At 65.6% G+C, this 44,634-nt stretch carries 41 protein-coding genes, 1 other RNA gene and 2 pseudogenes (1 of these 44 running past the window's edge); 15 read left to right on the forward strand and 29 right to left on the reverse strand.

Features of this window, described 5'->3' with window-relative positions:
• From carA to A7D16_RS19965, 9 genes are all read right to left on the reverse strand, one after another.
• Positions 1-1,095: the 5' portion of a glutamine-hydrolyzing carbamoyl-phosphate synthase small subunit gene (carA, locus tag A7D16_RS19925; RefSeq protein WP_064634952.1), read on the reverse strand. 60 nt of this gene lie to the left of the window's left edge; 1,095 of the gene's 1,155 nt are visible here — the first part of the coding sequence; the start codon lies at positions 1,093-1,095; its stop codon lies beyond the left edge, outside the window.
• 239 nt (positions 1,096-1,334) lie between these two features.
• Positions 1,335-2,051, reverse strand: coding sequence for a 4-hydroxy-tetrahydrodipicolinate reductase (dapB, locus tag A7D16_RS19930; protein WP_064634953.1), 717 nt, complete (start codon positions 2,049-2,051; stop codon positions 1,335-1,337).
• 345 nt (positions 2,052-2,396) lie between these two features.
• Positions 2,397-3,116 carry an MOSC domain-containing protein gene (locus A7D16_RS19935; RefSeq protein WP_064634954.1) on the reverse strand — a complete coding sequence of 240 codons (720 nt, stop codon included), beginning with the start codon at positions 3,114-3,116 and terminating at the stop codon, positions 2,397-2,399.
• Positions 3,113-4,315 (reverse strand): aminotransferase-like domain-containing protein, encoded by a 1,203-nt coding sequence (locus A7D16_RS19940; protein ID WP_064634955.1) that lies wholly within the window; start codon positions 4,313-4,315, stop codon positions 3,113-3,115. The genes A7D16_RS19935 and A7D16_RS19940 overlap by 4 nt, the downstream gene beginning before the upstream one ends.
• Before the next feature lie 76 nt (positions 4,316-4,391).
• A non-coding RNA gene (locus A7D16_RS19945) (sX9 sRNA) lies at positions 4,392-4,468 on the reverse strand.
• A 76-nt stretch (positions 4,469-4,544) separates the two neighbouring features.
• On the reverse strand, positions 4,545-5,045 hold the full coding sequence (locus A7D16_RS19950) for a hypothetical protein (RefSeq protein WP_064634956.1): 501 nt from the start codon (positions 5,043-5,045) through the stop codon (positions 4,545-4,547).
• Between the two features lie 59 nt (positions 5,046-5,104).
• Entirely contained in the window at positions 5,105-5,359 is a 255-nt protein-coding gene (locus A7D16_RS19955) for a DUF6587 family protein (RefSeq protein WP_064634957.1), read from the reverse strand.
• Between the two features lies 1 nt (position 5,360).
• On the reverse strand, positions 5,361-7,220 hold the full coding sequence (gene feoB, locus A7D16_RS19960) for a ferrous iron transporter B (RefSeq protein WP_064634958.1): 1,860 nt from the start codon (positions 7,218-7,220) through the stop codon (positions 5,361-5,363).
• Positions 7,217-7,465 carry a FeoA family protein gene (locus tag A7D16_RS19965; RefSeq protein ID WP_064634959.1) on the reverse strand — a complete coding sequence of 83 codons (249 nt, stop codon included), beginning with the start codon at positions 7,463-7,465 and terminating at the stop codon, positions 7,217-7,219. Before A7D16_RS19965 ends, feoB begins: the two co-directional genes overlap by 4 nt.
• A 116-nt stretch (positions 7,466-7,581) precedes the next feature.
• Here A7D16_RS19965 and A7D16_RS19970 point away from each other — a divergent pair, with 116 nt between their 5' ends.
• The 5 genes from A7D16_RS19970 to A7D16_RS19990 all read left to right on the forward strand — a co-directional run bounded on the left by A7D16_RS19970 (position 7,582) and on the right by A7D16_RS19990 (position 11,283).
• Positions 7,582-8,379 (forward strand): enoyl-CoA hydratase-related protein, encoded by a 798-nt coding sequence (locus tag A7D16_RS19970; protein ID WP_064634960.1) that lies wholly within the window; start codon positions 7,582-7,584, stop codon positions 8,377-8,379.
• 46 nt (positions 8,380-8,425) lie between these two features.
• On the forward strand, positions 8,426-9,322 hold the full coding sequence (locus tag A7D16_RS19975) for a hydroxymethylglutaryl-CoA lyase (RefSeq protein ID WP_064634961.1): 897 nt from the start codon (positions 8,426-8,428) through the stop codon (positions 9,320-9,322).
• A 137-nt stretch (positions 9,323-9,459) separates the two neighbouring features.
• Positions 9,460-10,230 (forward strand): SDR family NAD(P)-dependent oxidoreductase, encoded by a 771-nt coding sequence (locus tag A7D16_RS19980; RefSeq protein WP_064634962.1) that lies wholly within the window; start codon positions 9,460-9,462, stop codon positions 10,228-10,230.
• A 100-nt stretch (positions 10,231-10,330) separates the two neighbouring features.
• The gene (gene yeiP, locus A7D16_RS19985; RefSeq protein WP_064634963.1) at positions 10,331-10,897 is read left to right on the forward strand and encodes an elongation factor P-like protein YeiP; all 567 of its coding nucleotides are present in this window, start codon (positions 10,331-10,333) and stop codon (positions 10,895-10,897) included.
• A complete protein-coding gene (locus tag A7D16_RS19990; RefSeq protein WP_064634964.1) occupies positions 10,897-11,283 on the forward strand; it encodes a hypothetical protein in 387 nt (128 codons plus the stop codon). Before yeiP ends, A7D16_RS19990 begins: the two co-directional genes overlap by 1 nt.
• Before the next feature lie 399 nt (positions 11,284-11,682).
• Here the strand turns inward: A7D16_RS19990 and A7D16_RS19995 are convergent, their stop codons facing one another.
• From A7D16_RS19995 to A7D16_RS20005, 3 genes are read right to left on the reverse strand one after another with little or no spacing between them, the layout of a single operon-like run.
• Complete coding sequence (locus tag A7D16_RS19995; protein ID WP_064634965.1) at positions 11,683-13,542, reverse strand: DUF7844 domain-containing protein; 1,860 nt, start codon at positions 13,540-13,542, stop codon at positions 11,683-11,685.
• Complete coding sequence (locus A7D16_RS20000; protein WP_064634966.1) at positions 13,539-13,838, reverse strand: DUF2388 domain-containing protein; 300 nt, start codon at positions 13,836-13,838, stop codon at positions 13,539-13,541. Before A7D16_RS20000 ends, A7D16_RS19995 begins: the two co-directional genes overlap by 4 nt.
• Before the next feature lie 34 nt (positions 13,839-13,872).
• The gene (locus tag A7D16_RS20005; protein ID WP_064634967.1) at positions 13,873-15,291 is read right to left on the reverse strand and encodes an FAD-binding oxidoreductase; all 1,419 of its coding nucleotides are present in this window, start codon (positions 15,289-15,291) and stop codon (positions 13,873-13,875) included.
• 207 nt (positions 15,292-15,498) lie between these two features.
• Here A7D16_RS20005 and serA point away from each other — a divergent pair, with 207 nt between their 5' ends.
• On the forward strand, positions 15,499-16,740 hold the full coding sequence (serA, locus tag A7D16_RS20010) for a phosphoglycerate dehydrogenase (protein WP_064634968.1): 1,242 nt from the start codon (positions 15,499-15,501) through the stop codon (positions 16,738-16,740).
• Between the two features lie 205 nt (positions 16,741-16,945).
• On the opposite strand, the gene A7D16_RS20015 is transcribed toward serA, so the two are convergent.
• A complete protein-coding gene (locus A7D16_RS20015; protein WP_064634969.1) occupies positions 16,946-17,530 on the reverse strand; it encodes an NUDIX hydrolase in 585 nt (194 codons plus the stop codon).
• Positions 17,531-17,672: 142 nt separating this feature from the next.
• Between A7D16_RS20015 and A7D16_RS20020 the strand changes: the two genes are divergently transcribed.
• The 6 genes and pseudogenes from A7D16_RS20020 to A7D16_RS20045 all read left to right on the forward strand — a co-directional run bounded on the left by A7D16_RS20020 (position 17,673) and on the right by A7D16_RS20045 (position 24,404).
• A complete protein-coding gene (locus A7D16_RS20020) occupies positions 17,673-19,145 on the forward strand; it encodes an amino acid permease (RefSeq protein WP_064634970.1) in 1,473 nt (490 codons plus the stop codon).
• A 74-nt stretch (positions 19,146-19,219) separates the two neighbouring features.
• Complete coding sequence (locus A7D16_RS20025; protein WP_064634971.1) at positions 19,220-20,650, forward strand: amino acid permease; 1,431 nt, start codon at positions 19,220-19,222, stop codon at positions 20,648-20,650.
• A 631-nt stretch (positions 20,651-21,281) separates the two neighbouring features.
• The gene (locus A7D16_RS20030) at positions 21,282-21,935 is read left to right on the forward strand and encodes a methylthioribulose 1-phosphate dehydratase (RefSeq protein WP_064634972.1); all 654 of its coding nucleotides are present in this window, start codon (positions 21,282-21,284) and stop codon (positions 21,933-21,935) included.
• Positions 21,936-21,970: 35 nt separating this feature from the next.
• Positions 21,971-22,537 carry a 1,2-dihydroxy-3-keto-5-methylthiopentene dioxygenase gene (locus A7D16_RS20035; protein WP_064634973.1) on the forward strand — a complete coding sequence of 189 codons (567 nt, stop codon included), beginning with the start codon at positions 21,971-21,973 and terminating at the stop codon, positions 22,535-22,537.
• A gap of 2 nt (positions 22,538-22,539) precedes the next feature.
• A complete protein-coding gene (gene mtnC / locus A7D16_RS20040) occupies positions 22,540-23,238 on the forward strand; it encodes an acireductone synthase (protein ID WP_064634974.1) in 699 nt (232 codons plus the stop codon).
• 184 nt (positions 23,239-23,422) lie between these two features.
• Positions 23,423-24,404 (forward strand): annotated as a pseudogene (locus tag A7D16_RS20045) (C13 family peptidase).
• 271 nt (positions 24,405-24,675) lie between these two features.
• Here the strand turns inward: A7D16_RS20045 and A7D16_RS20050 are convergent.
• The 11 genes from A7D16_RS20050 to hisS all read right to left on the reverse strand — a co-directional run bounded on the left by A7D16_RS20050 (position 24,676) and on the right by hisS (position 35,548).
• Entirely contained in the window at positions 24,676-26,262 is a 1,587-nt protein-coding gene (locus A7D16_RS20050) for a calcineurin-like phosphoesterase C-terminal domain-containing protein (protein ID WP_064634975.1), read from the reverse strand.
• 172 nt (positions 26,263-26,434) lie between these two features.
• Positions 26,435-27,055, reverse strand: a complete 621-nt coding sequence (hisIE, locus tag A7D16_RS20055) for a bifunctional phosphoribosyl-AMP cyclohydrolase/phosphoribosyl-ATP diphosphatase HisIE (protein ID WP_064634976.1) — start codon at positions 27,053-27,055, stop codon at positions 26,435-26,437.
• Positions 27,045-27,821, reverse strand: a complete 777-nt coding sequence (gene hisF, locus A7D16_RS20060) for an imidazole glycerol phosphate synthase subunit HisF (RefSeq protein ID WP_064634977.1) — start codon at positions 27,819-27,821, stop codon at positions 27,045-27,047. The genes hisIE and hisF overlap by 11 nt, the downstream gene beginning before the upstream one ends.
• Positions 27,815-28,549: a 1-(5-phosphoribosyl)-5-[(5-phosphoribosylamino)methylideneamino]imidazole-4-carboxamide isomerase gene (gene hisA / locus A7D16_RS20065; RefSeq protein ID WP_064634978.1), complete on the reverse strand. Its 735-nt coding sequence runs from the start codon at positions 28,547-28,549 to the stop codon at positions 27,815-27,817. The genes hisF and hisA overlap by 7 nt, the downstream gene beginning before the upstream one ends.
• Positions 28,546-29,148, reverse strand: coding sequence for an imidazole glycerol phosphate synthase subunit HisH (gene hisH / locus A7D16_RS20070; RefSeq protein WP_064634979.1), 603 nt, complete (start codon positions 29,146-29,148; stop codon positions 28,546-28,548). Before hisH ends, hisA begins: the two co-directional genes overlap by 4 nt.
• Positions 29,145-30,272 (reverse strand): bifunctional histidinol-phosphatase/imidazoleglycerol-phosphate dehydratase HisB, encoded by a 1,128-nt coding sequence (gene hisB / locus A7D16_RS20075; RefSeq protein WP_064634980.1) that lies wholly within the window; start codon positions 30,270-30,272, stop codon positions 29,145-29,147. Before hisB ends, hisH begins: the two co-directional genes overlap by 4 nt.
• Positions 30,269-31,360: a histidinol-phosphate transaminase gene (gene hisC, locus A7D16_RS20080; RefSeq protein ID WP_064634981.1), complete on the reverse strand. Its 1,092-nt coding sequence runs from the start codon at positions 31,358-31,360 to the stop codon at positions 30,269-30,271. The genes hisB and hisC overlap by 4 nt, the downstream gene beginning before the upstream one ends.
• On the reverse strand, positions 31,357-32,652 hold the full coding sequence (gene hisD / locus A7D16_RS20085) for a histidinol dehydrogenase (protein ID WP_064634982.1): 1,296 nt from the start codon (positions 32,650-32,652) through the stop codon (positions 31,357-31,359). Before hisD ends, hisC begins: the two co-directional genes overlap by 4 nt.
• A complete protein-coding gene (gene hisG / locus A7D16_RS20090; RefSeq protein WP_064634983.1) occupies positions 32,649-33,563 on the reverse strand; it encodes an ATP phosphoribosyltransferase in 915 nt (304 codons plus the stop codon). Before hisG ends, hisD begins: the two co-directional genes overlap by 4 nt.
• A gap of 9 nt (positions 33,564-33,572) precedes the next feature.
• Positions 33,573-33,899 (reverse strand): YerC/YecD family TrpR-related protein, encoded by a 327-nt coding sequence (locus tag A7D16_RS20095; RefSeq protein WP_064634984.1) that lies wholly within the window; start codon positions 33,897-33,899, stop codon positions 33,573-33,575.
• Positions 33,900-34,111: 212 nt separating this feature from the next.
• Positions 34,112-35,548, reverse strand: coding sequence for a histidine--tRNA ligase (gene hisS / locus A7D16_RS20100; protein ID WP_064634985.1), 1,437 nt, complete (start codon positions 35,546-35,548; stop codon positions 34,112-34,114).
• 108 nt (positions 35,549-35,656) lie between these two features.
• On the opposite strand from hisS, the gene A7D16_RS20105 reads away from it, so the two are divergent.
• Positions 35,657-36,418, forward strand: a complete 762-nt coding sequence (locus A7D16_RS20105; protein ID WP_064634986.1) for a Crp/Fnr family transcriptional regulator — start codon at positions 35,657-35,659, stop codon at positions 36,416-36,418.
• 85 nt (positions 36,419-36,503) lie between these two features.
• Here A7D16_RS20105 and A7D16_RS20110 read toward each other — a convergent pair whose 3' ends face one another.
• On the reverse strand, positions 36,504-37,247 hold the full coding sequence (locus A7D16_RS20110; protein ID WP_064634987.1) for a murein L,D-transpeptidase catalytic domain family protein: 744 nt from the start codon (positions 37,245-37,247) through the stop codon (positions 36,504-36,506).
• Between the two features lie 101 nt (positions 37,248-37,348).
• Entirely contained in the window at positions 37,349-38,656 is a 1,308-nt protein-coding gene (gene thrC / locus A7D16_RS20115; protein ID WP_064634988.1) for a threonine synthase, read from the reverse strand.
• Between the two features lie 173 nt (positions 38,657-38,829).
• Between thrC and A7D16_RS20120 the strand changes: the two genes are divergently transcribed.
• Positions 38,830-39,144, forward strand: a complete 315-nt coding sequence (locus tag A7D16_RS20120; RefSeq protein WP_064634989.1) for an EthD family reductase — start codon at positions 38,830-38,832, stop codon at positions 39,142-39,144.
• Positions 39,145-39,218: 74 nt separating this feature from the next.
• Here A7D16_RS20120 and A7D16_RS20125 read toward each other — a convergent pair whose 3' ends face one another.
• The 3 genes from A7D16_RS20125 to A7D16_RS20135 form a co-directional block, all read right to left on the reverse strand.
• Positions 39,219-40,187 carry a homoserine kinase gene (locus A7D16_RS20125; RefSeq protein WP_064635002.1) on the reverse strand — a complete coding sequence of 323 codons (969 nt, stop codon included), beginning with the start codon at positions 40,185-40,187 and terminating at the stop codon, positions 39,219-39,221.
• Positions 40,188-40,228: 41 nt separating this feature from the next.
• On the reverse strand, positions 40,229-42,736 hold the full coding sequence (gene thrA, locus A7D16_RS20130) for a bifunctional aspartate kinase/homoserine dehydrogenase I (protein WP_064634990.1): 2,508 nt from the start codon (positions 42,734-42,736) through the stop codon (positions 40,229-40,231).
• A gap of 589 nt (positions 42,737-43,325) precedes the next feature.
• On the reverse strand, positions 43,326-43,784 hold the full coding sequence (locus A7D16_RS20135; protein ID WP_064634991.1) for a TspO/MBR family protein: 459 nt from the start codon (positions 43,782-43,784) through the stop codon (positions 43,326-43,328).
• A 690-nt stretch (positions 43,785-44,474) separates the two neighbouring features.
• On the opposite strand from A7D16_RS20135, the pseudogene A7D16_RS22195 reads away from it, so the two are divergent.
• Positions 44,475-44,634: pseudogene (locus tag A7D16_RS22195) on the forward strand (IS5/IS1182 family transposase); the annotation flags it as partial.

Consider the following 44,634-nt stretch of genomic DNA (forward strand, 5'->3'; position numbering starts at 1 on the left):
CCGATCAAACAACGGCCCCACGTCGCGCGGGCCCGGCGAGGCTTCCGGGTGGCCCTGGAACGAGAACGCCGGTGCGTCGGTCAGTGCGATGCCCTGGTTGGTGCCATCGAACAGCGAACGATGGGTCACCCGCACATTGGCCGGCAGCGTGGTCTCGTCCACCGCAAAGCCGTGATTTTGCGAAGTAATCATCACCCGCCCGCCGTCCAGATCCTGCACGGGATGGTTGGCACCATGGTGACCGGTGGCCATCTTCACCGTCTTCGCGCCAGCGGCCAGCGCCAGCAACTGATGGCCCAGACAGATGCCGAAGGTCGGCACCTGCTTGGCGATCAATTCCTTGATCGCGTCAATGGCGTAATCGCAGGGTTCCGGATCGCCCGGGCCGTTGGACAGGAACACGCCGTCGGGCTGCATCGCCAGCACTTCGGCCACCGGCGTGCGGGCCGGCACCACGGTGACGTCGCAACCACGATCGGCCAGCATGCGCAGGATGTTGAGTTTCACGCCATAGTCATACGCCACGACTTTGTGCTTCAACTCGGCGCGTACGAAGGTGTCGGAATTGAGATCCAGCGAGCCTTCCTGCCAGCTGTAGTTGCTCTCGGTCGAGACCACCTTGGCCAGATCCATGCCCTTCAGGCCGGGGAAGTTGCGCGCGGCTTCCAGCGCCTTGTCGACATCGATCTCGCCGGCCATCAGCGCACCGTTCTGAGCGCCCTTCTGGCGCAGCAGGCGGGTCAGCTTGCGGGTGTCGATGCCGGAAATGGCGACGACACCGCGGGCCTGCAGCCATTCCGGCAAGGCCACCTGGCTGCGCCAGTTGCTGGGACGACGCGGCACATCGCGCACGATCAGGCCGGCGGCCCAGATCTTGCGGGCTTCGTCGTCCTGGTCGGTAAAGCCGGTGTTGCCGATATGCGGATAGGTCAGCGTGACCATCTGGCGGGCGTAGGAGGGATCGGTCAGGACTTCCTGATAGCCGGTCATGGCGGTGTTGAACACCACTTCACCGACGGAAAGCCCGTTGGCGCCTACGGATTCGCCCTCGAACACGGTGCCGTCTTCGAGGACAAGGATTGCGGGTTGGGTCACGTGGGGTCTCGCTCTGGCTGCCTGGGACTCCGATGCGCTTCCGGCCAAATTCCGGTTGCAGCAAAGCGCGGACGCGGTGCTGGGGACCGGTCCGACGCTGGTTCGGGCAAGCGAGAATTGTAAAGGCAAGTGCCCCGGCATGCCAGCCTGAAGAGCATGCGAAGCAGCACGGGTGTCGGCGCCGCGGCATGAATAGGCAGGCCACTGCGGCTGCCGTTCATGCGCGGTTGCGCGCCGGCTTACAACACCAGATCGCGCACGCGGTAGCTGCCGGCCGGCTTGCCGATCAGTCGTTTGGCCGCATGCAATGCGCCGCGCGCGAAGATGTCGCGATTGGTGGCGCGATGCACCAGCTCGACCCGCTCGCCCAGCCCGGTGAATTGCACGGTGTGTTCGCCGACGATGTCGCCGGCGCGCAGGCTGGCATAGCGCGGCTGCGCGCCACTGCCGGTGGCCGCCTCGCCTAGCGTCAACGCGGTGCCGGAAGGCGCGTCCTGCTTGTGCACGTGATGCGCTTCGATGATGTCGCAATCCCAACCCGGCAACGTGCCGGCGGCACGCTCCACCAGCTCGGTCAACACCGCAACACCGAGACTGAAGTTGGACGCCCACACCAATGGAATCTGCTGCGCGGCATCGCGCAGTGCTACGCGCTGCGCCTCGTCCAGCCCGGTGGTGCCGGACACCAGCGGCTTGCCGCGCTGCGCGCACAACGCCAGGATCGGTGCAAAGCCCTGCGGCAGGCTGAAGTCGATGGCCACATCGAACGCGGGCGCACCGCCGAGTTCGCTGGCGGCAAAGAACGGCACACCGTCGACCACCCGCTGCGAGGGCGAGCGGCCCACCACGGCGCCGACCACCTGCACGGCCTCGTCTTCGGCAGCCAATCGCAGCAACGCCTTGCCCATCCGCCCGGAGGCGCCGTGGATCAGAACTTTCACAGCAGAGGTTGTCATGGCGGCAGGCTGGCTTGGCGATGTGGGTGGTACACGATAGCCGGGATTGGGATTTGGGATTGGCGATTCGTCACTGCGGTGCCGCACTGCGCGCGTTGCACGGCAATGCGACTGCTCGCTTTCGAGGCTGGCGACGGGGCGTAGCGAACGGTTCTTGAAGAGGTAGCGACGAGCGGAGAGCAGCAGAAGCGATCGGCCGCTCTACGCGTGGCGATCGCAATGCAGCGTGCAGTCTTCACGCCAGCGTGAGCTGCGCCCGGCGCAAGCGCAGACACGTGCCGTACCAACCGACGTACGCAGCGAACACATCCGCCTGGCATTGCGCAGTAATTTTGTCAGCCGCGCTTAATCGCCGATACCGTCCAGGCGCTTGCTCCAGCTTTCCACTTCGCTGCGCTGCAGGCGGCGTTCGAACAGCGTGCGCCACGACGGCACCAGCGGCAGCTGCAAAACCGCAGTGACTGCTGCAACATCGACCTTGCGCGCGTACAACAGCTGTTGCAGGCGCGACAGCGTCCATTGCGGATGCGGTCGCGCCTGCAGGGTCAGCAGATCGCCGGCCGCAACGCTGCCCGGCTGCAGCACCCGGTAGTACCAGCCGGTGCGGCCGGTTTCCTGCACGCGCCGCGCCAGCTCACGCACACCGAACCTGTCCGACAGTTTCCAGCACGGTTGGCGCACCTGCGACACCTCCACCACTGCCGTGCCCAGGGCGAAGCGATCGCCCAGACAGACCTCGGCTTCGGTCAGGCCGACACTGCTGAGGTTTTCGCCAAAGGCGCCGGCAGCATCCAGCAACCCATGCGCGCCAAGTTCATCGCGCCAGGCTGCATAGTGATCGCGCGGGTAATGATGGATGGCCTTGTCCGGCCCGCCGTGCACGCGTCGGTCGCCCTGCGCGTCGCCTTGCAGGCCTTCCATGCCCACCTGCACCGCACCTTGCACTGCACGTTTGTCGATCGCGCTATGGCTACCTGGGCGGGTGAAACCGCGCACGCTGCCGATCGCCACGCTGTCGATCCTTACCGCAATCGGTGCGCCCTGTCCCGCCGTTGCCACTGTCACGCGCCCTGCCCCGGCAGCTCGGCCAGCGCCTCACGCAGCAGCTCGCCCAGGACCTGGATGCCTGCATCAATCTTCTCTGCGGGCACGGTGACGAACGACAGGCGTAGCGTATTGGTCTGCGGCAAGGTGGCAAAGAACGGCGCACCCGGCACGAACGCGACATTGCGTGCAATGGCCCGCGCCAGCAACGCGGTGCCGTCCAGCCCGGGCGGCAGGCTCACCCACAGGAACATCCCGCCTTCAGGACGGTTCCATTGCACCTGTTCTGGGAAATGCAGGTCCAGTGCCTCCAGCATCAGGCTGCACTGGCGTGCGTACAGAGCGCGGATCTGCGGAATATGGGTGTCGAGAAAGTCGTCCTGCAGCGTCTGGTACACCACGCGCTGGGTGAACGATGGGGTGTGCAGATCGGCGGCCTGCTTGGCCTGGATCAGTTTGCCCAGCACCGCTTCGGGCGCCACCACATAGCCCAGCCGCAGGCCGGGTGCGAGCACCTTGGAAAACGAGCCCATGTAGATGACGCCTTCCGGGTTCATCGACAGCAGGCTCGGTAGCGGCTGGCCGCTGTAGTACAGCTCGCCGTACGGGTCGTCTTCGACGATCGGCACACCCGCCTCGGCCGCGCGCGCCACCAACGCCTGGCGACGCGCCAGCGGCAGGCGCCGGCCGGTGGGGTTCTGGAAATTCGGCAGGCAGTACAGAAACCGCGCATCGGCCAGCAGTGACGGATCCAGCGCGTCCACCACCACGCCGTCCTCGTCCGACGGCATGCCGACGAATGCCGGCTGGAATAACGAAAACGCCTGGAGTGCACCCAGATAGCTCGGCGTTTCCACCAGCACCTTGCTGCCTTCGTCGATGAAGACCTTGCCGAGCAGGTCCAGGCCCTGTTGCGAGCCGGTGGTGATCAGCACCTGGCTGGGCCGGATGCTGGCGCCATCGCGGCTCAAGCGCGCGGCCACCCAGTCGCGCAGCGGCGCATAGCCTTCGGTGGGGCCGTATTGCAAGGCCGCCTGTGGCGCGTCGCGCAGCACCTGGTCGCTGGCCGCGCGCATGCGCTCCACCGGAAAGGTCGCTGGCGAGGGCAGACCGCCGGCGAAGGAAATGACCTCCGGCCGCTCGGTCACCTTGAGGATTTCGCGAATCGCCGAACTTGTCAGCGCCTGCGCACGTCGGGAGATCTGGAAGGAGGTCGTCATGCCGCAAGCATAGCGAACGCCAGTGGCGGTGGCGCTGTGCACTGCAACGACAGACCGCTCGCCACTTGCCGAGAGCGGCGAACAAAATGGAGCGAGCCGTCGCCAGGCGGGTGTGGACGGCGCGCTCAGAAGCGGCGTGTACGAGTGATACGTGCCACCTCAAGCATCGGCCGCGCCCGCCTGACGTGAGCGCAGTCGCTTTGTTCACCGCTCTTGGCGCGACGCCCGCCTACTGATACGCCGGGCCGACCCAGGCAGTGCCTTCGCTGCGTTCGATCAAGGTCTTCCAGCGTTTGCGGATCACCTTGTCGCGTGTGCGGAAGGTCATGCGCAGCCCGGGCAGACCGAGCGTGGCGCGTGTTTCGACCATCGCCGACTGCTCGTCTGCGGCAATGTCGATCTTGGTGATCGAATGCTTGTAGTCGATCAACTCTTCCGGATTGGCCACATGGCGCATCTGCCGCAGCACCTGCGCCCATTCGCCGTTGGACTTGCAATAGTTCTCGCGGGTGGTGGTCTGCCGCTGCTGATGCGAATCCATGCGGTACAGCACCACCATTTCGAAGTCGGGCGCGGTCATCGCGCAGAGCGCATCGCCATCCTGGCCCAGCATCGCCTTGTCGTGCGCGGCGTAGAAGTCGCGCACCTGCTTCTCGTCGAGCGCATTGCCACCGTAGTTATAGAAACCCGCAATGGCGGCCAACACCGCCAACAACACCAGCAAACGCATCACTGCCCCCTGTTTAGCCGCGTCCTGCGGCCGCGCAAGTGTAGCCGACGCTGCCGGGGTCAGTGGCGACGCGGCGGTGGCGGGCCGCAGCTGTCGCAACCGCCACACGCCGATGCGTTTTGTGTCGCCGGTGGTGCCACGCGACGCCCCAGCGCCTGCATCCATGCAGGCCGCCCGGTGCGCAGCAGCGCAAGCGCAAGCGCACCGCGTAAGTGGCGCAGGCTGCCGGGGAATTGTTTCTTCATCACCACCCACAGGCTGACCAGCACCGCGATGGCGATCACCAGGTATTGCAGCGTGAGCGAAAGCGTCACCTCAGCCGGCTCCCAGCAGCACGCCCACTTGGTAGGTCACCAGCGAGGCCAGGTAGGCCAGCGCGAACAGGTACACCGCGCTGATGGTCATCTGCTTCCACGAGTTGGTTTCGCGCTTGATCGTGGCCAGCGTGGAGATGCACATCGGTGCGTAGATGTACCAGACCAGCAGCGACAACGCGGTGGCCAGCGACCAGCCATCGCTGATCAGCGGCGACAACGCCTGCGCTGCCGCATCGTCGTCGGCAGCCGACAGCGCGTACACGGTTGCCAGCGAGGCCACCGCCACTTCGCGTGCGGCCAGGCCCGGAATCAGCGCGATGCAGATCTGCCAGTTGAAGCCCAGCGGCGCGAAGAATATCGCCAGCGCATGGCCGATGCGTCCGGCGAAGCTGTAGTCGATCGCCGGCAAGGTCGCATTGGCCGGCGCTTCGGGAAACGACAGCAGGAACCACAGCAGGATGGTCAGCGCCAGAATGATGCCGCCCACGCGCTTGAGGAAGATCACCGCACGCTCCCACAGGCCAAGCGCCAGGTCGCGCACCTGCGGCACGCGGTAGGACGGCAGCTCCAGCATCAGCGGATGCTCGCTCTTGTCGCGACGCCACTTCTTCATGGTCCACGACACCAGCAGCGCGCTGACGATGGCCGCGGCATACAGCGCGAACAGGATCAGCCCTTGCTGGTTGAAGATTCCCCACACGGTCTTCTGCGGAATGAAGGCACCGATCAGCAGCGCATACACCGGCAGCCGCGCCGAACACGTCATCAGCGGCGCCACCATGATGGTGGCGAGCCGGTCGCGCGGGTCCTGGATGCTGCGCGTGGACATGATGCCCGGCACCGCACACGCGAAGCTCGACAGCAACGGAATGAACGAACGCCCCGACAAGCCGGCCGCGGCCATCATGCGATCCAGCAAAAATGCCGCGCGCGGCAGATACCCGGATTCTTCCAGCGCCAGGATGAAGGCGAACAGGATCAGGATCTGCGGCAGGAAGATGATCACCCCGCCCAGGCCGGCAATGATGCCGTCCTTGAGCAAGCTGTTGAGCGGTCCTTCCGGCAGCGTGGCACCCACCCACTCGCCCAGCATCGCGGTGCCGGCATCGATCAGGTCCATCACCGGCGTGGCCCAGGCATACACCGCCTGGAAGATCAAAAACATCACCACCGCCAGCGTGACCAGACCCCAGACCGGATGCAGCAGCCAGCGGTCCAGCGCATCGTCCACGCGCGAGGTACGCGTGGGCATGGTCACTGCCGCACTCAGGATCTGCCGCACCTGCGCGTGGTAGTTGCCGTCGGCCGGCGGGCTGGTGGCCGGCGCGGCCAGGCTGGCCGCCTGCGCATCCAGGCGTTCGACCAGGACCTTTGCACCGCCGCGCCGCACTGCCACGGTTTCGACCACCGGCACGCCAAGCGCCTGCTCCAGCGCTGGCAGATCGATGACGATGCCGCGGCGTTGCGCGGCGTCCATCATGTTCAGTGCCACGATCATCGGCCGGCCGAGCTCGCGCAACTCCAGCGCAAAGCGCAGGTGCAGGCGCAGATTGGTTGCGTCCATCACGTAGACCAGCACGTCCGGTGCCGGCTCGCCCGGGTAGAAGCCACGGCACAGGTCGCGGGTGATTGCCTCGTCCAGGCTGGCCGGTTGCAGGCTGTAGGCGCCGGGAAGATCGAGCACCGCAAAGTCGCGCCCGGATGGCGCACGAAAATGCCCTTCCTTCCGCTCGACGGTAACGCCGGTGTAGTTGGCCACCTTCTGGCGGCTGCCGGTCAGCTGGTTGAACAACGCGGTCTTGCCGCTGTTGGGATTGCCCACCAATGCCAGACGCAACGGCACGGCCGCCGCATTCATGCCGATGCTCCGTCTTGCCGCACCTGCACGCGCGCGGCCTCGCTACGGCGCAACGCAAACCGCGTGTAACCGACCTGCACCAGCAATGGCTCGCGACCGACCGGCCCGGTGGCCAGCACGGTGACTTCTTCGCCTGCGACAAACCCCAACTCCCGCAGGCGCCGCGCGATCGTGTCGTTGGGGAGGCGATCCTCCACGGAGTCCACAATGGCGGCGCGATGCAAAGGCATGTCGGACAGCGTCACAAAGACGGCCTGAGTGTTAGGAATGGTTCTCAATTCTAGCATCGACGCACCGCATCATGGCTCCGGCGACCCGGCCCGCTATCATGGTTCGCATCCCATTCATGGACGTTGACGCAATGCAGGACACCGGCTTGATCGTGGAGGACCAGGGAGCGGTCCGCACCGTGCGACTGCACCGCCCGGCGGTACACAACGCGTTCGACGCGACCTTGATCGCCGCGCTTACCGACGCGTTGCGCCTGGCTGGGCAAGCGCCCCAGATCCGCGTGGTCGTGCTCACCGGTGCCGGCGCAGCCTTTTCTGCCGGCGCAGACCTGCACTGGATGCGCGGCATGGCAACCGCCAGCGAGGCCGAGAACGCTGCCGACGCACTGGCGCTGGCGCAGCTGATGCGCACCCTGGACGAACTGCCCAAACCGACCATTGCGCGCGTCAATGGCGCCGCGTTCGGTGGCGGGGTCGGTTTGGTGGCGTGTTGCGATATCGCCATCGGCTGCACCGAAGCGCGCTTCGGCCTGACCGAGAGCAAGCTGGGCCTGCTGCCGGCGGTCATTTCGCCGTATGTGGTTGCGGCGATCGGCGCGCGCCAGGCGCGGCGCTGGTTCGCCACCGCCGAAATCTTCGATGCCGGCACCGCGCAGTTGCTGGGGCTGCTGCATCAGTTGGTGGCCGCCGACCAGTTGGATACCGCCGTGGAGCGGCAGGTGCGTCTGCTGCTGGCTGCCGCCCCGCTGGCTGCCGCCAACGCCAAGTCGCTGGTGCGCTCGGTGCTGCCGGCAGCCGACCGCGATGCCATCGACGCCGCCAACGCCGCCTTGATCGCACGGTTGCGCGTGTCGCCCGAAGGCCAGGAAGGCCTGGGCGCGTTTCTCGACAAACGCAGCGCCGCCTGGGTGCCGGAGAGCATGGCATGAGCACCCTGGAGGTTGTCCGCACCGCTGCAGGCAGCGGGGCTCGGACATGAGCGACTTCGTGCGCATTGTCGAGGTCGGCCCGCGCGACGGGCTGCAGAACGAGGCGCAACCGATCGCCACCGCGGACAAGATCGCCTTGATCGATCAACTCTCGGCGACCGGCCTGCGCACCATCGAGGCGACCAGCTTCGTCAGCCCGCGCTGGGTGCCGCAGCTGGCCGACGCGTCCGAGGTCTTTGCCGGCATCGCGCAGGCGCCCGGCATCGCCTATCCGGTGCTGGTGCCGAATCTGCAGGGCTACGCGCGCGCGCGCGCCGCCGGCGCGCAGGAAGTGGCGGTGTTCACCGCGGCGTCGGAGGCGTTCAATCGCACCAACACCAACGCCGGCATCGACGAATCGATCGAGCGGTTTCGGCCGATCCTGCAGCAGGCCGCGCTGGATGGCGTGCGCGTGCGCGGCTACGTGTCCACCGTCCTCGGTTGCCCGTATCAGGGCGAGGTGCCAGTGGCCGATGTGGTGGATGTCGCACAGCGACTGTCTGCGCTGGGCTGCTATGAAATCTCGCTGGGCGACACCATTGGTGTTGGCACGCCGGTCAAGGCGCGCCAGATGCTGGCCGCGGTGGCGCAAGAAGTGCCGATGCACGCACTGGCCGTGCATTTCCACGACACCTACGGGCAGGCGCTGGCCAATATCGCGGCGTGCCTGGAGCAAGGCGTGCGCGTGGTGGATGCGGCCGTGTCCGGTGCGGGCGGCTGCCCGTACGCCAAGGGCGCCAGCGGCAACGTGGCCAGCGAAGACGTGGTGTATCTGCTGCACGGGCTGGGCATGTCCACCGGCATCGAGTTGCCCGCCCTCGCCCGCACCGGGCGCTGGCTGGCGCAGCTGCTCGGTCGCGACACCGGCAGCAAGGTCGGCAAGGCGCTGGCGGCCGCCGGCTGAAGCATCACTGCCGCAGCAATCCTGCATCACCCACCACCGCGATCACGCGGGGGCTTCGGCTAGAATTGCCGACCGCTTCGCCGATCGTTCGCTCGCCGGTCTGCACCGGCCTTCAGCGCTACTCAGGGAACCACCGTATGCAGCCATCTTCTGTCCTTGCCATCGTCACCGGCGGCGTGTCCGGCCTCGGCCTGGCAGTGGCGCAGCGTCTTGTTGCCGACGGCGGCAAGGTCGCGCTGTTCGACGTCAATGCCGACAAGGCCGAGGCGGCGCTGGCGCTGCTCGGCGCCGGCAACGCACATTATTTCGCCACCGATGTCACCGACGAAGCCCAGGTTGTCGCCAATGTGGCGCAGGCTGCGCAGGCGCTGGGCGGGCTCAACCTGGTGGTCAATTGCGCCGGCATCCTGGGTGCTGGCCGCGTGCTCGGCAAGGACGCGCCGATGCCGCTGGCAACCTTCCGCAACACCGTGCTGGTCAATCTGGTCGGCAGCTTCAATGTCGCCAAGGCCGCGGCCGATGTGATGCAACACAATGCCGCCGGCGACGACGGCGAGCGCGGCGTGATCGTCAACACCGCCTCGGTGGCCGCGTTCGAGGGCCAGATCGGCCAGGCAGCCTACGCGGCCAGCAAGGGCGGCGTGGTCGGCATGACCTTGCCAATGGCACGCGAGCTGGCGCGCTTCGGCATACGCGTGATGACGATCGCACCGGGCGTGTTCTGGACCCCGATGGTCGACGGCATGCCCGAGGCCGTGCAGCAATCGCTGTCCGCCTCGATTCCGTTCCCCTCGCGCCTGGGCCAACCCGACGAGTACGCCGACACCGTCGCCTTCATCCTGCGCAACCGCTACCTCAACGGCGAAACGATTCGCCTGGACGGTGGCGTGCGGTTGGCACCCAAGTAGCGGGGAATGGGGGATCGGGAATGGGGAATCGTAACGACGCCCTACTCTCAGTGCCCCGGCCCCGGCTTTTTCGATTCCCTATTCCCAACTCCCGATTCCCATGAAAGCTAACGACATCAAGAAAGGCAACGTCGTCGAATACAACGGCGGCATTTACCAGATCCGCGACATCGAACGCAGCTCGCCGCAGGGCCGCGGCGGCAACGTGCGCTTCCGCTTCATCATGTACAGCGTGCCGGGCGGAGTGAAAACCGACGCCAGCTTCGATGCCGACGACAACCTGCCGGAAGTGGAGCTGCTGCGTCGTCTGTCCACGTTTTCGTACAAGGACGGCGAGGCGTTCGTGTTCATGGACGACGAGGACTTCACCCCGTACACGCTGGACGCGGATGTGATCGGCACCGATGCCGGCTACATCACCGACGGGCTGACCGGCATCTACGTGCAGGTGATCGACGACCAGCCGGTGGCCGTGCAGCTGCCGCAGACGGTGACGCTGGAAGTGGTGGAAACTCCGCCGGAATTGAAGGGCGGTACCGCCACCAAGCGGCCCAAGCCAGCCAAGCTCGACACCGGCATGGAAATCATGGTGCCCGAGTACATCACCAACGGCGAACGCGTGCTGGTCAATACCACCACCGGCGAATTTGCCGGCCGCGCCGACTGATGCGTTGGTGTGCCGTTGCCATGACCTTGGGCGCTCTGGCTGCCTGCACCGCGCCACCGGCACCGACACCGGCCGCAACGGCCGCACCGGTGGCCTGCACCGATCCCAAGGTGGAAGACGAATGGCTGCAGCATCCGGCAGGCCTGTGCGGCATGCCGGAGGATGTGCGCAAACTGGTGGACGACTACGACACCTGCGAGCACTTCGCCGGCGAAGAACCGTACGACGCCGACCGCCACCATGAAATCGAAGTCGCCGTGGCGCAATTGTGCACACCGGCGCCGGCACGGCTTGCCAAGTTGATGCAGCAGTACCGCAACGACGCGCATATCAGCGAATGGCTGCGCCAGTATTCGGCACAAGCGGATCTGCAACCAGCCGGCTGAGGTATCTTTTCTCCCCTCGGGACATTGTCCTCCTCATGGGAGAGAAGCTGCTCTGCAGGGGCGGATGAGGGGCTCGGACTGCTTACTTAGGTGTGCCGGTGCATCCCTTCTCCCCCCCCCCCCCGGGACATTGTCCTCCTTTATGGGGGAGAAGGTGGCGCGCAGCGCCGGATGAGGGGCGCCGCAGGGAATTGGCAGTGGCCGCGATGATAAACGCGTCGCCACGCGTCGTCAGAGGTGAATCACCGACGGCTTCACGCACTATACGCACCTCCGCGCCCCGGCCCGCGCTTGCGACGCGGGCGCTCCACGGCACGCGCGCCACTGGCGCGCGTGCCGTGCCTTCCCGCCCCGGGGAGAGGGGCTCGTACTGCGCACCCCTTCACGTAGCCCACTTCGCTATTGCACTTGAAAAGGGGCATCCATCTCCGACTGCGCTTGGTCGACGGCCGCATCGCCGCGCGCAAGCACACGCAGGCGCGCACGCAAACGTGCCACGTTCGCTTCGCCCTGCTCCAATCCATCGCGCAGGTTAGCCGGCAATTGCCGGCGTCCAGCCAGCTGCAGCTGTTTCCAGCCACCGACCAGCACCTCGCTGTCCTGCGCCACGCGCGCGCTCAATTGCTGCTGCTCACCTGCCTGCGGCAAGCCGTATCCAGTGCTCCCCAACAGGATGGCCGGATGACTGAGTTGCGCTTCGCGCGCGAACAGCGACTGCAGCTGCCCCTGCACTGTTTCGCGCCCGGCCATGCCCGCCTGCAGCAGGCGTTTGAGTGCATCGCGCGCCAGTAACTCCTGACGGCGCAATGCCGCCTGTTCCAGCAACAAGGCTGCTGCGGTTTCGCGCAGACCACCACGTTCCAGCCACTGTGCGCGTGCGCCAGGCGCAGCATCCAGCCACTGCGCGAGACTTGTTTGCGGCACCGGGACGCCGCGCCGAAGCACATCGAACATCGCCTGGTAATGCGCAGCGGCCGATTCGAAGTAATAGCCCTGCCGGATCGCCTGTGCAGGATCGTCCAGCACCTGCGTGTTGGCGATGCCAGCGCGCTGCAGGCGCTGGCGCACGCCGCGCGGCGTGATCGAGGAGAGATTGGCCGCAGCCAGGCGTGGTACGCCGTCATGCAGCAGCTTGTAGGTTTCCACCGCGCAGTTGTTGCCGATGAAGTAATAGCGCCCGTCGTAACTCCAGTGCACTTGCGCGGCACGCGTCAGCAGCCCGGCGATCTCGTCAGGCGTCAGGGTCAGCGGCACCGACGACAAGGCGCGCAGTTCCACCTTGGTGTATTCGTCCACGACCTGATTCAACGGCAACACGAACAAGCGCGACGGGTACGAGCCGGTGAGCCCACGCCAGCTGGAAATCTGCACATCGCCGACGAAGGCACGAAACGAGAGCACGCGGTGGTACTGCAGATCCAGCCGGCATGCGGGCCCGGGCACGCGGCCGGGGGCGCAGATCACCAGCCGCAACATGCTGTGGCCCCAGCGGCTCATCGGCTGCTGATTGCCCTCGGCAAGCAGATAGTCCACCGCGTACACGCGCGCCGGGTCCAGACGCAACAACGACATCGCACCGGCATCGTTGTCGGCTTGCAGATACGGCAGCGTGTTTTCGCACGGCACAACACCGTGCGGCTTACCAATGCGCTGCGCAAACCAGGCCGCCAGCGCGGGGCGCCGGCAAGCGTAGTCGGCGTCCAGGACGTAATGCTCGAGATTGACCGCCACGAACTCGGCCGGGCTGCGGCGCTCGTAGTCGTCCGGGCTGCGGTCGCTGAACTGATTTGCGCCACGCCCCACCCGCCACGGCCGCACCTGCCAGCCGGCAAGATCGCGCAGGCGTGGATCGCGCGACAACGCGCTGTTTGCGCTGCGATCGAGCACATGCGCCAGTTCGTGTATCAGCGCGGCCATCGCCGCACGCGTGGCCGGCGCATTGCTGTCGCCACGTGCTTCTTCGGGCTGCGCGCTCCATGCCTGCAGCAAGGCGCGATCGAGCAGGATGCGATTGCCGATGGCACGGCCATGCACCTGCGCCGGCAGATCGCTGCGCCATTGCAGCTGGATCGGTGCGCCAAGCCGCTGCGTCCAGCCCTGCGGCAGCCGCTGTGCCACGTGCTGCACCAGGGCATTGCTTGCTTCCATCTGCGCCGGCGGCAAGTCCGACGGAACAAGGTCGACCAGCAATTCGGCCTGCGCCTGCGGTGCGATCGAGGCGGCCAGCAACAGCCAACCGCACCGCCGGCGCAGACTCACTGGGCCAGGATGGACTGCGCCAATTCCAGGTCGCTGGACAGCCGCGCCGCATCGCTACGGCTACGCAACTGCAGCAATGCCGCTTCCAGGCGCGCGCCGCGGATGACGCCATCGCTGGCAACGAAACCGGCCGCATCTTCGCGCGCGTCGGCCACCACCTTGTCGTCGCCGGAACTGCTGCCGGAGGAATTGGACGAACCAGCCGACGAGGCACCGGCCGAGGTGCCAGCCAGGCTGGAGGCAAACGCTGCCAGCGGCAGCAGCGTCAAGGCGCAAAACACGAGGGAGCGCATCATGGGTTGATCTATTCCGTGTGAAGGTGATGGAAGACTAACCGGCAGGCGTGGCAACAGGCGCGTCTCCCATCTCGAACAGCTTGCCGGGATTCAGCAAAAGATGAGGATCGAGCACATGTTTGATGCCGCGCATCAAGGCGATTTCCTCGGCAGAGCGCGTACTCCACAAGTAAGCCTTCTTGACCAGACCGATGCCGTGTTCGGCGGAAATACTGCCGTCGAAACGCTGCAGGGCCTGCGCCAGCAATTTGGTGACCTGATCGCAGGCCGCAACGAAATCGGCCTGGCTGGTGGCGTCGGGTTTGAGCACGTTGATGTGCAGATTGCCGTCGCCGATATGCCCGAACCACACCACATCGAAGTGTGGATACGCGGCGCTGAGCAAGGCCTGGGTTTCGGCCAGAAACGCCGGCATCGCCGAAATGCGCACCGACACATCGTTCTTGTACGGCGTGTAGCGCGCCAGCGCTTCGGTGATGCCTTCGCGCAACCGCCACAGCTGCGCGGCCTGCGCATCGCTCTGGCTGATCACGCCATCGCTGACCCAGCCCTGCTCCATGCAGGTTTCGAAGGCGGCCATCGCCGCGGCCTCCTGCGCCTGGTCGCCTGCGGCAAATTCGGTGACCACGTAATACGGGTGAACCTCGGCGAATGGCGCCTGCGCGCCATGCGCAAGCACGTGTTCCAGCGCGCGATCGGTGAAGAATTCGAACGCTTCCAGGCGCAGCTGCGCGCGAAACGCGGCGAATACCTGCATCAACACCTCGAACGAGGGCAGCGCCAGCAGCATCACATTGCTGGGCGGCGGCGGGTCGGTCAACCGCAGCGTGGCTTCGACGACGATGCCAAGCGTGCCCTCGGAGCCGATCATCAGATGACGGAAGTCGTAGCCGCTGGAATTTTTCACCAGCGCATTGTTGAGTTCGAGCAGCTCGCCGCCGCCGCTGACCACCTTCAACCCGGCCACCCATTCGCGCGTATTGCCGTAGCGGATCACCCGGATGCCGCCGGCGTTGGTGGCGATATTGCCGCCGATCGAGCACGACCCACGTGCCGCGAAATCCACCGGATACACCAAGCCATGCTCGCGCGCGGCGTTATGCACCGCTTCCAGCGGCATGCCGGCCTGCACGGTGAGCGTGCGATCCACCGCGTTGAACGCCAGCGGCTTGTTCAACCGCTCCAGGCTCAGCACCAGCTCGCCGTTGGCGGCCACTGCGCCGCCGGACAAGCCGGTGCGCCCGCCCGACGGCACCACCGCCACGCCCTGCGCGTTTGCCCAACGCATGACCGCCTGCACTTCCTCCGCCGTGCCGGGCAAGGCGATCGCGAGCGGATTCGGCGTCCAGCGCCGCGTCCAGTCGCGGCCGTAATGCTCCAGGTCGGCCGGCTCGGTCTTCAAACGCAACGCAGGCACGGCCTGTTGCAACGAAAGGATGCGGGGATCGGTCATGGCACGCGGCGTTGCAGTAGGAACCGCACAGCGTGCCAGCGCCAGCCTGCCCCGTCCAGCCGCCGCACGCGCTGCCGAGGTAGCGTTGGATTCAGCTGAAACCGTTACGCCGCAAGGGCTTCGCCGGCGCAAACACAGCGTTGCGGCCACCCAATCGCACACCCCATCTGGCATAGTTGCCGACCCGATTGCTGCATTGCGCTCCCCATGTCGCCGAAGAAAACCTCGTTTCCCAAGCAGGACATCCGCGTCCTGCTGCTGGAAGGCATCAGCCAGACCGCCGTGGATGTATTCCGCGCTGCCGGTTATTCGCAGATCGAGCTGCACGCCAAATCGCTGCCGGAAGAAGAACTCAAGGCGCGCATCGCCGAGGCGCATATCGTGGGCATCCGCTCGCGCAGCCAGTTGAGCGCCGAGGTACTGGCGCACGCCAAGCGCCTGATCGCGGTGGGTTGCTTCTGCATCGGCACCAACCAGGTGGATCTGGACGCGGCAGAACTGGCCGGCATCCCGGTGTTCAATGCGCCCTACTCCAACACCCGCAGCGTGGCCGAACTGGTCATTGCCGAGGCGATCCTGCTCCTGCGCGGCATCCCGCAGAAGAATGCGCAATGCCACCGCGGCGGCTGGTCCAAATCGGCCACCGGCAGCCACGAAACGCGCGGCAAGGTGCTGGGCATCGTCGGCTACGGGCATATCGGCACCCAGGTCGGCGTGCTGGCCGAATCGCTGGGCATGCAGGTGATCTTCCACGACATCGAAACCAAGCTGTCGCTGGGCAATGCACGCGCGGCGATCGATCTGGACGACCTGCTGGCGCGCGCGGACGTGGTGACCTTGCACGTACCGGAAACACCGTCCACCAAGGACATGATCGGTGCGGCGGAAATCGCCCGCATGAAACCCGGCGCGCATCTGATCAACGCTTCGCGCGGCACAGTCATCGATATCGATGCGCTGGATGCAGCGCTCACCTCCGGCCACATCGGCGGTGCGGCGGTGGACGTGTTCCCGATCGAGCCCAAGGGCAATGGTGATGCATTCGAATCGCCGCTGACCGCGCACGACAACGTGATCCTCACCCCGCACGTGGGCGGCAGCACGCTGGAAGCGCAGGACAATATCGGCATTGAAGTCGCTGCAAAACTGGTGCGCTACAGCGACAACGGCAGCACCTTGTCGGCAGTGAACTTCCCGGAAGTCACCCTGCCCGAGCATCCCGACAGCCTGCGCCTGCTGCATATTCACCGCAACGTGCCGGGCGTGCTGTCCAAGATCAACCAGCTGTTCTCGCGCCACAACGTCAACATCGACGGCCAGTTCCTGCGCACCGACCCCAAGGTGGGCTATGTGGTGATCGATGTCAGCGCCAGCGAGCCGCAGGCCACCGCACTGAAGGAAGGCCTGGCGTTGATCGAAGGGACATTGCGCACGCGGATTTTGTATTGAGTCGATTCCTTCTCCCGTCTCCTTTATGGGGGAGAAGGTGGCGCGCAGCGCCGGATGAGGGTATGGGCGAAGCGTATTGAAGTTTAGGTACACGTAGGCTTCGCCCCGTACCCTCACCCCAACCCCTCTCCCTACGGGAGAGGGGCTTTATGAGCAACGCACTCACTTTAGCTGCGCGAAGCGCCCAGGAAATCTGGCCTTTTCATCAACTCAACTGCGCCATCCACTTCTTCGCCATCCGCCGCAGCGACGGATCGAGGTCGGGCTCGGCCAGCAGTTCGCCGACCGGGCGCCACGCCAGCGCCAGCGATTCTTCGCTGACTTCGAACGCCTCGTCCGCACCGGCCACCACCACGTAACGCGCATCAAAGTGCCAATGCCCGGCCACGTCGCCGCGCGCCGGAATCCAGTGACGGTCCAGATCGAACAGCGCCGCATCCGCCAGCCGCAAGCCGCTGAGCCCGGACTCCTCCTCCGCCTCGCGTAACGCCACCTGCGCCAGGTCGCGGTCGCCGTCGGCGTGCCCACCCAGCTGCAGCCAGCGCTGCAGCTTGCGGTGATGGGTCAGCAGTGTGCGTGTGCCGTCAGCGCTGACCACCCAGGCAGAGCCGGTGAAATGACCTTCGACACGCTCGCGCACGAACGCATCGGTGGCATCGTCCAGCAGTTGCGCGAACTGCTCGGCTACTTCGGCCTCGTTCGGCCAGCGTGCGCGATAGGCAGCCAGTTGCTGCCGCAGGGTTGCATCCACCATGTTTTGTTTCCGGTCGCCCTTCGGCCAAGCGGCCATTATCGCCATTCATGCTGCGTACGTGCTTGTCGTGAGCGTGTAGCTTTGGCAAGGTAGGCCGCTTGCCTGTCCCATCGGGATGCGGCGCACCACCTTCGCCCAGGCGCGCGCGCCTTAGCTTTGCCACTTAGGGATGTACCGAATGCTGAAGTCTCTGTTGAGGGTCAAACCGATCGAGCCCGCTGGCCATGTCGATGCCGGCGAACCGGTCGAAGGTGGCCTGCAAGGCGAAGCCACGCTGCAACGGACCCTCACCGCCAAGCACCTGATCATGCTCGGCATCGGCGCGGTGATCGGCGCCGGCATCTTCGTGATGACCGGCCAGGCGGCTGCCAACCATGCTGGGCCAGCGGTGATGCTGTCTTTCGTCTTCGCAGGCATCGCCTGTACGTTTGCCGGCCTGTGCTACGCCGAATTCGCGGCGATGATGCCGGTCTCTGGAAGCGCTTACTCGTATTCCTACGCCACACTTGGCGAGGGCATCGCCTGGTTCATTGGCTGGTGCCTGGTACTTGAGTATCTGTTTGCAGGGTCAAGCGTCGCGGTGGCCTGGTCGGCCTATCTGATCAGCTTCATCACCGGAACGCTGGGCCTTCCATTCCCGACAGAGCTGACCAACGCCCCGCTCGCCTGGATCAATGGCGAATTTATCGCCTCTGGCAACATCCTCAACCTGCCTGCGGTCCTCATTGTGGCTGCAGTGAGCGGGCTGTGCTACGTCGGCATTACCCAGTCAGCCTTCATCAACGCGATTGTGGTTGCGATCAAGATCGCAGTCATTTGCCTGTTTGTCGGCTTCGGCGCGGCATACGTTGACCCGGCTAACTGGCATCCTTTCATCCCCGAAAATACCGCCCCCGGCGTCTTTGGCTGGAGTGGCGTGTTCCGTGCCGCCTCAATCGTGTTCTTCGCCTACATCGGCTTCGATGCGGTATCGACCTCGGCTGGCGAGACTAAGGATCCGCAGCGCAACATGCCAATTGGCATCCTCGGCTCGCTGGCGGTGTGCACCATCATCTACATCATCGTCTGTGCAGTGTTGACTGGATTGATGCCCTACACCCAGCTGGGCACCGCCAAGCCGGTGGCCACGGCGCTGGAAGCGCATCCGCAACTGACCTGGCTGAAGACTGCGGTGGAGATCGGTGCGATCGCTGGCCTGTCCTCTGTGGTGCTGGTGATGCTGATGGCCCAGCCACGCATCTTCTACACCATGGCCAAGGATGGGCTGATGCCCAAACTGTTTGGCAAGGTACATCCGAAGTTCCATACGCCGTATGTCGGCACTGTGATCGTCGGCGTGGTCGCCGCATCACTCGCCGGGTTGATTCCGCTCAGCGTGTTGGGCGAACTGGTGTCGATGGGCACCCTGCTCGCATTCGCCACCGTGTGCGCCGGCGTGATGGTGCTGCGTTTCACCAAACCCGAGCTGGAGCGCCCGTTCCGGGTACCACTGGCGATGGTAATTTGCCCCTTGGGTACGCTTGCGTGTCTGGCCCTGTTCTTCCAGGCCTTCCAGGAGCACTGGAAGGTGTTCGTGGGTTGGACCGTGATCGGTCTGTTTATCTATTTCGGTTACGGCATTCGCCACAGCCGGCTGGCCCGCAAGGCCTGACCCTCTCAAGACCGGCGCCCCGCGCCGGTCTTCTCGTTCAATGATCGCGCGTAGCGCCAAGCCGGAACCGCTTCATGTTCAAACAACTTTGGGCCACCAAACACCCACACGCCAGCCATGAGGCGGCCGACGGACTGGGCCTGCAACGCGCGCTCGGCCCCTGGGGGCTGACCGCCCTGGGGATCGGCGCAGTGATCGGCGGCGGCATCTTCGTCATCACCGGCCAGGCTGCGGCCGACCATGCCGGCCCAGCGATCATGCTCTCGTTCGTGCTCGCGGCAGTGTGCTGCGCGTTCTGCGCGATGGCCTACGCCGAATTCGCCTCGATGGTGCCGGTCTCCGGCAGCGCCTACACCTATACTTATGCCACCTTCGGCGAGCTGGCGGCGTGGTTCATCGGCTGGATGCTGGTGCTGGAATACGGCGTGTCCGCCTCGGCGGTAGCGGTCAGCTGGACCGGCTATTTCTTGAGCCTGCTCGAACACTTCGGCATCCACTTGCCGGCCGCGTTCGTCAGCGCGCCGCTGGACGGCAAGCTGCAACCCACAGGCGCAATCGCCAACCTGCCGGCAGCCGGCATCGTGCTGCTGCTCACCTGGCTCTGCTATGTCGGCATCCGCAAGTCCTCGGCCATGAACATGGCCATGGTGATCCTCAAGACCGGCCTGATCCTGCTGGTAATCGCAGTGGGCTGGAAATACGTGGACACCGCCAACTGGCACCCGTTCATTCCGGCCAACGAAGGCCCCGGCAAGTACGGCATGGAAGGCGTGCTACGCGGTGCGGCGATGGTGTTCTTCGCCTACATCGGCTTCGAAGCGGTGTCGGTGGCGGCGCAGGAATCGCACCGCCCGCAGCGCGATCTGCCGATCGGCATGATCCTGTCGCTGGTGATCTGCACCGTGCTCTACATCGCCATGGCGGCGGTGATGACCGGGCTGGTGCCGTACACCTTGCTCGGCACCGACGAGCCGGTGGTGACCGCGGTGGCGGCGCATCCGCAGCTGGCCTGGTTGCGCATGATCGTGGAAGTGGGCGCGTTGATCGGGCTATCGTCGGTGGTGCTGGTGATGATCATCGGGCAGCCGCGCATCTTCATGATCATCGCCCGCGACGGCTTGCTGCCGTCCATCTTTACCCGCATCCATCCCAAGTACCGTACGCCGCACATCAATACCGTGATTACCGGTGTCGGCATTGCGCTGCTGGCAGCGGTGTTCCCGCTGGATGTGCTGGGCGAGCTGACCTCGATGGGCACCCTGATCGCCTTCGCAGCGGTCTGCGCCGGCGTGCTGATCCTGCGCCGCACCCACCCGGAACTGCCGCGTCCGTTCCGCATGCCGGCTGCCTGGCTGATCTGCACCGCCGGCGTGTTGAGCTGCCTTGCGCTGCTGTCGGCGATGACCCTGCACAACTGGATGCTGATGGGCCTGTGGACGCTGGTCGGGCTGGTGATCTACTTCGGCTACGGCTATCGCCACAGCCGCCTGCGCGACGGCCGCTGAGTACCCGCGTGGGCTGAAAGCGGTTGGGAAAACGATTGCGCGCCGTTCATGGCAGAGGGGATGATCCGGGCCTTCGCTGTAGGGCGGATGGTCTGCTGCCTGGCTGCAGGGCCCTTGCCCGCCCACCATCGCAGGACGCGCCGCAAGTACGTCCATGTAGGCATTGACGCGGCATCCATGCCGCTCAAGGTCCCGCGACGGTGAGCGGGCAAGGACCGGTGGAGATGGTCGGTGTATCAGTGCAGGCGACAGGCGACGTTCGCTGGTTGTATGACTGGGCGCGGCCAGCTTGTAGCACCCAGACGCGAAGCCGCACCGCCTTCGCATCACAAGCCGCTTTGATAGAACCGCCGGCCAACGCTCTGGTGCGGTCCCTCACCGGTTGCGGGACCGTTGGCGGCATGGATGCCGCCACCGAGCCTCCAGGGACGGATTCACGGCGTGTCATGCAAGCGGTGAGGGCACCGCGCGCTCGACCAACCTGGCTTTGACTGAAACCAACAAGATGTTGCACTCACCACTTGGCCGGCCGCTCGCAGCGACTTGCCTGCCGCCCCCGGCCAGGCGTGGCAGCAACACACCCTGCGGCGCTGCACCTGACCGTAATCCGGTGGGGCAGTAGAATAGCTGCATGAATGCGACCACTGCCCCCCTGCCCTATAGCGCCGCACGTCTGCACGAGCTGGCGCAGTTGTTGATCGCCAATATCCGCGAGCTGGCGCATGCCGGCTGGACGCCCGCGACCAGCAGCAACTTCTCCCATCGTCTGGACGAACAGCACGCCGCCATCACCGTCTCCGGCCGCGACAAGGGCCGCCTGGTCGAAGAAGACATCATGGTGGTGGATTTCGATGGCCTGGCCGTTGGCCGCCCGTTGCGCCCGTCTGCCGAAACCCTGCTGCACACCCAGCTGTATCGCCGGTTTCCGGAGATCGGCTGCGTGCTGCATACGCACTCGCCGGTGCAGACGATTGCCTCGCGCCTCTACGCCGGCACCGGCGTGATCCGCCTGGAAGGCTACGAACTGCTCAAGGCTTTCGAAGGCAACACCACCCACGAAACCGCGGTGGACGTGCCGGTGTTCGCCAACACCCAGGACATGCAGGTGCTGGCCGCGCAAGTGGACGCCTTGCTGGACAAACAGAGCATGTGGGGGTATCTCATCGAAGGACACGGCCTGTATGCCTGGGGCCGCAACATGGCCGAGGCACGCCGTCATCTGGAAGCGTTCGAATTCCTGCTGCATTGCGAACTCGAACTGCTGAAATTGCGCGGCACGCGCTGAGCACCGCCCGTCCCCCATTCGTGAGCCAGACCGCCATGAGCCGACTGCGTATCTTTGCCGACACCAACCCGACCACCCCGGAATTCGACAGCCGCGACGGCGATGCGATCGCCGCCGAGCTGGTCAAGATCGGCGTCACCTTCGAGCGCTGGCACGCCAGCCAGCCGGTCGAACCGGGCGCAACCACCGAACAGGTGATGGCCGCCTACCGCGCCGATATCGACCGCATCAGCGCCGAGCGCGGCTTCAAGACCGTGGACGTGGTGAGCATCGCCCCGGACAACCCCAAGCGCGAAGAAATGCGCGCCAAGTTCCTGGACGAGCATTTCCACAAGGAAGACGAAGTACGCTTCTTCGTCGCAGGCTCGGGCCTGTTCACGCTGCACGTGGACGCCAAGGTCTATGAGATCGAGTGTGTCAAGGACGACCTGATTGCCGTGCCCGACAGCACCTTGCATTGGTTCGACATGGGGCCGGAGCCGCACTTCGTGGCAATCCGCTTCTTCACCGAGCCGGACGGCTGGGTCGGCCATTTCACCGGCACCGAAATCGCCAAACAATTCCCCCGCTACGCCCCCGAGACACCTCACAAGGCCAGCTGACGATGACACGACCGCAAGCGATCCTCACCGATATCGAAGGTACGACCAGCAGCATTTCGTTCGTCAAGGACGTCTTGTTCCCGTATGCGCGCCGCGCCATGCCCGCCTTCGTGCGCGAGCACGGCAATCATCCGCAGGTGCGCCACTGGCTCAACCAGGTGGCCGATGAAATCGGCGAGGACGTGCCGGACGAGGTCCTGATCACCACGCTGCAGACCTGGATCGACGAGGACCGCAAGCACACCGCGCTCAAGGCCTTGCAGGGCCTGATCTGGGGCGATGGCTACAAGACTGCCGACTTCACCGCACACATCTATGCCGATGCGGCGATCCAGCTCAAGGCCTGGCACGCGGCGGGCATTCCGCTGTACGTGTACTCCTCCGGCTCGGTGCCGGCACAGAAGCTGTTTTTCGCGCATAGCGATGCTGGCGACTTGAGCGGGCTGGTGACCGACTGGTTCGATACCGAAGTCGGCCCCAAGCGCGAAAGCGGCAGCTATCGCCGCATTGCCGAGCGCATCGGCGTGCCGGCACCGGAGATCCTGTTCCTGTCGGACGTGATCGAAGAGCTCCATGCCGCCAAGCGCGCCGGCATGCGCACCGCGCTGCTGGACCGCCTGGAGGACTACCCCACGCCGCGTTCGGCCGACGATGTCGGCAGCCACCAGCGTGTGGAAAGTTTCAGCCAACTGGTGTTTTAAGCACGCTCGGTTGACCGACCGCGCGCACCGTCGGGTGCGCGCGGTCGATCTGTGGCGCTGCGTGAGCCGCTGGTACGTTAGCGCCTCGGACGTGGCATCTATCTGCTGGGATGGTGGTCTGTGCTGCGATCGCTGCGCTCGGACGCTGCTCTGCCACTGTCTCTCCTGGACCTCGGCATTCTTCATGTCGCTGCATTTCCCTCCTGGATCAAATGCCTTGCTGCGAGGCCTCACGCTACTGATTGTCGTGGTTGCGCTAGTGGCCGGCTGCCATCCGGATGCCGGAGCTGCGTTGCCGGCTCAGGCAGCAGCTCGCCAGGACGAGGTAGATCCGGTCGATCAGGCCGCGCTTGCGCAAGCATTGAAAGCGCTGCAGCCGCAGCGCCCCGGCGTCACCGATCTGTATGTGGTCGGCTTTGCCGGCGATGCCAGCGACGATGTGTTCCGCAACGAAACGCTCTACCTCAAGCAGTTGTTCGAGCAACGCTTCGCTGCGCGTGGGCACGTGGTCACCCTGGTCAACAACCCGGACAATCTGGGCGACCACCCGTACGCACCGCTGGCAACCTACGACAATCTGTACGACACGCTTGCCGCGATCGGCAAGCGCATGGATCGCAAGGAAGACGCGCTGCTGTTGTTCGTCACCACGCATGGCACCGAAGACCACAGCCTGTACGTGCAGGTGGACCAGAACGAAGAGGACTTCATCAGCCCGCAGGACCTGCGCGCGGCACTGGACGATGCCGGCATCGACAATCGCATCATCGTGTTGTCGACCTGCTATTCGGGAGGCTTCATTCCCGCGTTGCGCTCGCCTCAGACGCTGATCCTCACCGCTGCGCGTGCCGACCGGCCCTCGTATTGCCAAGGCCGCCATCACCGCACGCGAGAAACAGGAAGGCGAGTTGCCGTCGTTGCCGCAGCAGTCGCTGGGCAAACGCATCGCGCCGGTACTGGCACGTTGGCGCGCCGGCCTGCATGCAGGGCCCGCGGTTGCGTATCCGTATCCCCCGCTGGAGACGGATGCCCAGACGCAGCCGGACGCCGGTTCAACCACCAGTCCCGGCGACCCAGCGTTGGATAAGACGCCACGCTCACAGGCAGCCGCAGCCGCCGATGCATCGTCCAAGCCGCCGCTTGGGGCTGCGGCATCCAGTCGGTAACCGCAGCGAATTGCTGAGACTAATTCTCATTTCGTCAGCGCTGGCGCGGCATCGCTACACTCGCCCGGCCAGCCAGCACTTGCCAGCCAGCACCGATCTTCGCCAGCGCGCCAACGCCTGCCAGCCCGGATCCCAAAACGCCTCCCATGTGGAGGCGTTTGTGTGTATGGCAGTCAGGATGATGCTTTGCAGCCGACGCGGCGCCTCAAGACGGCGATACCGCAGCCGCGGGTGCCGGGTATCAACAAGACAACAGGTCACTGCCGTTGCTTCAAGGTTCGGCAGTTTGCAGGCGATACACGGTGCTGGCGCTGTACTGCCCGGTCGGCAGATTTGCGCGGACCTCGACCGTGTGTTCGCCCGCCTCCAGCGTGGTCGGCAATGCGCCGCGCCAGAGATGCGTGGACGGCGTGGCCTCCGGCGAGCGGTCGTAACCGCGTAGTGCATCGGCCGCATCGTCGCGCACGTTCTCTGCCAGCACGCGCGGATCGGCGCGCTCTACCCGCTTCATCGGCTGCCAGGCGCCGTTGTCGATGCGCATCTCCACCACGGTGTCGTCCCGGCCCATGAACACATTGGCGTAGATGCCCCACGCCGCATACGCGCCCTTACGCAGTACCTTGGGCGCCTGCAGCAGCAACTGCGCATCGTCGGCCGCGCGCGCGGCGTGATAGGCCAGCGTGTAGTCGCCGCTGGGTGCCACCTGCAGCACCGCATAGCCATTGGGGGTGCCGTCGCTCATGGTCGCATCGGGAATGCCGTCGGCATCCTTGACGCCCGACCAGAACGCACCGCAGGCCGCGCCCACGTTGTATTCATGCAACGGTTTGGCGCCCTGCCAGCCTTGGTCGGCCCCGTGATCGACCTGACGCTGGGTATGGCTGTGCCCGCTGAGCACCAGTACATGCGGAAACTCCTTCAACAGCGCAAACAAGCGACTGCGATCGGCATGCCGGAAGGTTTCCTGTCCTGGCGCTGCATCGAACAATGGAATATGCATACCCAGCACCAGCAGGCGCTCGCGCGGCAACTGCGCAAGATACGCCAGCAGGAACACGAATTGATCTTCGCGCAGTCCGCCCACATACGCCGGCTTAGCGCCGGGCGTATAGATCACATCGTCCAGAAACACGAAGCTGGCGTTGGCCTCTTCCACGGCATAGGTGTCCGGGCCGTAGACCGCACGCCAGCTGTCCAGCGACTGCGCATCGCCGCCGGCATCAAAGTTGAGATCGTGATTGCCCGGCACATGGAACCACGGCACGCCCAACTGCGTGGTGACCTTGTTCAACGCCGGGTACAGGCTCAGATCGTCGCTGACGATATCGCCCAGCGTGGTACCCAGCCTGGCGGCGGTCTTGCCGACGATCGGTGCGACGATGTCGCGCTGATAGTAGCCAACGTCGGCAAGGCTGGCGGTCTGGCTGTCGGCAAACACCAGCATCTGGAAGCCGTCGGCCGCGGCACTGGCGCGCGGGGTCAGCGCGAAATCCCAGTTGCGCGTGTTGCGGCCGGTTGCGGCGATACCCCCGTATTTGTGCTTGGCAGAGCCGCTCGGTGCGTAGTGGCGCCAGAACGCGGGCAAGCCGTCCGCAGCCGGCACGAAGCGGCGGTCGCCCGGCTTGATCACGAATACGGTCTGCCCATCGCGCACCGGCAAGCGGTAGCGGCCTTGCGCATCGGTGCGCACCAGCTGCTCACCATCGGAGACGGTGACCTCTGCAATGCCCGGCTCATCGGCGCTGCGCCCGGCACGCCCATCGCGCTCTTCGTAGACGATGCCATCGACGATGGCGTCAGCCGCTTGCGCGGTTCCGGCAATCAGGCCCAGGGCGAATAAAGCAAAGCGAAACTGCATGGGTGTTCCCGCGCGAAGATCAGCGAAGTGTACCCGTGGTGGCGTAGCACACGATGCAGGTTCGAGCGCCGAGAGACACACAACGACAAATCCCTGTAGGAGCGCCCTGGGGCGCGATGCGGCATTCCCGCTAACGCCGCATCGCGCGCCAGGGCGCTCCTACAAAGCCACTTTACTTGTGCCGCGATTCCAGCAAGGCCGTCGCATCGCCAAGGCCCAGCCCGCGTGCGTGCAACAGCACGATCAGGTGATACAGCAGATCGGCCGATTCGCCGAGCAACTCCGCGTCGCCCTGCACCACGCCGGCCAGCGCGGTTTCCACGCCCTCCTCGCCCACTTTCTGCGCGATGCGGCGGATGCCGTCCTCGAACAGCTTGGTGGTGTAGCTGCCGAGCGGGCGTTCGCGCTCGCGCTCGGCCACCAGTGCATCCAGGCTGCCCAAAAACTGCCCCGGCGCAGTGGGGAAGCAGCTGGTGCGGCCCAGGTGGCAGGTCGGGCCATGGGGGCGTGCCTGCACCAGCAGCGTGTCGGCATCGCAATCGGTCTCGATCGACACCACGCGCAGCACGTTCCCCGAGCTCTCGCCCTTGGTCCACAAGCGCTGCTTGCTGCGACTGAAGAAGGTGACTTCGCCGCGCTGCTGCGTGACCGCCAGCGCTTCGGCATTCATGTAGCCCAGCATCAACACGCGCAGGTTGTCGGCGTCCTGCACGATCACCGGCAACAGACCGTCGCCCTTGCTCCAGTCCAGCGCTGCGAGCGCATCGCCGCCTGCCACCTCGTTACTGCCCATCGCGTACCTCGATCTGTTGCGCGCGCAAGAATTGCTTGAGTTGCGGAATTGGAATCGCACCGCTGTGAAACACGCTGGCCGCCAGCGCGCCATCCACATCGGCCTGGTCGAACACGTCGGCAAAATGCTGCATCTCGCCGGCGCCACCGGAGGCGATCAACGGCACCCGGCATAGCGCGCGCACCTGACGCAGCTGCGCAATGTCGTAGCCGCGGCGCACGCCGTCGTTGTCCATGCAATTGAGCACGATTTCGCCCGCGCCCAGACGCTGCGCTTCGGCCACCCAGTCCAGCGTGCGCATCGGCAGCGCCTGGGTCTTGCTCGGGTCGCCGGTGTAGCGGCGCACGCGCCACTGGCCGTCTTGTTCGCGGATGGAATCGATGCCCACCACCACGCATTGCACGCCGAAGGCATCGGCCAGCTCGGAAATCAATTGCGGGCGACCTAACGCAGGCGAGTTGATCGAAATCTTGTCGGCACCGGCGTGCAGCACCGCACGCGCCGTTTCCACATCGCCAATACCGCCAGCAACGCAGAACGGGATATCGATCAGCCGCGCCACGCGTTCCACCCAGGTGTAGTCGACCGAGCGCCCTTCCGGGCTGGCACCGATATCGTAGAACACCAGCTCGTCGGCACCTTGTGCGCGATAGCGCAACGCCAGCTCGACGATGTCGCCCATATCGATATGGTCGCGGAACTTGACGCCCTTGACCACGCGACCATCGCGCACGTCCAGGCACGGAATGATGCGGCGGCTCAGCATGCCAGTGCCTCTTTCAACGCAAGATGTCCTTCCAGCAAGGCCTTGCCGAGTACGATGCCGGCGCAACCCGCGGCCTTGGCGGCAGCGACATCGGCCAGATTGCGCGCGCCGCCGGAGACCTGCACCTGCAACTGCGGGGTCAATGTGCGCAGATGCGCGTACAGCGCCATGTTAGGACCAGACAACATGCCGTCGCGGGCGATATCGGTACAGAGCAGATGCTGCAGGCCGGCCTGCGCGTAACGCACGGCCAGCTGATCCAAGGTAGCGTCGGCGGATTCGGTCCAGCCGTGCACCGGCAGTTGCCAAACACCCGCTGCGTCCTGGCGCGTGTCCAGCGCGATGGTCAGGCGATCGGCACCGAATTCCTGCAGCCAGGCAATGACGGTCGCGCTCTCGCGCACTGCCAGCGACCCAATCACCACGCGTGCAGCGCCCGCATCGAGGATGCGCGCCACATCGTCGCGTGAGCGTACGCCGCCGCCGGTCTGCACGTGCAGACCTGTGGCACACGCGATCTCGTCAAGCGTGGCAGCCAGGGTGTAGCCGCCCGCCTTTGCCGCATCCAGATCGACCAGATGCATCCACTGCGCGCCGGCTTCGGCAAATGCCTGTGCGCGCGGCAGCACATCGTCGCCGTACTGCGTTTCACGCGCGTAATCGCCTTGCAGCAACCGCACCACGCGGCCGTTGCGGATATCCAGCGCCGGGTAAACGGTGAAACTCATGGGAAACTCATCTCAAGAAAATTGCGCAGGATGCGTGCACCGGTGTCGGCCGAACGCTCGGGGTGGAACTGCGCGCCGCAGCGCAGGCCGTGCTGCACCACTGCGGTAAACAGCCCGCCGTGATCGCAGGCGGCCACGGTGTCGGCCGTTACCGGCGCAGCGTAGCCATGCACGAAATAGGCACTCGCACGTTCGGGTAGGCCGGCCAGCAGCGCGGATTCGCGCATCGGCACCAGCTGATTCCAGCCCATGTGCGGCACGCGAATCCCAAGCGCGGGCGTCATGTGGCGCACGATGCCCGGCAGCAGGCCGAGGCAATCGACATCGCCTTCTTCGGAATGTTCGAACAGCAATTGCATGCCCAGGCAGATGCCGATCAACGGCACCTGCAGTTGCCGCAATGGTTCGACCAGGCCCTGCGCGCGCAGGCGCGACATCGCCTCGGGCGCGGCGCCGACCCCGGGCAGGATCACCCGCTGCGCGCTTTGCAGCCCTGCTGCATCGCGCACCACGCGCGCTTCCACGCCCAGCCTTTCCAACGCGTAACGCACCGAGCCCAGATTGGCGCCGCCGGCATCGATCAACGCAACATCGGTCATAGCGCGCCCTTGGTGGTTGGCAAGGCGGTGCCTTCGCGACGGATCGCCTGACGCAGCGCACGCGCCAAGGCCTTGAAACAGGCTTCGACCTTGTGGTGATCGTTTTCGCCGCGCACGCTCAGGTGCAGGTTCAAGCCCGATGCATCGCAGATCGAACGGAAGAAGTGCGGCACCAGTTCGGTGGGCATGTCGCCCACGCGCTCGCGCTTGAACTCGCCGTCGAACACGAAGTACGGCCGGCCGCTGAAATCCAGCGCAGCACTGGCGATGGTTTCGTCCATCGGCAGCGTAAAGCCGTGCTGCGCGGTGTCGCCAGCCACGCGCCACGGGCTGCTTTCGGGATCAAAACCATAGCGGCCGATGCCGCGCTTGTCGCCCAGGGCTTCGCGCAGGGCCTGGCCAAGGGCAAGGCCGGTGTCTTCGATGGTGTGGTGCTCATCGATCTGCAGATCGCCTTCGGCGCGGATGTCCAGCGCAAAGCCGCCGTGCTTGCCGATCTGTTCCAGCATATGGTCGAAGAACGGCAGCCCGGTGGCGGTTTTTGGTTCGGCCACGCGATCCAGATCCAGCTCGACGCGGATTTTGGTTTCCTTGGTATTGCGCTGGACCACCGCACGGCGCGGTGCATCGGCCAGTTCGTGCGCGATGCCGGACCAATCCCACTCACCACCGAACTCATCGGTGCGCAGCTGGAAACCACGAATATTGAGGTTCTGCGCGAACTGGATGTCGGTGATACGGTCGCCCACCATCGCCGAGCGCGCCCAGTCGATCGTGCGGTCCTGCAGATACGGCACCATCAGGCCGACGCCGGGTTTGCGCGTGGGTGCGTTGTCGGCCGGCCAGCTGCAATCGATCAGCACTTCGCGGAACTCGATGCCCTGGCTGGCGAAGACCTGCAGCATCAAATTGTTGGGGCCGTCGAACGAGGCTTGTGGATAGCTTTCGCTGCCCAGACCATCCTGATTGCTGACGATGACGAATTGATAGCCGGCATCGCGCAACTTGAGCATCGCCGGAATCACATTGTCGACGAAGCGCAGTTTTTCGTAGGCGTCGATCTGGTAATCGGCCGGCTCGGTGATCAGCGTGCCGTCGCGGTCGACGAAAAGAATCGGAGTCATGCGGCGGCCTCCTGCGTGCGCTGCAGCGCGCTCAGCACGCGCGCGTTCTGTTCGTGCGTGCCCAAGGTGATGCGCAGTGCATCGGATAGTTGCGGCACCGCGCGTTGGTCGCGCACCACCACTCCGGCCTCCAGCAGCGCCTGGAACGCGGCTTCGGCATCGTGGAAACGTACCAGCAGGAAGTTGCCCTGCGAGGGATACACCTGCCGCACGCCGCGCAGTTGTGCCAGCGCGTTGTGCATGCGCTCGCGTTCGGTGCGGATCTCGGCGATGCGGCGCTGGGTGACTTCCAGCGCTGGCGCGGACAAGGCCTGCTCGGCCATTGCCGCGCATGGCGTCGGCACCGGATACGGCGCCTGGCAGCGGCGCAGCAACGCGATCAACTCGGCATTGGCGATCAGCGTGCCGATACGCGCAGCCGCCAGCGCGTGCGCCTTGGAGAGCGTACGCAGCACAGCGAGATTGTCGTAACGCGCAAGCAAGCTCACTGCCGACGGCACATCGGAGAACTCGCCGTAGGCTTCATCGACCACCACCAGAGCCTTGCCTTGCAAGGCCTGCAAGGCGGTTTCGATGTCTTCGAGGCTGATCGCCGAACCGGCCGGGTTGGAAGGCGAACACAGGAACACCAACTTGGCACGCGAGGCCAAAGCTGCCTCCACGATTGCCGGGATATCCGCATGGAAACCGTCGGGCCCATCGACCAGCGGCACTTCTAGCAACGGCGCGTTCTGCAGGCGTGCGCACACGGCATACATGCCGAACACCGGCGGCGTCACCACCACCGCATCGCGCTCCGGCACGCACAGCCCACGCACCAGCAGATCGATCGCCTCGTCGCTGCCGCGGCCGATCAGCAGCTGCTCTGGCGCGCAGCCGTACACGCTCGCCAACGCGCTGCGCAAACCCTTGGGCTGCGGATCCGGATAGCGCCGCGTGCTGGCGCCCGGGTCGGCCGGATTTCCCCACGCGGACTCGTTGGCGTTGAGCCAGACATCCCCCTGCAACGCGCTGGTACGCGCCGACGAATATCCCGCAAATGCGCGCAGATCTTCGCGCACCAACTCCAGAACCGATGCGGTGCTCATGCTGCCACTCCCATCCGCAGTGCCACGGCATTGGCGTGCGCATCCAGGCCTTCGGCGCGCGCCAGAATCAAGGCGCATTCGCCGATGCCGTCGATACCGGCCTTGCTGGCGGCCTGCACGCTCACCATGTTCTGGAAGCTGGCCACGCTCACGCCGCTGTACGCGCGCGCCGCGCCGCTGGTCGGCAACACATGGTTGGTGCCGCTGCAGTAATCGCCGAGCGCTTCGGGCGTGTAATCGCCAAGAAATACCGAGCCCGCCGCTTCCACCTGAGCCAGACACGCGCGCGGTTCGCGCAACGCCAGAATCAGATGCTCGGGTGCATAGCGGTTGCTGATCGCAAAGGCGTCGTCCAGCGATTGCACCTTGATCAGCCGCGATTGCGCCAAGGCCTGGCGTGCGATGTCGGCTCGCGAAAGTTGCGCCAACTGCACGTCCAACTGCGCTTTGACAGCGGCAATCAACGCGTCGCTGTCCGATAACAGCAACACTTGCGAATCCGGGCCGTGTTCGGCCTGCGACAACAGGTCGGCAGCAACGAAGGCCGGCTGCGCGCCGGCATCGGCAATCACCAGCACTTCGGAGGGGCCGGCCGGCATGTCGATCGCGGCTGCGCCGGATTGGGCCACCTGCTGCTTGGCTTCGGTCACAAAGCTGTTGCCCGGGCCGAACAGTTTGTCGCAGCTCGGCACCGACTCGGTGCCATACGCCATCGCTGCAATCGCCTGCGCGCCGCCCAACTTGAACACGCGGCGCACGCCGGTGAGCTGCGCGGCCACCAGCACCGCCGGATCCACGCTGCCGTCCTTGCGCGGTGGCGTGCATAGCACCACCTCGCGGCAACCGGCCAAACGCGCTGGCACACCGAGCATCAGCGCCGTCGACGGCAACGGTGCGCTGCCTGCAGGCACATATAACCCGACCCGCCCGATCGGGCGCACGATCTTTTCGCAGACCACGCCCGGCGCAGTTTCTACGGCGTAGCCGGCGCTCATGCCGGCGCGGTGAAAGGTGTCGATCCGCGCCACCGCGTCCTGCATGGCCTGGCGCAGTTCGGGTGCAACTGCGGCCTCGGCAGCCGCAAATTCGGCCTCGCTGACAATGAAACTCTCCAGCGACACACCATCGAAACGTGCGGTGATCTCGCGCAACGCGGCATCGCCACGTGCGCGCACATCGGTAATCAATGCAGCCACCGCATCGCGCGTCTGCGTGGCCACGGTCTGCACCGGGCGCGTCAACGCGTCGGTGCGTGCGGCGCTGTCGAGTTGGGACCAATCGAGAATGTTCATGCCAGCGAGCGCTCCACCGTCAACACCATCAAGCCTTGCGCACCTGCGCGTTCGAGTTCTTCCAAGCGTTGCCAGGTCACCGCGCCGTGGCACATGGTCTGCAGCCGCAGTGCGCCGTTGCCGTCGTCGGGCAACTGCACCAGCGGCTCGGCATCGGGCAGCAGGCGACGCAGCGCATCCACATGCGCCTGCTCGGCGCGGAACATCAGCAACTTGCTGTCGCGCAACTTGAGCACGCCGTCCATGCGCCGCAGTAGCATCGCCAACAGCGCTGCGCGTGCGTCAGCCGGATCGCGCACCGCGCCAGCCAGTACCGCTTCGCTTTCCATCACCAGTTCGACCGGCTTGAGCTGGTTGGCGGCCAGGGTGGCACCACTGGAGACCAGATCGCAGATCAGATCGGCCGTACCCAGACGCGGGGCGATTTCCACGGAGCCGGAGAGCTCCACCACCGCCGCATCGATGCCCTGGCGCTCCAGCCAGTCGGCCAGGATCGCCGGGTAGCTGGTGGCGATGCGCTTGCCGGCCAGTTGCGCCACGCCCTGCCACTCCCATTCTTCCGGCACGGCCAGCATCAACCGGCATTGGCCGAAACCGACCCCGCGCACGGCGTGGTAGGCGGCCGGCAAGCCGTTGCGGCGGCGCTCGGCGGCCTGCTCTTCCAGTTCGTTCTGGCCGACGATGCCTAAGTCGCAGACGCCATCGGCGATCAGGCCGGGGATATCGTCGTCGCGCACCAGCAGCAGGTCCACCGGCAGCGATTCGCCGTAGCAGAACAGCTTGTCGCGGCTCTGCCGCCAGCTCAGCCCGCACGCCGCCAGCAGGCTGCGTGCAGGTTCGGCCAGACGGCCGCTTTTCTGGATGGCGATACGCAACCGGTCACGTGCCGGCGCTGCCGTGGAAGCACTCATCTTGTTCTCTCAGTGGGATTCGACAGGGCGCGACGACTGCTCGCGCAGGGCCTCGGCATAGCCGCCGGCGCCATGATCCAGCGTGCGTGCAACGCGCCCGATGGTGGTCACGCTGACCTGGGTCAGCTCGTGGATTTCGCGATACGGCACGCCCTTGACCAGCAAGGGCACCACCCGCCAGCGGTCGGCCATGGCTTCCAGTTCGGCGGGCGTGCACAGATCACGCAGAAAGGCCTCGACTGCGCCGGGCTCGCTCAGGCAGGCCAGCGCATCGGCCAGCATCTTGAGCGAGGCGGCGACATCGGTACTTTCGCGGGGGGCAGGTCGTTGTTTCATTGCGTTAATGTAATAGCGTGTTAGTACATTAACGCAAACGGCATCGATTGGACAAGCCTGGAGCCGTCGAAGCGTTCAGTGAACCCGTGCACGTAACGATGCCGAAAATGAAAACCCACCGACGCCAGGGCGTCAGTGGGCTTTCGGTTGTGCTGCATGGACTACCGCGATCTCGACCGCCGGACGGCTGCCCGCCGTCCACACCGGTCGGCTCACCCGCCCTTGGCGCCCCCAGCCACCAGCATCGCCTTGGCCTGCTCCAGCTCCACCTGCAAGGTGCTCGCCAGCTCGTCGCGGGCAACGTCGAACTGCTGCTCGCGCACCAGGTCCTTCACCGCCACCACGCCGCGCGCCAGCTCGTCGTCGCCGGCCAGCACCACGAAGCGGATGCCTGCGCGGGCGGCGTACTGGAACTGCTTGCCGACCTTCTTCGGCTCCATCTGCACTTCGGTGTTGATGCCACCGATGCGCAGCCGGCGCGCGATGTCCAGCGCGTCCTCCAGACGGGTTTCGTCCATCAGCGCGACCATCGCCTGCACGCTGCTTTCGGCGATGCCCTGGATCAGGCCGGCTTCGCGCAACTGCCAGAACAGGCGGGTCAGGCCGATCGAAATACCCACGCCGGGCAATTTGGACTTGGTGTAGTGGCTGGCCAGGCTTTCGTAACGGCCGCCCGAGCAGATCGAGCCAATCTGCGGGTGATCGGTGAGCGTGGTCTCGTAGACGGTGCCGGTGTAGTAGTCCAGCCCGCGCGCGATGGAGAAATTCAGGCAGTACGCGCTCTCCGGCACGCCCAGCGCCTTGACCAGCTCGAGCACTTCGCGCAATTCGGCAATGCCCTCGCCCAGCGTCGCACTGGCGCCGACCGAGGCTTCCAGCGCCTGCAACTGCGCCAGCGCATCGGCGTGCCCTGCCGAACGCACCGCCACGAACGCAAGAATCTTGGCAACCTGCTCGGCCGCAATGCCGAAGCCCTCGCCCACCAGCGTGTCGCGCACATAATCGGCACCACGCTTGTCGATCTTGTCGACCTCGCGCAGCACCGCCAGCTGCAGCTCGCCTTCGGCCACGCCCAGGCTTTCGAAGAAGCCGCGCAGCAGCTTGCGGTTGTTCAACTGCACCTTGAAGTCGCCGATGCCCAACTCGGCGAACACCGCATGGATCACCGCCAGCACTTCGGCGTCGTAGCGGATGCTCAGCGCGTCCTTGCCGATCACGTCGATGTCGCACTGGTAGAACTCGCGGAAGCGCCCGCGCTGCGCACGCTCGCCGCGATACACGCGCTGCATCTGGTAGCGGCGGAACGGGAAGCTCAGGTCGTGTTCGTGCTCGGCCACATACCGCGCCAGCGGCACGGTCAGGTCGAAGCGCAGTGCAAGCTCGGGCAGGCCAGCGGTCTCGGCACCCTCGTCGGCCGCGGCGGCGGCATTGGCCAGCGCACCGGTGGACTGCACGAAATACACCTGGCGCTCGGTCTCGCCGCCGGATTTGGTCAGCAACACATCGGACAGCTCGAACACCGGGGTTTCGACCGGCAGGAACCCGAACCGCTCGTAGTTGCGGCGGATGACGTCCAGCATGCGCTGGAACGCGATCTGCTCGCGCGGCAGCAATTCCATGATGCCGGGCGGCGTACGGGGCTTGATCACGAGCGAAACTCCTGCAGGACGAATGTGGCGAACGCACAATTCTACCGGCAGCCGGCCGTGCTGACCGCATGGCGTATCATTCAATGCGTCCCAGGCAGTGCGTGGTCCATGTACCGGCAGCTTTCAGACCCCAGCGTGACCTGCCCGGCGCCCGGCACGGCATCTGCCAGCGGCGCGCCAGGGTCGGACTGCGCGCTGTGCGCAGTACGTGGCCGGGCCATTTGCGCAGCGCTGTCGCCGCAGGAAATGGACGCGCTGGATCAGGTGACCCACGCGGCGGCCCATGCGCCTGGCAGCACCTTGGTGCGTGCCGGCGAGACCCGGCACAACGTCTATACGGTGACCTCCGGCGCGCTGCGCATGGTGCGCACGCTGGCCGACGGGCGCCGCCAGATCACCGGCTTCGTGCTGCCCGGCGACTACGTCGGGCTCACCGAAACCGCGCAGCACCGCCACGATATCGAAGCCATCGTCGACAGCCACGTGTGCAGCACCCCGATGGCGCAGATGCGCCAGCTGCGCGAGCGCTACCCGCAGCTGGAGCGCAAGCTGCTGCAGCGCACCAGCATGGAACTGGCCGCCGCACAGGACACCGGCCTGCTGCTGGCGCGTCTGCAGCCCAGCGAACGGCTCGCGCATTTCCTGTTGCGGCTAGCCGCCCGCTCCACCCTGCCCGGCGCCAGCGGCGACAGCGTGGCGCTGCCGATGAGCCGCAGCGACATCGCCGACCACCTCGGGCTGACCATGGAAACGGTGAGCCGCACCTTCACCAAGCTGCGGCAGCAGCAGCTGATCGCCCTGCCGCAACTGCACCTGGTGCAGATCCTCGATTACGCGGCACTGCGCAGCCTGGCCGGCGATACGGTGTGAGGGGTGATGGCGGATGGGTCGGTTTGATCGATGCGCCAGTATGCGTTTGCCCAAGCAGTCGGCCGGGTCGTTCGCATACAACCACTCAGCGGCCGGCCACCGTACCCGCTCCCGCCCCGCCGCAGCCGCCGCTCAGTAGTTGCGACTGACGCAGCCAGGCGCGGTCCGGGTAATAGGCGAACACGAAGGCGCCTTCGCGCAAGGTATCGATCAACTGCCTGGCCACCGCCGGCCGCACGGCCGGGCAGCCCAGGCTGCGGCCGAGCCGGCCCTGGGTGCGGATGATGGCTTCGCTGACATACGGCGCGCCATGGATGACGATGGCGCGGTCGCGCGCGTGGTCGTTGAACCCCGGCTCCAGGCCCTTGAGCCGTAACGAGTAGCCGTTATGGCCGGTATACGACTCCTGCGCGGTGAAGGCGCCCAGGCTGGACTGGAAGCTGCCGTCGTTGTTGGAAAACTTCGCCGCCAGGTTCTCGCCGGTATTGCGCCCATGCGCGACCCACTCCTGGAACAACAAGCGCTGCTTGTCCAGATCGAACACCCACAGCCGGCGCTCGGTGGAGGGGCGGCTGTAATCGATGACGCTGAGCACCCGCTCGGCGCCCACCTGTTGGCGGCGGCGGGCGCATTGCAGCGCTTCGGTGGCCAGGGCCAGCACCTGGCGATCCAGCGACGGCGCCTGACGCGCCAGTGCCTCGACCAGGCCGACGCGCGGCGCGCCCAGTGGCGACAGCGGAGAAACAGCTACGGCATCGGCCGCCCTGGCCGTACCAGCGGTAGCCCATCCGCATAACGCGGCGGCAACGGCGATCAATCGATAAGACATGCAACAACCCACAGCGGACGCGGCACCACAGCGGGGCCGCACCCTCCTACAAATAGCCCCATGCGGGCCAGTTTCAAGCCCGGCTGGCTGAACGCATTGGGTCAGGCGGCATCGGCAAGCAGACGCTGCCGGAAAGCCGCGTAGTCCGGCGCCAGTGCTTCGGCGTGGGCCGGGCGCTGTAACAATGCGGCCAGCGCCGGCGGAACCTCCACCGCCCGGCCGATCAACGGCTCCACCACGCCCTCGAACTTGGCCGGATGCGCGGTGGCTGCCACTGCCCAGTCGCCTGTGCCGCCCTCCGCCCCTTCGGCGCGCAGCTGCTCGAGTACATGCACTGCGGTGGCGGTATGCGGGCAATGCACCTCGCCGTAGCGCGCAAAGCGCTGCTGCACGGTGTGGCGAATCGCCGCATCGTCCACCGACAGGGCCCGGAACTCCTCGCGCAAGGCAGCATCGTCGCCGTGGTAGAGCCAACGCAAGCGTTCGAAATTGCTGGGTGCACCGACGTCCATCGCATTGGCCAGCGTGGCCACGCTGGGTTGTGGCGCGTAGGCATCGCCGGCGAAATAGTCCGGCAGCACATGATTGGCGTTGGATGCCAGTGCGATGCGGCCCAGCGGTACCCCGAGCGCGCGCGCAATGATCGCCGCCAGCCCGTTGCCCAGGTTGCCGGTTGGCACCACCAGATTGAGCACACTGCCCAAGGCTGCATGGTGCTGCAGGGCGGCATGCGCGTAATAACTCATCTGCGGCAGCAGCCGGCCCAGGCTGATGCTGTTGGCCGAACTCAGCGGCACCTGCGCCTGCAACGCCGCATCGTTCAAGGCTTGCTTGACCATCGCCTGGCAATCGTCGAACGAACCAGCCACACGCAAGGCCTGGATGTTGTCGCCGAAACAGCCCAGCTGGTGCGCCTGCCGTGGCGACACGCGGCCATCCGGATACAGCACCACCACGCGCAGGCCGGGTTGGCGATGGAACGCGGCGGCCACCGCTGCGCCGGTGTCGCCCGAGGTGGCCACCAGGATGGTGAGCGGGCGGTCTTCGCTACGGCGCAGGCGGGTCAGGCAGGCGGCCAGAAAGCGCGCGCCGAAATCCTTGAACGCAGCGGTGGGCCCGTGAAACAGCTCCAGCGCGTAATCGCCCGGCGTGCCCAGCGCCACCAACGGCGCCGGGAAATCGAAAGCTTCAGCGCAGATGGCCGGCAGCTCGGCCGCCAGCGCGTCGCCTTCGAAAAACGGCTGCAGCAGCGTGGTGGCGGTGTCGGCCAGATCTGCGCCTGCATCGAGCGCGCGCGCGGGCGGAAGGGTCTGCGGCACGTACAGGCCGCCATCGGGCGCCAGGCCGGCGGCAATGGCCTGGCTCAGACTTGCGGCGGGCGCACCGCCACGGGTGGAGATGAAGTTCATGGTGACTCCAGACAAAGCGAGAACGAGGTGGGCAACGCGGCATTGCCCGAGAACGCGGAGACCGGGATGGGCGGTTGGGCCGATGTCGGTGCCCTGGCCGCACCCGGCCAGATGGTCATCCACCGCCGGCGCCACGGCGCTATGCTGCGGGCACCTTTCCGTGGAGCAGGCAGATGATCAAGGTCAGCGTGATGTACCCGTACCGCGACGGCGCCCGCTTCGACCACGCCTACTACCGCGACACCCACATGCCGCTGGTGAGCGCACGGATGGGCGCGGCCTGCCTGAGCTACACGGTGGATAAAGGCATCAGTAGTGGCGAGCCGGGCAGCACCCCGCCCTACATCGGCATGTGCCACATCTTTTGCGAATCGGTGGAGGCCTTCGGCGCCAGTTTCGGGCCGCATGCTGGCGAAATCCTGGGCGATATCGCCAATTACACCGACCTGACCCCGGTGATGCAGATCAGCGAAGTGGTGGTCGACTAAGTCGCAGGTCGCGCGCAGCAGGCCAGACCTGTTGTAAGCGTTCTGCGGCCTGTTGTCATTGCGGGCATGCTGCTTCATTCGAGCAACCGCGCTGCCGGGCTTGCGATCGGCGACACCCAGGCCTGGCTAGCGAAACCTGCTGCAGCAAACCCGGCCTGCACGGCCGGTGCCGCAGCGTCTGCAGCGGCGCGCGATTCGAACCAGGCAAACACGCTTGGCCCGGCGCCGGAAATGCTGGCACCCAACGCGCCGTGTTCCAGCGCTGCCTGCTTGGCGTCCGCGAAGCCGGCGATCAATGGTGCGCGACGCGGTTCGATCAGCACATCGCGCAGGCCTGCGCGTACCAGGCCCGCATCGCCGGCATGGCAACCGGCCAGCACCAGCGCCAGATTGGTGCTCTGCGCGACGAACTCGCGCAGCTGATACGCGCCGGCCAGGGCTTCGCGCGCGCGCCGCGTTTCCAGCGCTGCATCAGGATGCACCAGCAAGCTATGCCAGGCTGCCGGCACTGCGATCGGCACCAGGCGCTCCAGCGTGCACAACACCAGCCCGCCTAAAAACAGCGGCCCCAGGTTGTCGCCGTGGCGGCTACCGCTGGCCACTGCTTCACCATCGAGCGCGTACTGGTAGAGCTGGTGGTGGTCCAGCGGCGAGGCCAGCAGCGCGTTTGCCGCAACCAACGCCGCCACGCACGACGCAGCAGAGCCGCCCATACCCGAGCTCAGCGCAATGCCCTTGTCGATCTCGATTTCAAACCCGTAAGGCAGCTGCAATGCGGCACGCAGCGACATCAACGCAGCGCCTGCGGTATTGCGTTCGGCGTCGAGCGGCAGCGCCACGGTCGTGCCGCGAATCGCCGCGATGCGCACTGCAGGTTCTTCGATGCGGCGCACGGTGACGGTATCGCCGACGCCATCGATCGGGTAACCGAGCAGGTCGAATCCCACCGCCACGTTCGCAACCGATGCCGGCGCGAAGGCACGCGCTTCGTGCAGCCCGTGCTTGCCGACAGAAGCGCCATCACTATTGTGCGCACGCGCCACCGTTGCTTGGCTCTCGCCGGTCTGGCCGACAACTACCTGCGTCACAGCCGCGCGCCCTCGCCCGCCGCCACGCGCAACAGATCGGCGAATACGCCGGCTGCGGTCACTTCCGGACCGGCGCCCGGGCCCTGCACCACCAACGGGTTCTCGCAATAGCGCCGCGTGGTGAACTGCACCACGTTGTCGGTCAGACGCAGGTTGGCGAATGCGTGATCGGCAGGCAGCTCGACCAGGCCCACGCTGGGCGCGCGGTCCGGCGGCAGTTGCGCCACATAGCGCAGCACATTGCCGCGTGCACGCGCGTCGGCCAGACGCTGCGCAAAGGCCGCATCCACCTCGGGCAAGCGCGCGATGAAGTCGTCCACGCTGGCCTGGCGCAATGCTTCCGGCACCAGGCTTTCCACCTGCACGTCTTCCAGGCTGATCGCACGCCCTGCTTCGCGCGCCAGGATCACCAGCTTGCGCGCCACATCCACGCCGGACAGATCATCGCGCGGGTCCGGTTCGGTATAGCCCATGCCGCGCGCCTGCGTCACCAGTTCGGCGAACGGCACGCTGCCGTCGTATTTGTTGAACAGCCACGCCAGCGTGCCGGAGAAGATGCCTTCGATCGAGGTCACCGCATCGCCGGTATCGACCAGATCGCGCAGCGTGGTGATCACCGGCAAACCCGCGCCGACGGTCGCCTCGTAACGGAAGCGCGCGCCGCTGGCGTCGGCCGCTGCGCGGATGGCCTCGTAGCGCGCCAGCGGGCCGGAACCGGCCTGTTTATTCGGCGTCACCACATGGATGCCGGCCGCCAGCCAACCCGCGTAGCGGTCGGCCACTTCGGCGCTGCCGCTGCAATCGATGATCACCGTGTGCGGCAAATGCGCGGACAGCAGATGCGTGGTGAAGCGCTCCAGGTCGGTCGGCGTAGCGGCCGATGCGAACGCATCGCGCCAATCGCCGACCAGTCCACGTTCGTCCAGCAGCATGCGACCGCGCGACACCACAGCGCGCAGGCGTAGATCCAGGTTGGCCTTGCCCAGCAACTGCGGTTGCGCAATGCGCAGCTGATCCAGCAACGCAGCGCCGACATTGCCGGGCCCGATCACGCCCACCGAAAAGGTCTGCGGCGACAACCAGAAACCGGCGTGCGCCGCGCGCAAGGCCTTGGTCGCATGCGCCGCATCGATGGCTACCGAGATGTTGCGTTCCGACGAGCCCTGCGCAATCGCCAGGATATTGACCTGCGCGCGCCCCAACGATTCAAACAGGCGCGCCGCAACGCCAGGCTGCCCGGCCATGCCATCGCCCACCGCCGCCAGCACGCTGATGCCGGTGGTGAGCTGCACGCGCTGCACCTGGCCGACCGTGAGTTCATGCGCAAATGCCTGCAGCAGCGCATTGCGCGCACGCTCGGATTCGTGCTGTTTGACCACGCAACAGATCGAATGCTCCGACGAGCCTTGCGAGATCATCACCACCGAGACCTGCGCCGTGCGCAGCGCTGCAAACACGCGCTCGGCCGTACCCGGCACGCCGATCAGGCCGGTCCCTTCCAGATTGAGCACCGCCAGATCCGGGCTCAGCGTCAGCCCCTTGATCGGCCCACTCACCGCGCTGCTGGCGGTGATGCGTGTGCCAGGATGTTCGGGCTGGAAGGTGTTGCGGATGATGATCGGCAAGCCGCGCTCGATGGCCGGCGACATCGTCTGCGGGTGCACTACCTTCGCACCGAAATAGGCCAGCTCGCACGCCTCGTCGTAGCTCAGCGTTTCCAGCTGCACCGCTTCAGGCACCACGCGCGGGTCAGCCGAGAGCACGCCATCCACGTCGGTCCAGATATGCAGCTCGTCGGCATTGAACAGCGCCGCAAAGATCGCACCCGAGTAATCGCTGCCGTTGCGCCCCAGCGTGGTGATGCGGTCGGCACGATCGCGCGCCACAAACCCGGTCACCACCACCCGCGTTTGCGGATGCGCCTGCCGCCACGTGGCAAGGCGCTGCGCACTGACGTCCCAATCCACATCCACGCCAAGCTCGCCGCGATTGACCACCAGCACGTCGCGCGCGTCCAGCACCGCGCAGTCTTCGCCGATGGCGCGGAAGTGGTCGCCCAGCAACTGCGCCGAATACACCTCGCCCAGACCCTGCACGCGGTCCAGTACCTCACGCGGCAACTCGCCGATCACCGCCAATGCACCCAGGATCTGCGACAGATGTTCGAAGCGCTCGTCCAGCCATTCCACCGTTGGCCCGGAATGCTCGCCAAGCAAGGCCACCGCTGCACCGCGATGGCGCGCGCGGGTTTCATGCCAGCGCTCGCGCCACTCGGGGCGATCTTTTGCGGCCAGTTCGGCCAGCTCGATCAAGGCATCGGTGACGCCCTTCATCGCCGACACCACGGTGACCTGCACCGTCTCGTCGCGGGCGAGCAACAACTGCGCCACATGCCGATACCGCTCGGCATCGGCCACGGAGGTGCCGCCGAACTTGTGCACCAAGGTGCGGTGGGATGGCGCCGGCGCGGCGGCAGGGTCGAGCGAAACAGCAAGCGATGACATCGACAGACCTCGTTAGGGAGGCCCCGTCCGCTTCAGGTGAGAGGGAGGCCCCCGCATCCTGATCCGGGTGCGGGGCCGTTGTTTTCGGAAGTTACGCGAAGACGACGGACCGCACCGGGCAAATGGTGACGGTGGTAATGATGGTGGTAATACCGGCCACGCCCGTGCCCGCCCGCAGCAGCGGCTGGCAAGGAAGCGAAACGGTGGCGGAGGCGTTACCCATGCCTGCAAAAGACATCACCGGGCCGAGGCCTGTCAAGCAGTCCGTCAATGGGCGTGCGCCTGCTGCCACAGCCCTGAGCAGAAAACCTTGCGGCTCAAAGATTTAAGCAACGCGCTCGCAAGCAATTGATTGCTATGGAAACTTTTCGAGCCGCCTCAGCAGGCGGCGCTGCGCAGGTTTCGAACATGGATGGACGCTGTCGTGCAACCCGGCCAATGCGATGCAGCTGACGGATCACTTACGCGCGAATGCATCGGATCGTTGCCGGTGCCACTGCACGTCCAGCAGCAGGTCACTTCGCCTCAGGTGACAGACCGTCGCCATCGCTGTGCCAGTCGGTGCAAATCAGCAAGGTCGGCACAGAGATCAGCCAAGCATCTGCGGATTGAGTTGCCAGACCGAATAATTGAGCGCGGCCGCAAAGCTCACCCATGCCAAGTAGGGCACCAACAACCACGCGGCCACTGAGTTCCGCTTCGCAAATACGCCGATCGTTGCCGCAAGCGTCAACCACAGCAGCACGATATCGGCGAAGGCCCATGCACCCATGTGCCACGCAAAGAACAACCAGCTCCATAGTCCGTTGAGCGCCAGCTGCAAGATGAACATGCCCAGCGCCAAACGCGCCCCGGCCCAGCCCCCGCGCCGCCATACCAACCAGACCGCCACCGCCATCATCCCGTACAGCGCAGTCCAGACCGGCCCGAACAACCACCCCGGCGGCGCCCATGCTGGACGCTGCAACTCGGCATAGAAGCTGGCCGCCTGGATCGACGCCAACGCGCCCAATCCGGCGACGGCGTAACACAGCGCCAGCCAGCCCAATAGTCCAAACCATCGAGATTTTTTTCGAGATGTCCTGCGTCATGACCGTGATGGGTTGAGATCGACAGCAACTAGCGTGGCAGACCACTTGTGCAAGCGACGCGTAAGAAGGGCGGCCACTCGTAGCTTCCCGCATCAAGAAACAACCTTGGACTCTTGGTAGCCATCCACCAGCTCCCTAGGCACGCTTATCAGAGACCCACTTTGCCGGATTAATTCAACAGCACAGCTTCATTGGTCCAGCTGCTCCGTCAACCTCTCGCGCAGCGCGAGACGCTGATGAGACGTTCGCCGATGGAACCCGGTTTCACCATGGTTAGAAAGCTCGCACGCTTTGCCGGAAGCTGTACGGGCGCCAATGACGCTGCTGCTTTGAAACCTGTGAAATCACAGGGTAAAGCTGACCCGTTAATTGCACCTGACCCCGTTCTTTAGGCGCCGATCGGACGTTCGCCGATGGCCTGTCTCACCATGGTTAGAAGGCTTGCATACTCTGCCGGAAGCTGCATGGGCGCAAATGACGCTGCTGCTTTAAAACGTGGGAAATCTCAGGGTAAAGCTGACCCGCTAATTGGTCGCCCCTGAAAAACCCCCAAACCACATCCATTGCAGGGCGTCCCCCGCGTTTTCGGCGTGCTGGAACTGCCAGTTTTCGTTAATGTACGCACTGGTTTCTGGCAGTTTTCGCCCATGCGCACACGCCGTCCCGCTGCCGATCACTTACCTGCCGATGAGTTGTTTCGTTCGCGTCTGGAAAACCAGATCGACCTGCGCCATCCACTGGTTCAACTAAGCCATCGGCTGCCGTGGAGTGCGTTGGAGCAGGCGCTATCGCCACGATTGCCGGCCA

This window comes from Xanthomonas nasturtii, assembly GCF_001660815.1.
Taxonomy (GTDB): Bacteria; Pseudomonadota; Gammaproteobacteria; order Xanthomonadales; family Xanthomonadaceae; genus Xanthomonas; species Xanthomonas nasturtii.

What these genes read in the sequence shown, in the direction of transcription:
- A7D16_RS19990 (WP_064634964.1), top strand. Translation starts at nt 10,897, where the DNA reads ATGCGTTGGTGTGCCGTTGCCATGACCTTGGGCGCTCTGGCTGCCTGC.
- A7D16_RS20030 (WP_064634972.1), top strand. Translation starts at nt 21,282, where the DNA reads ATGAATGCGACCACTGCCCCCCTGCCCTATAGCGCCGCACGTCTGCAC.
- A7D16_RS20110 (WP_064634987.1), bottom strand. Translation starts at nt 37,247, where the DNA reads ATGTCTTATCGATTGATCGCCGTTGCCGCCGCGTTATGCGGATGGGCT.
- hisG (WP_064634983.1), bottom strand. Translation starts at nt 33,563, where the DNA reads ATGAGTGCTTCCACGGCAGCGCCGGCACGTGACCGGTTGCGTATCGCC.
- mtnC (WP_064634974.1), top strand. Translation starts at nt 22,540, where the DNA reads ATGACACGACCGCAAGCGATCCTCACCGATATCGAAGGTACGACCAGC.
- A7D16_RS19980 (WP_064634962.1), top strand. Translation starts at nt 9,460, where the DNA reads ATGCAGCCATCTTCTGTCCTTGCCATCGTCACCGGCGGCGTGTCCGGC.
- A7D16_RS20025 (WP_064634971.1), top strand. Translation starts at nt 19,220, where the DNA reads ATGTTCAAACAACTTTGGGCCACCAAACACCCACACGCCAGCCATGAG.
- hisB (WP_064634980.1), bottom strand. Translation starts at nt 30,272, where the DNA reads ATGACTCCGATTCTTTTCGTCGACCGCGACGGCACGCTGATCACCGAG.
- hisD (WP_064634982.1), bottom strand. Translation starts at nt 32,652, where the DNA reads ATGAACATTCTCGATTGGTCCCAACTCGACAGCGCCGCACGCACCGAC.
- feoB (WP_064634958.1), bottom strand. Translation starts at nt 7,220, where the DNA reads ATGAATGCGGCGGCCGTGCCGTTGCGTCTGGCATTGGTGGGCAATCCC.
- A7D16_RS20005 (WP_064634967.1), bottom strand. Translation starts at nt 15,291, where the DNA reads ATGACCGATCCCCGCATCCTTTCGTTGCAACAGGCCGTGCCTGCGTTG.
- thrC (WP_064634988.1), bottom strand. Translation starts at nt 38,656, where the DNA reads ATGAACTTCATCTCCACCCGTGGCGGTGCGCCCGCCGCAAGTCTGAGC.
- hisH (WP_064634979.1), bottom strand. Translation starts at nt 29,148, where the DNA reads ATGACCGATGTTGCGTTGATCGATGCCGGCGGCGCCAATCTGGGCTCG.
- A7D16_RS19940 (WP_064634955.1), bottom strand. Translation starts at nt 4,315, where the DNA reads ATGACGACCTCCTTCCAGATCTCCCGACGTGCGCAGGCGCTGACAAGT.
- serA (WP_064634968.1), top strand. Translation starts at nt 15,499, where the DNA reads ATGTCGCCGAAGAAAACCTCGTTTCCCAAGCAGGACATCCGCGTCCTG.
- A7D16_RS20050 (WP_064634975.1), bottom strand. Translation starts at nt 26,262, where the DNA reads ATGCAGTTTCGCTTTGCTTTATTCGCCCTGGGCCTGATTGCCGGAACC.
- hisF (WP_064634977.1), bottom strand. Translation starts at nt 27,821, where the DNA reads ATGCTGAGCCGCCGCATCATTCCGTGCCTGGACGTGCGCGATGGTCGC.
- hisIE (WP_064634976.1), bottom strand. Translation starts at nt 27,055, where the DNA reads ATGGGCAGTAACGAGGTGGCAGGCGGCGATGCGCTCGCAGCGCTGGAC.
- thrA (WP_064634990.1), bottom strand. Translation starts at nt 42,736, where the DNA reads ATGTCATCGCTTGCTGTTTCGCTCGACCCTGCCGCCGCGCCGGCGCCA.
- A7D16_RS20035 (WP_064634973.1), top strand. Translation starts at nt 21,971, where the DNA reads ATGAGCCGACTGCGTATCTTTGCCGACACCAACCCGACCACCCCGGAA.
- yeiP (WP_064634963.1), top strand. Translation starts at nt 10,331, where the DNA reads ATGAAAGCTAACGACATCAAGAAAGGCAACGTCGTCGAATACAACGGC.
- A7D16_RS20120 (WP_064634989.1), top strand. Translation starts at nt 38,830, where the DNA reads ATGATCAAGGTCAGCGTGATGTACCCGTACCGCGACGGCGCCCGCTTC.
- hisC (WP_064634981.1), bottom strand. Translation starts at nt 31,360, where the DNA reads ATGAGCACCGCATCGGTTCTGGAGTTGGTGCGCGAAGATCTGCGCGCA.
- dapB (WP_064634953.1), bottom strand. Translation starts at nt 2,051, where the DNA reads ATGACAACCTCTGCTGTGAAAGTTCTGATCCACGGCGCCTCCGGGCGG.
- A7D16_RS19950 (WP_064634956.1), bottom strand. Translation starts at nt 5,045, where the DNA reads ATGCGTTTGCTGGTGTTGTTGGCGGTGTTGGCCGCCATTGCGGGTTTC.
- A7D16_RS20095 (WP_064634984.1), bottom strand. Translation starts at nt 33,899, where the DNA reads ATGAAACAACGACCTGCCCCCCGCGAAAGTACCGATGTCGCCGCCTCG.
- hisA (WP_064634978.1), bottom strand. Translation starts at nt 28,549, where the DNA reads ATGAGTTTCACCGTTTACCCGGCGCTGGATATCCGCAACGGCCGCGTG.
- A7D16_RS20020 (WP_064634970.1), top strand. Translation starts at nt 17,673, where the DNA reads ATGCTGAAGTCTCTGTTGAGGGTCAAACCGATCGAGCCCGCTGGCCAT.
- A7D16_RS19975 (WP_064634961.1), top strand. Translation starts at nt 8,426, where the DNA reads ATGAGCGACTTCGTGCGCATTGTCGAGGTCGGCCCGCGCGACGGGCTG.
- A7D16_RS20015 (WP_064634969.1), bottom strand. Translation starts at nt 17,530, where the DNA reads ATGGCCGCTTGGCCGAAGGGCGACCGGAAACAAAACATGGTGGATGCA.
- A7D16_RS20105 (WP_064634986.1), top strand. Translation starts at nt 35,657, where the DNA reads ATGTACCGGCAGCTTTCAGACCCCAGCGTGACCTGCCCGGCGCCCGGC.
- A7D16_RS20000 (WP_064634966.1), bottom strand. Translation starts at nt 13,838, where the DNA reads ATGATGCGCTCCCTCGTGTTTTGCGCCTTGACGCTGCTGCCGCTGGCA.
- A7D16_RS19970 (WP_064634960.1), top strand. Translation starts at nt 7,582, where the DNA reads ATGCAGGACACCGGCTTGATCGTGGAGGACCAGGGAGCGGTCCGCACC.